The sequence below is a fragment of the Vibrio sp. R11-SG3-ISO9 genome, from assembly GCF_059834255.1.
In genome coordinates this window covers 1-57,671 of record NZ_JCBDGU010000049.1, presented here as the reverse complement: position 1 = coordinate 57,671, position 57,671 = coordinate 1, and the positions used below count along the sequence as shown (strand labels likewise).

The following is a 57,671-nucleotide window of genomic DNA, read 5'->3' as shown; positions in this document are numbered from 1 at the left end:
AGTAAGAACGATAGCGGCCGATCTCAAAATCAACCACCTTACTGTGATGAAGAGCTATCAGTTATTGGTGGACGACGGATTAGTCGAAAAGAGACGCGGACAAGGAATGTTTGTCGCACTGGGAGCGGAGGCAAAATTAAAGCAGAACGCTTACAGCGACTTTGTCGCCCACACAGTGCCCGAGATTGCAAACACACTAAAGAATATAGACATGAGCATCGATGAGCTTGTCTCTTTGTTAGAACAACACACAAAGGAAAAGTCATGAAGACATTACTTTCCGCTAAGAACGTCACCAAACGCTATGCCAATAACACTGGGATAGAAGAAATCAGTTTTGAGCTCAAAGCCGGACAAGTCTTAGGACTGTTGGGCCACAACGGTGCTGGTAAATCGACCTTAATCAAATCGCTGCTCGGTGGGCACCGCTACCAAGGTGAGATTGAGATCAATGGTTGGCACCCTATCGAACAGCACGCCGAGCTGATGCAGCACCTCTCTTACATCTCTGATGTTAACGTGCTCCCAGAATGGATGAGCGTTAAACAGTTACTCAAGTACACTGCCGGCGTTCACCCAAGTTTCGATCGTTCACGCGCCGAGCGACTACTGAGTAGCACCGACATCAAACTCACATCTAAGATCAAACAGCTTTCTAAAGGAATGAAGGTACAACTTCACCTTTCTATCATTATCGCCACCGACACTAAGGTGCTGATCCTCGATGAGCCGACACTAGGACTTGATCTTATCTATCGAGATACCTTCTACCGCCATCTACTAGAGTGGTTCCATGATGGTGAGCGAGCCCTAATTATTGCCAGTCACGAAGTCTCTGAGATTGAACACCTGCTGACCGATGTATTGATCATTAAGCAGGGCAAACCTGTTCTGTACAAAAGTATGGAACAAGTTGAGAGCGACTACTTCATTCTTGATGCGTCAAATGAATACAGCTCAACCATTGCGCAATTCAAGCCTCTCAGCTCGCAAGCTAGCCTCGGTAGTACCAAGTGGCTTCTAGAGAGCCAATACAAACCTCAAACTGAAGAGTTTGGCAAAAGATTCAATGTCGGTTTATCAGACCTTTTCCTTGCAACACAGAAGGAGGCTATTTAGATGCACCCTAGCGTTTACATGATCGAAAAAGAGCTCATCGAACATAAGGTGATCATTCGTCTCCCTTTGTTCATTGCTCTTTGTGGCTTAGTGCTTGGCGTAGGCTTAATGTTCAATAACCAAGCTCAACATAATTTCTTCTTTCAAATGGAGGTCAGCGGCGATATTAGCGAAATCCATCAAGAGATCGCGCGCGACCTTAACTCTCTGATCTTCGCTATTGCAGGAACCGTGTCTCTACTCTTAACAACACTGTTCCTACCTAAAACACTGCGAAAAGAGCGCCAAGAAGGCAGTTCGATGTTTTGGCGTAGCATGCCTGTATCAAACCACCTGACTCATGCAGTAAAACTCGCTGTAGGTTTGGTCATTATTCCACTGATTTGTGCCCTATTGGTCTTGTTTACTGATGTAATGCTGTGGTTTATTCAAACATTCAGTGATAAACAGTTAGCGCTCTTGGTTGAACAGCAATCTATCTTCTATGTACTGACTAACTGGCTAGCTTTCCTAGCAAGAATGCTATTGGTGTCGATTGTTCTACTGCCTTTAGCCATGGTCGCATTAGCGATTTCACAAATCGTAAACTCGCCATTACTGGTTATGTTTATTGGTAGCTATGCAATCAAGTGGTTGTCACTGAGCCTATTTGCTGGCGATTGGGTCAGCAAGTTCTTAGCGCTCGTTGCCTCCCTACCGATCAATGTGTTGTTTGAGCCGAACCCGTTCCGCGCTATTGTGGAAGCACCAGCACTATCCTTGGTAGTTTATGTTGCAATCGGGATTATCGCGTACCTAACCAGCGTTAGACTGAACAGGACGGAAGATGTGACGTGGAGAAACCTCTTTCAACGCTAAATCGTCTTTAACCGATAACGTAGAGCCTCTGAAATTCAGGGGCTTTTTATTGCTTACGATTAAACTGATGGGTTCGGTAAATTAGACCTTTAGGATGGGTAATTAAGATGATCGTTAAGGGAGATAGTTGAGCTGGTAGTGTTGAATCTTTATGGAGATTTACCAGCTCTGGGTTGGTTATGTGCTTAGGTCATGAGTCGCCTATCTGCGCACAAGGGGGAAATGCCAATATGGCTAATTTAAGCTGTCATTAACAAGCTTATTTTTTTGAAGCTTCTTTCGCTGTGTCTTTCCAGTATTGAATACGAACGCGATGAAGCTGTGCTCTTCTCATTTTTTTCATAAGGGTTATATCCTTTCCGTTTGACTGCTCTTCATGAGCCTTTTTATTTGCCAACTATTCGAATCTAACTGTGTTTCATGGCCAGATCAACGATACACATCACAAAATATAAAGAGTGGCGAGTACCTGTTGCATCAAAACATGACACTGTTATCAACTATAGCTCAGTTCATTCCTTTGAGCTAAGTTTCATATCTAACACTAAATTCGCTGAGTGACAAATATATTTCAAACTCAATACGATTTAATGAAACCAGAATTGACCTTGATCTCCTTTTTACTTCGAATTCGCAAGGCAAGTCGCATAACTCAGCTATATCATTGCTATGTAAGGGATTTATCTGCTTAATCACCTATCAACATCAACTTTAGTAAGTCTCCTACGTTTTCGAATACCCTAGGATATGCCGATGAAAAAGCCTCTATTGTTAGCCTTAACCGCTGGTTTTATTCTATTTGTCGCTATAGGACAGCAAATAGGTTGGTTCAAATCCGGAAGTTCAGAGTCCTTCCCGAAGTTCCCAGAGACACCAAGTTACGGCGTCACTAATGACTTCGACGGAGAATGGGCTGGCAGACGAATAAACACCACCAACAACAACCTTTGCGAGCGCACTACCATCACTGGCCGTATCGAGAATGGCAAAGCCACATTGCGCCTCACCTACAATGGCACTTCACTTAAAGGCTGGGTTGCCGAAGATACGCACATACTCACTTTGTATGCTAATAACAAGCAATGGAACTATCGCTTTTCAGGAAAAGTCTCTGCTGATAAGGTGACAGGTAATTGGTATCTCACTAACGGCCCGTGTCGAGGCCATTGGTATTTAGAACGCGTAACAGGGAAAAGTTAAGTGAATTATGTCTAAGATCGTTTTAACAGGGCACATTGAGGTTCCAACGGATGACCTTGAAGCCGTGCTCACTGCGCTACCAATTCATAAAGCTCTGACTCACCAAGAACCAGGCTGCTTGGTCTTCAAGGTCACTCAAGATCCACATATCCCAAATAGGTTCAGTGTTTACGAAGAGTTTGTTGATCAACAAGCTTTTGACACACACCAACAACGCGTTAAAAGCTCTGATTGGGGAAAAATCACTCGCGGGGTTGAACGCCACTATCAAATCATTGGTAGCAGCTCATCGTGAGTGAGGTTGAGGTAAGTACTTTTTGATATTTAAGCTAACTTAACGCGATACAGCGGATTAGGCGCTTTGTTAACGAAATACTCCCAGATATGGTCATAGACTACATGTTGATTTGGGAATGGCGCTAACTGTTTCGCTTCTTCCAGCGTGCACCAACGAAACTCTGTATGTTCTTCATTCAACTGCACATTTTGATTTGGTGGACATACTACAGCGAATACCGGAATCAGCTCAATAACGTTAACATGGTGCTCATAGAACTGCTCTAAGAACTGAGCGTTATACAAAGCTTGTACGTCAATTTCTGTCTCTTCTTTGAACTCGCGTACAATCGCCTGCCAGCCCTTCTCACCGCTTTCAATAGAGCCTGCTACATGACACCAAAAGCCCCCCTTCACGCGCTTCATTAATAGCATTTTCATCTGGCCATCGATTTCAGAAAGAGCCACACCGGAAACGATCGAAGTATTTAGCGGAATCATAAGCTTACCTGTTCATATAAAACGCAGCAGCATATCACGTTCATTGCAACTTGTTACTACTTAAACAGCCAATGCAACAAAAATAACAGTGTTCTCATTGAACAAGTTTGAGGCGTGTATCGATAAAGAGTAGAATCGGCCGCCTAACATCGAACTCCCTGCGATTTCATCCATTAGATAAAAAGACACGCTATGCACTCATCGACTTCTTCGCACGCTTCAGAATTTATACATACACCTGAAAACTGCTTTACCCGATTCAACCAATCGATTGAGTCATACACGCTTCCAGAACGTTTTACGTTTCCTTTCTACTACGAGCCCCACCCTCTTTGTGAACTGGCCTCAGAGCAGCTTCAGGCTCATCTGGAAACACAAACCGATTGGCACCACAATTTCGGTCTAGAATCGGAAGAAGGCCGTGGCAAAATGTTTGGGGTGCTTATCGTTCGCAGCCCACAAGGTGAAATCGGCTACTTTTCTGCATTCTCTGGCAAGATCGCTGACCAAAACCTGTTGCCGCATTTCGTGCCACCAGTGTTTGATATGCTGAACAGCGAGAGCTTCTTTCATCAAGACACAGCCGACATGATGGCGGTGAATGCAAAGTACAAAACACTGAAATCAGATGAGACCTACTTAGCACTGTGTGAGCAAATGGCGCAAAACAAAGCGCAAGCGGAACAAGAGAACGAAGCCCAGCGCCAAAAGGTCATCGAAGGTCGTAAGGTTCGTAAACAACAGCGTGAACAAGGTAAACTAGAGCTTGATGAAACCGAATTTGAACAGCTAAGTGTTGAACTTGGTAAAGCGAGCGTTGCAGACAAGAACCAACAGAAGCACCTTAAGCTAGCGTGGGAAAAACGTCTGGCTGAATTGCAATCTAAAATTGATGTCTATACCGAGCAACTGGATCAACTAAAAGAGCAACGCGCAACTATCTCTCATCAGTTGCAGCATAAGCTTTTCGCTCAATACGTGTTTCTAAATGCTGAAGGAAAAACGGAAGATCTAAACCATATCTTCGCGCCATTGACTAACCCAGTACCACCAGCCGGCTCTGGGGAGTGTGCTGCGCCTAAGATGCTGCAATACGCCTACCTACATGGTTATACACCATTGGCTATGGCCGAGTTTTGGTGGGGGCGCTCACCAAAATCAGAGGTGCGTAAACACAAGAAATACTACGCGTCTTGTCAAAGTAAATGTGTACCGATCTTGGGCCACATGATGAAAGGGTTAGAGGTCGATCCAAATCCGTTACTCGAGAACCCTGCAGAGGGCAAAGAGCTAGATATTCTATTTCAAGATGAACACATCGTTGTGGTGCACAAGCCATCTGGATTCTTGTCAGTACCGGGAAAAACCATTAAAGATTCGGCTTACACGCGCGTTCAGGAAATGCATCCCGATGTTGAAGGGCCTTTCGTTATACACCGCCTAGACATGGCAACGTCAGGAATATTGGTCTTTGCGTTAACTCGTCGAGCAAATAAGAGCCTACAGAAGCAGTTCATTACTCGCGAAGTTGAGAAGCGTTACGTCGCTCTAATTGAAGGCAACCTAGAGCAAGATGAGGGCTACATTCGTTTGCCGTTGCGCGGTGACCTTTACGATCGTCCACGTCAGATCGTCTGCTATGAGCATGGCAAGCCTGCAGAAACTAAATGGGAAGTGATTGAGCGTCGTGATGGCAAAACCAAGGTTTATCTCCATCCGAAAACAGGTCGTACTCATCAGTTGAGAGTGCACTGTTCTCATGAGGAAGGCTTGAATATGCCGATCGTCGGAGATGTTCTTTATGGGCATAAGGCGGACAGACTTCACCTTCACGCAGAGAAGCTGTGTTTGAGTCACCCAATTACCAATGAATGGATGACGTTCCAATTCGATGCCGAATTCTAAGGGCTATCTCGAGTAAGTTGCGATCGCTAACTGCACTATTCTAAACAAGGAGTCACAACACCTGTGACTCCTTTTTTCGAGCCTCCCACTAACCTTTTCTCCTCTGTTTTATCTACCTCTTTGGGATATATCGCTAAGCTTATTGCACTACATCAAGATTCGTTTTTTCATTATCCGTAACATGCCCACCTTCTTCCTTCCCAGAGGCCTTTGATATGTCATCAACTGCTTTGAATTTACCCCCAAAAACACCGACGCCCTCTTTGATCACCGCGCGAGCACCGACAAACGTAAAGCCAATAAAGACCAAGAAACCGGACCTCAATTCGGCCATGTTGAATTTGATTGAAGAAGTGAAAAACGAGCTCCCTTTGTATGAGCCAGAAACATTTATCTGTGGGCCAAAAGGAAATTGCACGGGTTGTTCTAAGAAACTACTCGAAATGGTCGACATGGAGATAATGTACTGGGAGCACAAAATTTCAATGGGACAAGGGCCCAACTTCGAAGAACTGCGTCGTTTTGGTAAGTTGTGCAGCAGCGTAAGACGTGGCTTAGAGAGAAACGGATTGGTAGAGAAGCGCCCAAAAAGAAGACAAGCATAGCCTAATCGCCAAATTCTGTACTCAAACACGATTTAGAGCGTCCTCGATCGTGTTTGAGGTCGCGAGATACCTGGCCTCACCGCATATTAGATCCAATCACCTCAATTGGAGTTAATACCATGAAATGGACACATTTACTGTTCACATCCCTACTTTTCCTTTGCAATTCAGCCGTCGCGTTTGATGTCGGATTCACTCAAGTCACCTTAACTGAGGAACCTAATCGCCCGCTAAACACTTCCATTTGGTATCCCACACAATATGTATCAGACACAACCTTGATTGGCGATAATCCCGCCTTCATCGGCACGCAAGTCATCAAGGATGGAGAGGTTCAATCAGGCACTTTTCCTGTGGTGCTATTATCACACGGCTATCGAGGAAATTGGCGGAACCAAAACTGGTTAGCGACCAAACTTGCGAGTCGTGGCTACATCGTGGCGGCGGTTGATCACCCGGGAACCACCTCTTTCGACCAATCCCCAAAACAAGCAGCGAAATGGTGGGAAAGACCACAAGATGTGTCACGTATTCTGGACTACGTGTTATCCGAAACCCCATGGAAGCAATCAGCAAACGTCGACAATGTTACCGCAATTGGACATTCGTTAGGTGGTTGGACTGTGATGCAATTGGCGGGAGCGAAAATAGATAGAGCAACTTTTGAGGCCAATTGTCAGGCATACCCCAACCCACGAACTTGTGGGCTTGCGGAAGAACTAGGGCTAGACAAAATACAGGATAAAGAGCCAAACAAAAAAGACCTTTCAGACCCTCGTATTCAACGTGTCGTTAGCCTTGATTTAGGGCTTGCGCGTAGCTTGTCAGTCGGCAGCTTAAAAGACATCAAAGTGCCAACCTTGATACTTGCAGCTGGGGTCGACATTGGAGATCTTCCTCAAGCATTAGAGTCTGGCTACATTGCTGAGCACATTCCTCTGAATGTAAGACGGTACAAAGTCTACGAAAAAGCGACCCACTTTAGTTTCATTCAAAGCTGTAAGCCCGGTGCTATAGCACTACTGAATGAAGAAGTGCCAGGCGATGGCATTATTTGTAAAGATGGCGTTGGGACATCACGCGACCAGTTGCATCAACTGTTCTTCAATGACATCGCTCGCTTTATAAATTGATAAACAAAAAGCAAACACACTCACTCTAACACTTGTGGTGAACTTCGAAACTCACTCGGAGTTTGCCCAGTTATCCTAGAAAACTCCCTATTAAAATTAGACTTGGTCTGAAAACCTGAGCTTAGGAAAATCTCAGTTATCGCGTCATCAGTTTGCTCAAGCAGAGTCTTAGCATGCTCAATTCGATAAGCGTTAATCACCTTCGAAATGTTCTGTTGGTGAGTTTGATTAACCGCAGACGATATCTTGCGAGCAGGAATGCCTAGCTTTCGTGCCAAGCGATTGAGAGACAGATCTGGATCCTTGAATACTTGGTGATCTCTCATTAATGCATCGAACTTAGCCATAATCTGCGCGGTTTCTTCAGCTTGGTCGTCACCTGTGCGACTCTTTGATGTGGTTAATGTATCAACCTCTTCAGAAAAGCGTTGTGACATGGAAGGTGAGGTCTGAGCATGCTTGTTATTTACTTCAGCTGGTGTACTTATACTGACCACCATCACGGCGAAAACAACGGCTGGAATAAGAACCAGGTAGCTAATCGATAAGATCAGATTGGTGTGCAACGCATTCAACAGCAAGATGTCGTAAGAGACCGCACTATCAACCAAAGCGGAGAAAAGCAGCATTGCACCTGCAACCCTTTCAGCAACCAACACTTTCGGTACATCGGTTAACCGAACTTGTTCTGGCACGCACAACGACGACTTTAACAGCAAACTGCCATATCCGAGATAGAGCAAGATCAGCAATACATCAAGAGTTCCCGCCCAGACATACTCATAAAAGAGTGAGCCAACTAAAACAGCAACTGGGCCTAGCCAATGCAAATGTGTATTAGATTGACTTCGATGAGCTCCCGCAAAACAGAGCCAGGCTGCCACGGGAACACTCGCACCAAGAATAGGTTGCAAGAAGCGAAACAGCGCAATATCTACCGTCCATCGCAGTCCCACCACCGTCACCATTAACGCGCACAGAATGATAAACCAAAATGGTTTTTGACTGGTTTTTGGGTAACGGCATCGAAGCAACACGCCTGTCATCAATAACAACAGGGCTGCGACAAATGGTAAGGGAATGGCGAGCATCAAAATTCCAGTGTTAATAACAAATTACGCAGTTTTGACCACGACTAGATGGCGTTGACAACTTGATCTCATGGTAATCCATTCACCATATGTAATAAAGGCTCCATAAAGGAGCCTTCGTTTGAATTCAATTGTCACTTAATTTGAGTAACTACTATTAGAAGATTGAGCAGCTTGGCGCGCCGGATGTTTGATAAACACAGCAATCACCGCAACGATAGCCAAAGCAAAACAGTAGAAAGAATGTGATACGATCTCTAGTGGAGAAAGGTTAAATACAGAGCCCAGCAGTAAAACCTGGGCTCCATATGGCAGAACACCCTGAATCACACATGAGAAAATATCCAACAAGCTCGCCGCACGACGAGGTGAAACGTCATTCTCTTCCGCCAATTGGCGAGCGACACTGCCCGATACAATGATTGCCACTGTGTTGTTTGCAGTACACGCATTCACCATTGAAACCAAACCAGCAATGCCCAGCTCACTAGCACGCCCATTCGCTTGCTTTGAGTGTTTAGAGCCAAAGGCACGAATCACACTGCTCACTAGGTTAGTTAGGTAAGCCAGCCCCCCCTGACGGCGCATCAGCTCACTTAGGCCACCAATCAGCATCGACAACAAGAAGATCTCTTGCATGTTACCAAAGCCTGAATAGATATCTTGTGCGTAGTCAGTCAAGCTGTAGCTATCTACACCCACTAGGCTCACACAGCCTGCTAACAGGATACCGATGGTCAACACCACGAACACATTTATCCCAGAGACAGCGAACACCAAAATTGCCATGTAAGGCATCACTTTAAGCCACTCGATATCACCCGTGTCCGGCACTTGCGTTGCTGTACTGTTCATCGCAAAAATAACGATCGCAATTAACGCTGCGGGTAGAGCGATACGGACGTTTTCTTTGAACTTATCACGCATCTCACAGCCCTGAGAACGCGTCGCCGCGATTGTGGTATCAGAGATAATCGACAAGTTATCGCCGAACATTGCGCCACTCAGTACCACGCCAGCCGTCAGTGGAAGGCTCATTCCAGAAGAGTCGGCAATACCAAGAGCAACTGGCGCAACCGCCGCAATCGTACCCATTGACGTACCCATCGCAGTTGCAATGAATGCTGAGATCAAAAAGATCCCCGGCAGAATCATACTTGTTGGAATCGCAGATAAGCCAAGGTTAACCGTAGCGTCTACACCACCCGATGCTTTAGCCACCGCTGCGAATGCGCCTGCTAGTAGGTAGATCATACACATAGCGACGATATCTGGGTGTCCGACACCACGCATAAAATGCTCAATGCCTCGGTTGATCTTCTCTTTGCTAATTAGTAAAGCAACCATAATCGCCGGCAGCGTCGCGATAGGCGCTGGCAGCTGATAGAACGCAAAATCAACGCCTTGATAAGAGAGGTAACTCCCGACTCCGATGAACAGAGCAAGAAAGATAATGAGCGGGATCAGCGCAACCGCACTCGGAGCGATTTGCGCATTTGAGTGTTTAGAATTAGACATGGAACAAACTACTATAGAACAGGAGGGCGAAGACTAATCCCACCCTTGAGACTTGTCAACGTCTAGACGTCTAAATGTCCAATTTTAAGTAGATTTACGCTATAACTGGGGCTCAACGATAACAAATTGTTTACTTCCAGCAATCGGAGCATACCAATCACCGCCCTTCACATAAAAGGTCGCATCATCAATGGTTACCGTTGTGGTACCTAAAGGTAGCTTATTAACCAAGCTACCAACATCCGAGTTTGAGGACGTGGTTGTGGTCGTTGTAGTAATCGACGTCGACGATGAAGTCACGGGTGGGTTTTCAATATAGATGTATTGATCGCCACTACGTTTGTAATAGACATTATCAATCACCGCATAGCTGATGCCAGCCAACACAATATAACTCGTGTGCTTTGGCATTTTGTAATAGTAGTAACTGCGATGTTTCGGCACTTTTTTGATTGGTCGATAAACAGGTTTAACCACCACAATCTTCTTAGACGGCTTGTAAACCGGGTGAGGTTTCGCGGTTGCAGACAAAGGGAAAATAAGACCTGCCGTTACCAGAATTAGGGTTGCGCCTCTTACAGCTTGAGCTTTAAACATAATGATCACCAAGAACTAAATCATCTGTTCATTTTATCAATCCGAATATCAGCCTACGTAAAGCAAACGTAAAGGTGCGTAAAGAGACGCGCTATGACTCTCGATACAAAAAAGCCACCGACTGAGTCCAATCGGTGGCTTAAATACTTAATAATCACTTGCAGCGGTTTTCTTACTGCCCGTCATTTTAGACGCAGTTACAGCTTCCACCACGCTTTGGTTTCTGCCGTCCCCGCTAGTTGTAGACGCTCACCAATGATCGGTGTGGTGATCTCTACACCACGTTCTTTACTGATAGAAGATGCTTGCTCAAGCGGGTCTTGCCAATCATGCATGGATAAATCAAAGGTACTGTTGTGAATTGGCATCATCACCTTACCTTTTAGGTCGATGTGAGCCTGAACACTCTGCTCTGGGAACATGTGAATATCCGCCCACAGTGAGTTATAAGCACCGGTTTCAATCATAGTGAGATCGAAAGGGCCGAATCGTTCACCGATCTCTTTAAAGCCATTAAAGTAACCAGAGTCACCACTAAAGAAAACTTTCTTATCGCTACCCTCTATCACCCAGCTGCCCCAAAGGGTTTGGTCGCGATCGAGTAAACCTCGGCCAGAGAAGTGTTGAGTCGGTGTCAAAGTAAAATCGATACCTGCTGCAGTTGCAGACTCCCACCAATTCAGCTCAACGATTTTCTCTTTCTCGACACCCCATTTTTCCAAGATTGCACCTACTCGTAACGGCACGAGGAAAGTTTCTACTTTTTGCGCTAGCGCGGTTACTGCTGCTTTGTCCAAATGGTCATAATGGTCGTGGCTAATCACTACCACATCGACATCAGGCAGTTCCTCGATTGAAATTGGTGTTGGGTGGAAACGCTTTGGCCCCATCCATTGCACTGGAGATGCACGATCGCTAAAGACTGGGTCCATCATGACCAATTTTCCATCCAACTTCATCGCAATACTTGAGTGACCTAAACGGTAGACAACGTCTTCTTGCTCTTCAACCAGTTGCGCTTTGGTCATCGGCATCAAAGGTAATGCCGTTTTTGGCACCGGCTCTTTACGCTCTACAGTGACGTAAGCTTTAAGGATAGAGAAGATATCTGACATACCTGATTTGTATTCAAGCTCGCTGTTAGCAAACTTCTTTGGCAAGTTATCAAGCTTCTCACTTGAATTTGAATATGCGGTTACAGTCGCTGCCACGGCAAGTACTCCTACAATCGGTAATAGATATTTTTTCATTCAACTCTCAGTTTGTTTTTGCTCTGGGTCGTCGACCCAAAAGTAAACTACACCGATGAGTTTACCTTTAAATCACCAAAAGTAAACCAATGAGTGTAACTTTATTGATGTTATTTTCATCAAACAAATAAAATTCAAATTAAATCATATAGTTAAGATTACCACTCAGATCATCTATACAGTTCAAGGCAGAGGCACATCTGTATAAATATCGCTCAACTCTCACTTCGAGGATTGATTTATTGACCTAAAGGTCAAGTTTTAATTAACATTTACTTTACAAATGATGAGCCGACAGTTTTGGAAAGGAGTCTAAATTGAATCTCACTATAAGAATGAAAGCGATTTTAGCGACGATCATCGCAGCGCTTTCCATTATTAGCCTGATGGGCATTTACTCGTTTCAATCAAGTCGATCGATTTTGATCGACAGAACATTCGATAGAGAACTCCCGGCATTGTTAGGCGAAGTTGGTAATGAAATCAGCCTCAAGTTAGAGACGCCAATTCTTGCGTCTAAAATGATGGCCCTGTCTCCGCTAATTACCTCTAGGTCTGCATCGACAGGAGACCTAAGTAACTATCTCACAACGATCAAAAATGAGTTCAATGCCATCAGTGCGTACTTTGTGTCATTAGAAACGGGGGCATACCACACTCACAATGGCGTTTTAAAAACAGTGTCGCAAAGCGAAAGCAAAGATCAGTGGTTCTATCAATTTATTCAATCAAACCAGCCGTTTGAGCTTTCTCTTGATATCGATGGGGCAACGGGCACCCCCACCCTATTTGTTAACTATGCAGTCATTAAAGAGGGCAAGCGTGTTGGTGTGGCAGGCATTGGATTAACACTGGAGAGTATTACTCAATTAATCAGTCACTACAGTGTTGGTAAAGGAGGTATTGTTTATCTGGTTGATCAGCAGGGTGTGATTAAGGTTCACCCCACTCCAAACTTAGTCGGGACATCACTTGAGGAGTTAGGTGTTAACGCAACACAGTTACTTGCCCAAACAAACACAGTTGTGACTGAAAGTACCATCGACAACAAAGCGCAAATATTAGGTTCGAGAACAATGCCAGGAACAGGGTGGACGCTGATCACTCAGATTCCTAAGGCCGATGTTTTAGAAGAGCTTAACGGCTTCAGCCAAACCATCATTTTCATGGCGCTGTTGATTGCGGTTGTCTATACCCCTATCGCCGCTTGGGCAACCAATAAACTCTTGCTGCCCTTTGTCGAGGTTGCCGAGCTTCTTCAAAAAATTGGTAAAGGGGGCGGCGATCTTACGCGCCGCTTAGACGATTCACGTCATGATGAAATCGGTCAAATTGCCAGTGGCTACAACCAGTTCGTCGAATATTTGAGTCACCTACTAACCGATGTATCCAATACCGGCAAACAGATATCAGAATCGATTCAAAGTGTTGACCGCATGGCTCAATCGATGGAGCAAGACCTGAAACAACAAACCAGCCAGATAGAACAAGTCGCGACCGCTATTCATGAGATGGGCGCAAGCTCAGATGAGATCGCACAAAATGCCAATGTTGCAGCCGACAGTGCCACGAGCGCATCCAACGCGATCAACATAGGTCAAGAGTCCGTAACGGTGACTTCCGAAAGCATCGAGCACATGAATCAACAGCTGAGCGATACCACTTCAATCATCAACCAACTCGCTGACGATGCCAACTCAATCGATACCGTGCTTGATGTCATCAATGGTGTATCGGAACAGACTAACCTACTTGCATTGAATGCGGCGATTGAGGCAGCGCGAGCGGGAGAACAAGGTCGAGGCTTTGCAGTGGTTGCTGATGAGGTCAGAACGCTCGCCTCACGCAGCCAAGCTTCTACCGAAGAGATACGCGGGATTATCGACCAGCTCCAACAGCGCACTCAACAAGCCGTGGACGCGATTGAAGCCAGTACTCAGCTAGGTGTGAAGTGCCAAAGCGAAGCCTCAAATTCAGAACAACAGCTGTCGACTATTTCTCTGAGTGTGGATGAGATGAATACGATGAATATCCAGATCGCTTCAGCAACGGGAGAGCAATCGAATGTGATCAACGAAATATCACCTCATATTTCAAGTATCTCAGAGATTGCTCGCGAGAACGATATGATGGTTGAGAAGACCGCGCAAGAGTGCACTCACTTAAGAGATAAAGCGGCGCACCTTACCAGTTTGGTCTCTCAATTTAAGTGCTAGCTAATCGACCGACCACACATCCTTAAACTCTGGCCATCCCCAGTTGGTGATGGCTACGTTCTTGAGAATACCTTGGAACCTCACCGTTTGAAGATGATGGAATAACGGCAACAGCCAGTAGTCAGTGACCAGGCTAGTCGCAATCGGCTCAAGACGCTCTAGGTAATCTTCCAGCTCGACCGATGCTTTGTGTTGATCGAGCTGCAACTTCAGCCATTCGCTGCTCTGTTGTCCGAGAGCTGAATGCAGAACAGGATCATTCATCAGCCATGAAAATAGAGACGACGGCGCGTTGTCATCGAGATTCAGGTTACACAGAATAAGGTCTTCATTAAGCTGATTGGCTTGCGAGCGCTGAGTCAAATCGCGGAAGCTATAAGTATTAACCTCAACTTCGACACCTTGAAATCTCAATAAATCTGCAATACTCACGGCGCAGCGATACAAGGCGTAGTAATCATAAACCGCTATCGTGAGTTTCTTAGGCAACGCACACGCCGGGTTCGGCATGCGGTAGACAGGGCTCCAGCTCGGCAAGATGTTCTTGGCGTGTTGTAAGCCAAACATGCCACGATTGACCTCTAATTGCTCATGCACATGGCTTGGTTTAAAACAGTCTGCAAGGAACTTTCTCTGTTCGATAGTGAGATTTTGCTGGGCTGCGTTGTGATTAAAGAGCACAAACAAACAACCATCTTCAACACGACTGTATTGTTCGTCTGTTTCGGTTGCATTCACATCTCGGCCAAGCTGATGGAAGCACGAAGCATCTTCCTCTGGCGCCACTTGAATTTCACTCTGATCAAAGTTGGTCACTTTAGCGAGCTCTTCTTCAAATTGCCAAATTGTCACTTCATCCGTAAGCGAACGCGTACTGAAAAAGTGCTCAAACGCTTTCAACTTAATACGCTCTGCATCATGCTCCGCAATCATAAATGGTCCACTACCGACGATATTTGGAGCAATCAGTCCTTGCAGTTGCGCTGCGGGTTGAATGGAGTATTTAACACCAGCTAATAAGCCCGCAAAACCAGTGTCCGCTTTGGAGAGCTTAAAGCAAAGACGAAGCGGTTGGTCACTGTAGACTTGTTCAACATGCTGTAGCTCTGATTGATAGAACGAGTGCGCTTTCAGTTGCTCAAACAACAGCACCAGTTGCTCACCATCAATAAGCTGCCCGTTATGGAAGGTTAAACCGGGACGAAGATAGAAGGTCCAAGTTTGCGTCTCCCCGTTATAATCCCAGTGATGCGCTAGCTCGGGTTTGAGTACCCCATCACTGCTGCAACTGACCAAACAGCTGAATACTTGCCTTAGCAAAAAACGTTCACTGCTACGGTGAACATGGTGAGGGAAGAGCGCTTCAAATCGACGCTTATAAGTCAGTTGAACGTGCAGTAACCCTTGACGTAAGGTTGCACCGGATGTCTCTTGCAACAAGGAACCAAACACGGTGCGGTCGTCGTCAAGTACCGCCAGCGCTTTTTCATACTTACCTTCCGCTATCAATTTACTCGCAATATGACGATTAAGCCCTTGCACATCGTAGCGCAGAGTTAGATTAGAACGCTGGTTTCTACCGGCTTTGGGCTCCCACACTACCCATTGCGCCTGATGCATTCGCCCTAGCAAGGTTCGTGCATGTCTAACACTGGTAAACATCAAATCGGCCAATTCAGCCAAGGTGACCGCATGTGGGGTATTGGCATCAAATGAGGTCAGCCTTGCGTAGTAACGCATCATATTTACATCAGACAAAATCAGAACCTTTGTTTCACTCGTTTTCCTAATAAGCCCAATTATAGAGCTTTTCAACAATAAATCTGCCACTTAATCCAAAAACAGGAACAACGCAAAAGTAAACCATCTGTTTATCGGTTCCCCATTATCGATAAAAATAGCTTTACGCAAACAAGTAACCCAGTGCCAAACACCAACCTATCTGATGAAGGTGATATGCCATGAGGAAATACTATTTATCCCAGTTTTTACGTACGACCAGCCAGCTTGAAAAAGAAGCGCTTCGTGCACTTTTAGAGCTATGTTGATCCACTAACGAGTACACATTTCCTCACCAAGTTATGCGAGTCGAACGCCACTTAAACAGCTCCTACCCCCAATCAGAGTTTGGTTTCGACTCGCTTCCCCCCCTCAAAAGCCCCTGCATCCCTTATGTACCAATAACTCAAACCCTTCATAAATTTCTGTTGTCGACTCGACAAAATTATTTCGTTTTCTTAGTTGTTCGAAAAGCCTTAAGGTTCGCCCCGAAGCAAACAAGGAGCCTCAGGAAATAGACCGAGGACCTAAAAACAACTTACTAATTTGCACATACCAATCAGGTATTTACTAAGGAAACGCCATGCGTATCGCAATTCTTTCTCGCAACGAAAATCTATACTCTACCGCTCGTCTAAAGCAGGCTGGAGAAGCTCGTGGTCACCAGGTCGATGTTATCGACACGTTGCACTGTGACATAGATATCGCGAGTAACAATCCGAAGATTCGCTACATGGGTGAAGAGCTACCTCAATACGACGCAGTGATCCCACGTATTGGCGCTTCCATTACCTTCTACGGTACTGCGGTTGTTCGTCAATTCGAAATGATGGGCACTTTCTGTATCAATGAATCAGTAGCGATCAGCCGCTCTCGCGACAAACTGCGTTCACTACAGCTGCTATCTCGTAAAGGTGTTGGTCTACCAAAAACTGGCTTCGCTAGCCGTCCTGACAAGATCCAAGATCTGATCAAGAACGTGGGTGGCGCGCCTTTGGTGATCAAACTACTTGAAGGTACTCAAGGTATCGGTGTGGTATTGGCTGAAACCAACAAAGCAGCAGAAAGCGTAATTGAAGCATTCATGGGCCTAAAAGCGAACATCTTGGTTCAAGAGTTCATTGAAGAAGCAAAAGGCGCAGACATCCGTTGCTTCGTGGTAGGTAACAAAGTGATTGCAGCAATGAAACGTCAAGCAGGTGAAGGCGAGTTCCGCTCTAACCTACACCGTGGCGGTACTGCTCAACTGGTTAAACTAACCAAAGAAGAACGTGCAACGGCGATCAACGCAGCTAAAATCATGGGCCTAAACCTATGTGGCGTCGATATCCTACAATCTAAGAATGGCCCAGTGGTAATGGAAGTGAACTCTTCTCCAGGCCTAGAAGGTATCGAGAAAGCGACTGGCAAAGATGTTGCTGACATGATTTTCGAATTCATCGAAAAGAATGCAAAACCAAATGCAAACCGTACTCGCGGTAAAGGCTGATATTAGAAATATTTAAACGGTTAAGATGACCATGTAAGCCGTTAACTGATGATTGGAATAATTATGAACAACAAAATGATCATAGGGAACACTGAAGCACTTTGCTTACCTGAGTTAGGGATAACAGGATTGCACACGCGCGTAGACACAGGGGCAAAAACCTCTTCTCTACACGTAGACAACCTACTTTGCTTTAAAGAAGATGGGCAACGTTACGTTGAGTTCGATCTACACCCAGACGTGTACCACCTAGAAGAGACCGTGCGTTGCACCGCGAAATTAAAAGCGAGCAAGAAGATCAAGTCTTCGAATGGTGAAGTAGAGACACGCTGTGTGATTGAAACACTACTGCGTATGGGTGGTCAGCAATGGCTGATCGACCTAACGTTGAGTAACCGTCAAGACATGACTTACATGATGCTTTTAGGGCGTCAGGGTATGAGTAATAAAGTGATTGTTGACCCAAGTGAGTCTTTCTTACTTAACTGACCCTGCTCTTACGCGAAACCGTAATTTAAGCAGAGTCCAAATAAGCTATTTTGCCGAATACGCTTGTATAAATTGCTACTCGTCCTGCACAAAGGCCAGTCACTATGACTGGCCTTTGTCATTTAGGGTTTCTTTTTATCGATAAAGCCAAACCGCCAAATCGACTTCAGCAAACTCTTGCATTTAATTTTAGTCACGCGCCAATGAGTCACAGGCCTGCGTGGCGCACTTACCAACAGATGCTCAAAAGCGGGCTGATCAAAAGCCACCTGCCCTCCATGTGCCACCAACAAGGTGTCCAGATGCAGATCGTAGATCCGCTCTACCGATTGACGGTACTTATTGGGGTGAAAGATAGGGAATGGTGGAATCAACTTCTGTTTCACTTCCACCATCAAATCCGCCACGTACGCCAAGCGCTCAGATGGGCAGTAAACAGACAAATCTCTGTCTGTATGACCTGGAGTTTCCAATACCACCCAATCCTCAAAACCGGGAATAGTCTCACCATCCGACAACTTATAGTCTGGCTTTAACTTACGTGAGTACCAAAGATTGGCTTTAGGCCTACCTAACCGGTTTGCCATCCAACGTGCCAACGCCAAATCCGTCAGATGCATCAGCATTCCGTCCCAACGTGCGTACCAATCGAACTCCCGGTCAGCGGACACCAACTTACAACCCGTTAAGGCTCGCAGTTTATGTGCCGCCCCTGCATGATCTGGATGCATGTGCGTCACCACAACAGTATGTAAGTCATGGAAATCGCGCCCAAGGTCTTGTTCGATAAAGGACTTTAGATGTGGAATGTCTGCTCGGCATGCGCCATCAAGCAATAACAAACGATCAGGATACTCCACCAAATACATGTCTTGGATATACCCATTAATAGTGTGCAGTTGCAAAACGACTCCTTGTTCACTGCTAACTGGTCAGACCTATACAATAGCAAAATCACCCACAAATGTGATCATTTTGTTAAATAAGGATGTCGTTACACACGAAATCAACAGCGAATGAGATCTATCATTGAACCAGACACCGGGCTTTTGGAACCCACACTCAGCGTTAATTTTCAGGCTCTGTGAGAGACTCAACCAGCTCCTTAGTATGAATATCTGCCTCATCAAAGTCATAATTTGAAACGGCACTTTCTAGCTTTTCTAATACACTCGTTAGCTTCGAGTTTTCTAGAGAAGCCACCAGCGCCTCACACGTTTCAACAGCCGCGAAGTCATACTCTTCAATTTGAGCCACTAACTGTTCAATTAAGAGTTGGATCTGTTCTACATCCATAGCCGTTGTAGATTCCAACTCCTCTCGCGATGCCAGATAGTCATTAATGGTCAACAAGGCTTGTTGCGCAGCCCGGTTCAGGCTCTCGAATAACATTTGATACTGCGCTTTATCATCAGCACGCAGTGCATCTTCAAGCTCGAGACTGGTTTGGTAAACGCCATCGCACCCAATATTGCCCGACACGCCTTTCAGAGTATGCGTCGTCAACAGAGCCTGCTTGTGATCATCTTGCTCAAGCGCATTCTCAATCACAGACAGCGATTCTTGTAAGGTATTCGACACATTAGTCAGCGCCTTGTCGTAAGACGCTACACGCCCGCCAAATCGTGCAACCGCACCTTTAACGTCAAAGCCTTCAAGCTCTGGAAGTGCAACGTCCTCTGCTTTGATAGTCTCTGTATCCGTTATGCTAAGATTGTGTGACACCCACTGATTCAGTACCTTAAATAGTCGCTCAGGGTCGATCGGTTTAGCCACATGATCATTCATGCCTGCAGCAATACACGCCTCTCTATCGCTGGCCAACGCGTTGGCCGTCATGGCGATAATAGGCAGGTCAGTTAGGCCAAGCTGCTGTCGAATCACTTGAGTGGCTTCAAATCCATCCATCACTGGCATCTGAATATCCATAAGCACCGCATCGTATTGATGCTTGGAGACTAGTGACACCGCTTGTTGACCATCGGCAGCGACACTCACTTCGCACTGAGCCAATTCCAGTAACTCAACCGCCACTTGTTGATTAACTTCGTTATCTTCGACCAGAAGAACGTGCGTTCCTTTAATGCCCTGCTCTAAAGCGATATCGCTCAGCGGTTGATGCATCAAATTCGCACTCTCAGCCTTGCTCTCCTTATCAAAGGATTGAGAGATAGCGTCAAACAGGTATGAAGAAGAGACAGGCTTCACCAAAAAGCCATCCACCCCCTTCTGCACGGCTTGGTCTCGTACTTCATCGTCCCCATACGCCGTCACCATCACCACTTTTGGTGACACCTTTAGAGACAACTTCCGTACTGAATCTAAGGTATCCAAGCCACTCATGTGTGGCATTTTGTAATCCATCAAAATGAGATCGTAGGGCTGGTTGGCAGAGTCGGCTGTCGTCAGTTGCAACAGTGCCTGCATCCCTGAATCGACAGCGTCAGATTCTAGCCCCATGGCTTGAGTCATGCTGGTAAGAATATCCCTCGACTCCGCTGAGTCATCAACCACTAAGGCACGCAGCCCTTGATAGTCACTAGACAGCTTAGGCTGCTTCAGCGAGGTACTGTGATCGATGTCCAGAGTGAGGTCGAAATAGAAGGTACTACCGACACCGTGTTGGCTATCGCAGCCAATCTCACCATCCATCAGATCAACCAAGTTTTTCGAAATGGATAGCCCAAGCCCCGTCCCACCAAACTGTCGCGTCGTTGAGCTATCTGCTTGAGAAAAGGACGAAAACAGTCGAGACATCTGTTCAGGCGTCATACCAATCCCCGAGTCCTGAACACTGAATCTAAGTTCTACACGATTCTCAGATTGCGCGACTTGCTCCACCTTAACCACAACCTCGCCCTCGTGAGTAAACTTGACCGCGTTGTTAGTTAAGTTCAGTAATACCTGACCGATACGCAGCGGATCACCCAGTAGCATGGTCGGGATGTTAGGATCAATCGCTATCAACAGCTCTAGGTTCTTCTCTTGGGATTTAACACTGACAATATTCGACAAGTTATCCATCACATTGGTCAGTGCAAATGGGATCACTTCCAGATCCAACTTGCCAGCCTCAATCTTGGAGAAATCAAGAATGTCGTTTATAACGCCAAGCAGCGAGTTGGATGCCGTCAGGATCTTGTTGAGATAATCACTCTGTTTACGGTTTAAGTCCGTCTGCAAAGCAAGGTAGCTCATGCCGATGATCGCATTCATCGGCGTGCGGATTTCATGGCTCATATTGGCGAGGAAATCGCTCTTTGATTGCGTCGCTTCTTCGGCTACCGTCTTCGCTAACTCAAGGTCATTTTGAATCGATTTAAGCTCTGTGACGTCGGTAGAGAAACCGAACATACCAATCATGGTGCCGTCTTCTTCTAGCAGCGGGATCTTCTTGGTTAAGAAGTGATGTTCAACCCCGTGTCTGTCGATTAGGCTGTCTTCATACTCTTGAGATTCACCACTCATTAGCACTTGTTTATCGACTTGCTTAATCGCATCGGCGCGTTCAGCATCAAAGATATCACTGTCTCGATTATCCAGAATATCGCCCGCACCCAACCCAGTGACTGACTCAAAGTGCTTATTCACCAACTGGTAACGTCCATCCATATCTTTCAAATAGATAGAGGTGCCGGTCGCGTTATCAATGATGCTGGTTAAGCGAAGTGTGCGCTCACGTACGCTGCGCTCCAATTGCTCATTTGACTCGAGTAATATCGCTTGCGTACGACGCCCTAACCACAAAGAAAGTCCCGCCAAACCAATGGTCAAGAACACGGTAAATGCGAGCAGGGAAACGATCAGATTTCGCGTCGATATGTACCCCTTTAATGCCTCTTGTTCATCGATTTCAGTGACAAAACCAAACTGTTCCCCCTCGCGCCACACCCAACTTCCGAGTACAGGCACGCCGCGATAATCTAAGTACCCAACGCCACTGCTGCCTTTGGTATCACGAAGTGCGCCAAGGAAGGCTTTGGTGTAGTTGTCGTCATCTGTAAAGAATCGTGGTTTGGTGCCATTGCCCACCACCTGTTGTTCCGGTGTGACCATTTGCAGATTTAGAATCGCATTGGCATGATCATCTAACACACCTTGCGCATGCAGTGCTGGTTCAAAACGACTGGTTGTTAAGAAGTAGCCCTCTTCGTCAAACGCGTAGGACTCGCCACTCTGCCCTACTCGTCCTGAGGTGAAAATCTGGCTAAACTCATGCGTCGGGTCGTAACGTAGCGTCATCGCCGCAATCACTTCACCCGTTTGATTAATGATAGGTGCCGCGAAAAACATGGTCGCATCACGGCTCTGTTGCTGAGATTGATGATCGGAACGAATGTCAGAATCAATCGGTGTGATCAGCACGGTTTCGCCTAAAAATACTCTATCTAACAACTCAGGTCGTTGCTGCTGGATCACGTTGAGCTCACCGAGGTTGCTGTCTCTCATTGATCCAATGTTGATACGCTCCGGTGAGATGATAAAGAAGCCGCGATCACCATGCAGCGCTTGTTGTGAAGCAAAAAACACACGTAAGTCGATCAACACGGTCGAGAATTTGATTGCCTGTTTACTCGGCTCAACCTTTAATAGCTCAGTCACCATCGGAAGCAGTGCGGGATCACGTGACAATGAATCTATGTGCGAGGTTTTGCCATCTAACCAGATATCAATACTGGTATTAAGCGCCTCACTAATACCCGACAGTGAGATTTGAATATTGTGTCGTGTCTGCTGCTCTACCTTACCAATCACAAGATAAGCCGCCAGCGACACCATACTCAGCACCAGAACGATCACCCCACTCGCCACCAGCATCATTTTCTTGGTGTACAAGTTATGAATCGCTCTATTCGACAGGTACTTGTTCAACAGAATAGGAATAAGGAGTAACGCCCCAAGAACTAACGCTGCGCCGATGCTCACTTTGATGATTAGGTCTGAATTAATGGGGCTCTGCGAGAACATCTCACTCTGTCTTACTCGCCCTTCATTCGGCGTCATTTCACGGGTCTGATATTGGCTCAGTATTGTACTGAGCTGATCCGCCGTCAGATGACTCTGCGCTTTGTTGAGTGCCGATATCACGCCTTTATCAAGATGTTGACCAAAGGCCATTAAATACTGAATTGGCGTGCTGGTGATGATAGGAATCTCTAGCTCAAGCCATTGATTAGATGAAAGCAGGTGCTCCAACAACATACCATCGGCAAGTAACCCAGCCAGATCCCCACTGGCGACCTGATTAAGCCCTTGTCTTGGGTCGTTGACCGTGGCAAAGAACAGCTCAGGATAAGTTCGATTAAGTGTTTCAATGTACTGATTGGAACCGACAACTCCCACCACACTGTCTGGTTTTAGTTCACTAAGGGAGGTTAGGCGTCTGTTTTGAGTTTGGGCTGCCAATGCATAGTATGAGCTGATGATCGGCTTACGAATCGTATACCCGGATTGCTCGACAAAAAAGTCGCGCTCACCAATAAGCACATCCACTTGCGAGCCTGATGATGCTTGTCCAGTCTCTTGAAGAGGAAGAGCTTGAGCAGAAAAGGCTTGATGAGAAAGGGCGCGATTTTGAAATGTGATGCCGACCTTACTGCCTATCGCACTGAGGATCGTATCATTCAGGTCGAAACTCTCTTCGTCAGAAAACATCCCGCCAAGAGACCTCACGCTGAGCGTCGAATCCGCCAATACCGACTTGATTTCATCCGGAGTCAGCGCGACGCTCTGCTGCGATTCTGTCGCCAAAATACGCTTTCTTAGCTCATTCACATCCGCCATATCAAGATGCTGCATCGCCTTAACCAAGATCGAGTGCAACAACTGACGATCTTTCGGCACGCCGATGTTCATGTTGTCGAGTTCAGGGTTACCGATGTTCAGTTCGTTTTTAATTTCAAGATCATAGAGCGCGTTTTCGTTGATCACTTGTCGTGCGATCACGATACGCGACAATACCGCATCCACCTCGCCAAACTGCAAAGCCTTCAACGCTTGAGTCGAGTCTTCACGAGGTGACAGTATTAGATCTTCATCGCGCAGCACCTCTTCGAGAAACGACCCTTCGACAAAAGAGACTCGTTTTCCTTTTAGGCTTTCAAAGGTACTTAAATCCGACGTTTGTTTAGTCACAATTACATTGGGGTTGCGCGCATAAGGCGGCGTGTATAGAAAGTGATGCTCAACGCGCTCAGGGGTTTTAATCAAGTCTAAGATAAGATCTGCGTTACCGCGTAACGCGACATCATACACTTGGTTCCAAGGCCCCGAAACAAACTCGACCTCAACGCCCATCAGTTGCGCAAGCAACTTGACGTATTCAACCGAGAAACCCTGTGATGCTTGATTGGTAACGTAACTAAAAGGCTTCCAATCTTGGTCATGAGCAACCCGAAGAGTTCGATTGTTCTCAAGCCACTCAGCTTCTTCTTCAGTCAACCCTAGATCATGCTCAGAATCAGTCAGATCAGCGTGCAACCACTTAGATTGAATCACCTGCTTCTCTTCAGAGCTCATCGCGTGCAGTGTTTTCTGAATAATAGCGTGCAACATCGGCTGCTCGCTACTTATCGCCATCGCTCCATCTTTGGTCGAGGTGCGCCCTGCAATTCGTAAGCTACCAATCCCTCGTTGCAACAACTCATAAGAAGCCACCGGGTAATAATGAATCATCGCATCGGCATGACCAAACAGTAGTCGGTCGATTGCCTCACGCGAATTTTTCGCCACTAGCACTTCAATCTGTGGATGATCTTGTTTTATCTCTCTCTCCGATGACCACTCAGCCACCACCACGACTTTCTTACCCTTAAGGTCATCCAAATTTTGAATGCCTTTGGTGTCATTGCGCACCAAAATGACGCTCGGATAATCCAAATAACTCTCAGTAAAAAGAAGCGGTTGCCCCTCGCGGCCGTAAGATGAGATCAAGGGCAACAGATCGATCTGTCCTTGTTGCATTAAATCTACTGACTGTTGCCATGAGTCAGTCTTCACCATCTCAAATTTAAGGCCTGTTTCGTCTGCCACATAGTCGAGCATATCGGCCACGATTCCAGCGTATTCCCCTTGTTCATTAATAAACTCCACAGGAGCAAAATCTGGGTCGCCAGCAAAGGTTACCGTGGGGTTTTGCAATAACCATTCTCGCTCTTGCTTGTTGAAGAGAGTCTGTGATGTCGTTTGAACATCATCAGATGTAAGCATCGAAGCGAGCGCAGGATGTGCCGCATAAGGCACGAGAAAGAAGAGCAGCGAGAACAATACGATCATCCATGACCGAGTGACATTGAGCATTAGCACAGTCCTTGTGTATAGGGTTTACCGCGTTTTCATGTCCTTGAAAACCTCTCCAGATTAGCAACTTTGAATACGATATTCTATTAAATAGTTTTTATAAAACAGTGAGCTAAAAGGAAATGCGATCCCATTAACTTATAGAAGATCAGAATTAGGAAACCATTCCATATATTATTGTGAAGCGACTGCATCTTCATCGAACTTTTTATTGCACTCCGTGCGTAACTGACATAATTTGAGATTGATCGATAAGGAACATCGACCGCTTTAAGTTTCAACATGGATGCTGAAGACCTCAATTATGAACAATGTACTGATCAACCCCTCCGCCACTGAGCCTACCTACGAATTGAAGCGCGTGCTGATCGTCGATGATTTTGATTGCATGACTCAAACCATGGCGACCATCTTAGAATCCCTCAAGTTTCGTGGGATACATCGCGCTAAAGATGGCCGAGAAGCCCTGATAAAACTCAAAACCTACAGTATCGATCTCATTATCTCTGATTGGAACATGCCCAAAATGAACGGGCTTGAGTTGCTCAAGACCATTCGTCGCGACGAAGATTTCGCCCACATTCCGTTTGTGATGGTCACCGGCAATATCGACCAAGGCGATGTCATGACATCAATTAAACATGGCGTGACAGACTACTTAGTCAAGCCATTTTCTCGCAGTATGCTGATAGAGAGAGTACACAAGGCGTTTAAGGCACCCACACCACAACTCATTGTCGACAAAGCAGGTTCACCAGAAATCAGTCGTCGAATTGAAAACATCCCTAAACCAATGCCTCAAAACATCTTGTTGGTGGATGATGAGCCGAACAACCTGATGGTGCTGGGTGAACTGTTAAAAAGTCACTACAAGATTCAAGCCTGTCGTACCGGTAAAAAGGCGATAGAGCTGTGCGATAAGGACACGCCACCCGATCTAATTCTGCTCGATATTATGATGCCAGAGATGTCAGGGTTAGAAGTGTGTAAAGCGCTCAAGAGTAACCCACTCACTGAACACATTCCGATCATCTTTGTATCCGCTCTTTCGCAAACAGACGATGTCGTGAAAGGCTTAGCACTCGGGGCTGTTGATTATATCACTAAGCCGATTACCCCAGAGATCGTATTGGCTCGCGTCAAAAACCACATGAAGTTAGTACAGCAGCGTATGGATATGCAGCTTCAAATAGAAACTATGGTCGAAAACACGCGCCTACGTGACGAAATTGACCGTATGTTCCAACATGACCTCAGCAACCCACTGACAGCTATCATCACCAGCTTACCTGCTCTTGAGCAGAAGGCTCAGGACTGCAATGAAGAGATCGATGTGATTCGCGAGTCTTCAATGATGATCCAGAAAATGGTCAACAGCCAAGAGACTTTGATAAAGTTAGAGGAAGACAAATATAAGGTTCAACTTAAGCTAATCGATGCCCACTCTTTGATTAAAAAGCTCTGCTACGGCATGCAAGCCAAGTGTGAAAAGCGCAATATCTTTATTCACTACAATGTGCCACCCTCACACAAATACATGGGTGATTCGCTACTCAGTTACACCATGTTCTCTAACCTGATCAACAACGCGGTCGAGGCATCGCCACGGGGCAACAACGTCAAAGTCTCTAGCCACCTCGATTACGATGAAAACACGGTTCGTTTCACGATTCACAATATGGGTGAGATCCCGCCTTATCTTCACAAAACCTTCTTCGACAAGTTTGTTACCGATGGCAAAGTAAACGGTACAGGTATTGGTACCTATTCCGCTCGACTCGCCGCAGAAGCGCAAGGGGGAACCATCGATTTCACCACCTCTTATGAAGAAGGCACCACTCTCATTCTCACCTTCCCAATTGAATTTAGTGATTGATACAGAGCCGGTTCTTCCTCTTTAATTGAGCCGAAGTAAGCACAATCACTACGCCTCTCGGCTCGACTCATACAGGGTATCGAGCCGCTTCAACTCACTCTATTTCAGCTAATTTATCGTCACGACAACCTACCTGATTTGTTGGCTCGAGTTATTCAGACTATATAAGTGCCCCTTATTCATATGTCCGAGTGCTTTACATGAACCAACTGATCGATGCGTTATCTACCCAAGGCTATTTTGTTTGGGATGACTTCCTAACTTACGATGAAGTCGTGGCGTTGAGGGACTGTATTCCAGACAACTGGAAAAAGGCTAGGATTGGCCGTAACGAAGAAGTCATGCGCGAGTCGAGCATTCGCAGCGATAAAATCCAATGGTTGAGCCGAGATATGGGACAACCCGCTTCGCAATTTCTAGATAAAATGGAGCAGATTCGTTTGGCGGCAAACCAAGCTTTCTTCCTAGGATTGTTTGAGTATGAAGCGCACTTTGCAAAATACGACAAAGGGGATTTCTACCAAAAGCATCTCGATTGCTTCCAAGGCAATGAAAACCGCCGCCTAACTACCGTGTTCTATATGAACGATGAATGGTCTGAGCAAGATGCAGGGGAGCTAGTGGTGTATGACTTAGACGATAACCACGTAGCAACCATTCCCCCAAAAGCGGGACGTCTATTTGTGTTCTTCTCGGAGCAATTCCCACACGAAGTGCTGCCAACCAATACCGAACGTTTTAGTATCGCAGGGTGGTTCCGTATTAATGGCGTGAAAGATAATCAACTGGATATCGCGCACTAATTGCCGACCAAAAACCTGAGATGCGCCTCAATTGAGGTGTTTCTCACACTCTTCACATCAACATCAATGCCCATGCACTTTAACCAATCCGATGCAAACTCAATTTGTGCATCAAGATAACGACGATAACTCGTTTATCCTTTAGACTTAGTTTATGCATGAATAACAATGCGTTGAAGAAGGAAACACTATGCCTCCTATGATTGTTGGTCACCGTGGTGTCGCAGGGACGCATCCTGAAAACACCCAAGCAAGTATTGAACAGGCAGCTAAACTTGGCCTGAAATGGATTGAAGTCGACATCCAGCCTACATTGGACGATCAACTGGTGGTGTGTCACGACCATACGCTTGAGCGCTGCAGTGACGGTACAGGTCGCGTCGACGAGCATACCTTAGCAGAGCTTAAACAGTTCGATTTTGGTTCATGGAAGTCGTCAGAGTTTGAAGATGAGAAAATTCTGACTCTCGCAGAGCTGTTGGCTTTGGTTGAAGAACTCGATCTAAGCGTTAATTTAGAGGTGAAAGTCGATACCCGCCACCAGCCCGCGCATGTTGTTGAGCTGCTTCACGACGAGTTAATCCGTTGTTCGATGGATACCGACCGCATCCTGATTTCTAGCTTTAGCCATCGAGTGGTTGAAGAGGTGAAAAAGCACATGCCTCAATACCGAGTCGGCATGATCACCGAGCAGTTAGCACAGGAAGATAAAACGACTGTAGAGAGTGTCAACGCCTTCAGCTGCCACTTGAATTACGCCAACCTAACTCAAGCTGACATTGAATACTTTAAGCAGACCGGAAAAGAGATCTGGTGCTACACCGTCAACCAAAGTGCAGACTTTGAATATATCAATCAAGTCGATGCTATCTTCACTGACTTTCCAACTCGATTCATCGAGTCATAACGAGAGCCACTGGGCACAACTACCATTCAATATGGATAGGCGTGCCCATTTGAACCAGCTCTATAAACTCATCCATCTCTCGGTTAGTAATAGCAATACAACCATCAGTCCAATCAAAACTCTGAATATAACGCGAAGCGCGTCGTTCCCCGTTTTTCAATCCGTGTATTTTGATATCCCCACCAGGGTCTAAGTCATACTTCTTTGCCCACTCCAAATCTGACAACGTGGGGTAACTAATGTGAACAGAACGGTAAAAGCGAGACTCTTCTAACACGTAATCTAGATGGTATTGCCCTTCTGGTGTGCGATTGTCCCCCTCAAAGCGCTTATGGCCTTTTGGTTGCTTGCCCAGTGCGATTCTGTATTCCCGAATTAAGCTATCCCCATTGAGCAGAAACATGCGCCTTAACGACTTGTCGACTCTAACCAAAGTGACCTTGGGTTGCGTCATACTCGATGCTTGATGAGTGCTATTTACTGCGTCTAGTGGGATACCGGCCCAGCTAAATATAGGAAGCATAAAAATAAGCCCAAGCATGATTGAAGCAAGATAACTCATACATCCTCAAGCGGCATAGACATGATTCGCGATTGGGTCACCATTCCAAGAGACTCATAGAAACGTTGCGCGTCCTGATTGAACTCCATCACCTCTAAACGCAGCTCTGTCGCACCATTAGACTGTGCCCATTGATTGAACGCGCGCATCAACTTTTTGCCTAGTCCTTGCCCTTGAACGTCGTCCCCGACCACTATAGTGTTTACTCGCGCGACTTTATGGTCTTGAATAAAGCTTACGCCGTTATTCTGTGTGATTTTTCCAGCCAGAAAAGCAACAACCTCTTCATCCTTTTCAACAACCAAGAAGTGCCCTTCAGGTTCCAGCATTAAGCCTAGCCAATACGCTTCAGAGCCACTATCTGCTTCTTGAGGGGAACTAAAAACCGTGGGAGCGCCTTGATGATGTTGGCGATTGATCTGGTGAGAAAGCTTTAATATGAATTGAATATCAGCCACTTTGGCCGCGCGTATACGCATAATAACTACCTTGTTTGCAATTAGTATTACCTTAGCAAAATCCGTCATTCACTGCACAACTCACATCAGGTAAGCATGTCCCAACTAACATTAATAATATTAGGCTCTCTACAACAATAATTTGTTCCGCAATTAACGCTCTTTTCGCTTACACCCAGTGCTACTATCCCAACACACCAATAAGAAGGACGGAAAAACCGATATGATTAAGTTTGCTGTAATTGGCACCAATTGGATTACTCAAAAATTTGTGCAGGCTGCACATGAAGTTAACGCTATGCAATTAACCGCCGTCTATTCTCGAAATCTAGAGAGCGCAGTTGAGTTCGGCAAGGAGTTTGGCATAGAGACTCACTACACAGATATAGACGAGCTTGCTGACGATCCGGCCATTGATGCTGTTTACATCGCCTCACCGAATTCGTTCCACTGTCAGCAAGCAATCATGCTGATGGAGCACAACAAGCACGTTATCTGCGAGAAACCTATTGCTTCAAACATTCGTGAAGCAACCAAGATGTTTGAAGTTGCCAAAGACAATAATGTTGTTCTGTTCGAGGCTTACAAATCTCAATATCTCCCTAACTTTCAAGCCGTTCAACAAGCGTTGCCTAAGATAGGTAGAATCCATAAAGCGCACATCAGCTACTGTCAGTACTCGTCTCGCTATCAACGATACCTGGACGGAGAAAACCCAAACACGTTCAACCCCGCTTTCTCAAATGGCTCGTTAGTGGACATCGGTTTCTACTCTGTAGCCGCAGCTGTTTCTCTGTTTGGGAAACCTAAGAGCGTTCAAGCATCAGCACACCTACTAGAATCAGGGGTTGATGGTCACGGCAGTGCCATCTTCTACTACCCAGAATTCGACGTGACCCTAGCGCACTCTAAGGTCAGTGACTCTTACGCATACAGCGAGATTCAAGGTGAATTAGGCGCAATTCTGATCGACCATATTGCAGAATGTACCCACGTTAAGATTCAGTACCGAAATGGCGATGTTGAAGAATTAAGCCAACCACAACGCGAGAACTCGATGTGCTACGAGGCTGAGATGTTTGCTCAAGTGCTGAAAGGTAACAAAGAAGCGCAATCACAAGCGCAACAGCGCGCGATCACCGTGTCAGAGCTAATAACAGAAATGCGTCGTCAGGTTGGTGTGCATTATCCAGCGGACGAACTTTAAACATATTTCGCTAACCCTATGATTTGTAGTGATCGACTTATCTTGAATAACCTTTCGTTGTCTTGACGACAAATTACCTGATTAGTCGATCACTGGATCATCTGATTAAATCCGCCTTCGAAAAGCAAAGTTAATTTTAATTTATTGAAGGTGTTTAAAATGTTTTCAATCGAAGATCGTGTTGTAGCAACAAAGGGTATCGAACTAGGTGAGATGGTAGTAACAGGCCTAAGCTCTGGCGGTTTCTACGTTCACGTTTCAACTATCGAGGGTGGTCTAACACTAACTTACCCTATGCAAGATCTTAAAAAAGCATAATTAGACGTTTTTAGCTCGCGATAGCGCGCAATTAAAAACATCAACGAATTAGGGCCTTGGTCAATACACTCTTCTGCATTGGAGTGAATTACCAGGGCCTTATCTATTTCTGCGACCCACTACAACTTCATGCCTCACCCAGCTCCTTGCGGGTTACGAAATTTCTATTACATTTCAATACAAGTACTTATGGTCTTAAATAAGTTCTGATACATTAGCGTTATCTTATGCTTTGGAAAGCTTATACATTTAAGGGGAAGCCATGAAGCTTTATATCTATGATCACTGCCCATTCTGCGCCCGCGTCGCTTTCGTTGCACGCTCGCTAGGGCTGACTGTGGAACTGGTGTCAGTCGACTATCATGATGCACAGACCTTGATTGATCTTATTGGTAAAAAAATGGTGCCAGTTCTTGAAAAAGACGACGGTTCTATCATGGCGGAAAGCCTAGACATCATCAGTTACTTTATGGATCTTGCGAACAGCGATGAACCTCGAGAGCCTGCAAACCCTGTAACCCAGTTCCAGACTCGCGCTTTCCCACTCACACAGCGTATCGGTCGCCCACGTTGGTGGAAACTAGACCTACCTGAATATCGCACCGAAGAGAGCAAAGCAGCTTGGCGCGAGAGTAAAGAGACGGAAGAGTTCAACTTCGACAAACTGATTGAACAGACTCCTCAATTCGTACAGTTGATCAATCCGTTGTTAAAAGATGCAGAGTTATTGCTTAACTTCGAGAATGGTGAATCAACTCTGCCTCTTATCGATCAGGCAGTTTACTTCTCGATGCTTCGTGGTTTCTATGTTGAGCCAAGTATTGAATGGCCGCCAAAACTGGATCGCTGGATGGAGCGAAAGAGTCATGAACTCGGTGTTGGGCTGCTTGAATAGGCTCATACCAATCGCAATGAATAACCGAAGCCTAGCGCTTCGGTTTTTTATTGGGTGTAGTAATACGAATACGCGGTTTATTTAACCTGAGCAACTTTACTCATGATGGACTTAAGCTCTTGTACCAACTCTGGATGTTTTAACTGTCCAGCTGCTACGTCGAAATTATCGTAAAAGCTTGGTACCGATAAATGCCCTTTCACATCGGCGTCAAAGTATGGCGCAGAAGCCACAGCTGAAGCTAGCACTGAACTTGCACCACCCGCGCCGGGTGACGTCGCTAGCATCACGACAGGCTTACCTTGATACACCTTCATATTAATGCGAGAGACCCAGTCAAAGATATTCTTAAACGCTGCCGTATAAGTCCCATTGTATTCGGCAAACGAGATTACAACGGCATCTGACTCGCTAATCTTATTATAGAATCGATGAGCCAACTCTGGAATCCCCTGGTTCTTTTCACGCTGTTCACTGTAAATCGGCATTTCAAAGTCGTTCAGGTCTAGAGTCTCCACCGCTGATCCAGTGATTAAGCCAGCGGTATATGTCGCCAATTGTTTGTTGATAGATTCCGTGCTGTTGGTCGCGCCTATTGCTAATATCTTCATTGTTAAGCCTCTGGTTTGTCTAAAAATGGAATAAATGCTTGGTACGAAATCTTAGGTTCCAGACCAAAGTGCTGTTTTAGTGCGTGATAAAAATCCGATTCGTTCTCTAATTCGATCTCTTGCTCTACACCACCTCGTCGAATCTTTAATGTTCGATTGAATAAAGTCGTAATACCCTCATCAGTCGGCCTTGCGACAACACAGTTCTGAGTAAACAAAGAGCTTGGATGAGTCGAGGTAAAATGATTACCGTATTCCAAGTCATTCCAAATCACATGGTTCATATCTAAGCTGTACATGTTTTTCCATGCGTCTTCGTCGAAGGTCTGCAGCATGTTTCCGAACAGTGGATCTTTAATGAACCGAAACGTTTGCAGATCGGTTTTGATCTCTTGATTGAATATCAGCGGTAGCGGTGCTCGTGGTGTGCTGGTGCCAAAACCGGCGTCGACAATCCACTGTTGATCGTCAATGGTCACCAAATTGATACGATGACCATGTCCTGTTGGTTGCTCACCAAAATGCACACGAGCAAGCAGAGGTCGAATGGTAAATCCAAGGTATGAAAGGACATTGAATAGCAACCCGTTGAGCTCTTGGCAGTAACCACCTCGCTCGCTCACAACCAATTTCTCGAATATCGCCTGTTGCGTGATATCAATCGACTCACCGTTTAAGATCGCCAAATTCTCAAATGGGATTGCGCGGTGTTGATGATGGTGGATAAGCCTTAGTGTCGATTCATTAATCTCAGGGGGATGGATTAAGCCAATTCGTTGGAAGTACTGTTCAATCATTTTTGGATTCATATCGTGCCTTTATATTTAGTTGGAGAGCCTCTCTCCTTATCGCTTGGTTGGCATCATAAAACCTCAAGTTAACTTTAGGTAAAGCACTTTTTTTATTTATTTTTTTAGATTGCTTTCACTTCATTTAGAAAATAAAAAAGCGAGCTCAGTGCTCGCTTTTGGTTGAGGGATTTCTGCTCATATTAGCTGGCGCTTTTCACCTTGAATTGGCCGACGATACTCTGCAGTTTCTCTGATAAATTGACGAGCTCCTGGCTCGACTCAACGGTTTGCTCCGCGCCCGTAACGCTCTCTTTGGTTATACGGTTCACGTTAACCACGTTTTGGTTTATCTGCTCGACCGTGACACTTTGCTGCTCTGAGGCACTCGCACTTTGTGTACTCATGTCAGTGATACGGCTGATGGATTGAGTGATGACATCAAACGCATGGCCTGATTTTTCGGCATTGACGACACTTGCTTTAGCAATATCACTACAAGTCCCCATGCTGCTGACCACTTCTTGGGTTCCTGCTTGTAAGCGCTCAATCAAGCTCTGAATCTCAGAGGTAGAATCTTGCGTACGCTGAGCAAGGCTTCGAACCTCATCTGCCACCACAGCAAAGCCTCTTCCTTGTTCTCCAGCCCTAGCGGCTTCTATCGCTGCATTTAGAGCCAATAGATTGGTTTGCGCCGCAATATCTAAAATCACATCAAGAATACCGCCAATATTGGTGGCCTCGCGGGACAAGTCTTCTAAGCGACTCATGGTGCCATCAATCTCGGATTCTAAAGAATTAATACTGTCTGTAGTCTGTTCTACAACCGCCTGCCCTTGTTTTGCTTCACTGCTCGCTTCTTCTGCAGATTGAGCAGTATCAACCGCATTACGAGCCACCTCTTGAACAGAAATCGACATCTGATTCATTGCGACTGCAACTTGATCAGTCATCAACATCTGTTCATTGGCACCTTTGTTGGTGGCGACAGTGATGTTGGTGAGCTGGGTAGATGAGCTGCTAAGACGCTCACTCGCGACCATCATATTGCTAATAATGGTTTTTAGGCTGTCTGCCGTAACTTTCAGAGCATCGGTTAACTGGCCGATTTCGTTCTGCTCACCTTTTTCAATCTTAACCGTGAGATCACCCTTCGCCAGTTGTTTAGCAATACCAATCACATATTGAATCTGCGCAGTAATATTTCTTGAAATGAAAGCACCAAACCCAAAGCAGAACAGTGCTGAAGATACGCCACCAGCGACAATCACAATCAACGCCAGTTCTGAGGCTGTTGTCGCAGCCTCTTTACGCTCAACCATCAAGCCTTTTTCGATATCGATGATCTCTGCAACTTTGCCTCGCAGAGCATCCATAAATTGCTTCCCTTCTTTTTTGGACAACTTGGCGTAGAGAGCATCAATGGAATTAAACCGGTTTGCTTGTCGGACTAAGGCAATAGCTTGCGACGCGTAATCATCGATCCATGCGCGAACATCTCGAGCTAACTTGGAGTTACCCATAAAAGCGAGCTCTTGTTCTACTTGCTCTATGCCATTGTGATAGGGTTCGAGGAACTCTTCTTGGCGATTCAACATAAACCCGCGTAAGCCGGTTTCCATGTTGATCATATGGTTGATGAGTCGCTCACCATTAGGATACTGACCCGAGGCGGCTTCTTTTCTCAAGGCATCCATTTTTTGTTTGCCGACACCACTGGCGATCAGGGATTGCAACTCATTAACATAAGTCTCACCTTCATAGATGCTTTTTCGAAGTGAGATAACCTCTTCTGCATACGCCTGCCAACCCAATGCGAGTTGCTTAACTTCATCAAAGCGCGCCTGTTGAGGAGGATTGTCTCTAGTTAGATTCCTGACTATGGTGAAACTATCATCAAAAGCCTTTTGACCGAAATAGTAAGGTTCTAAATACTCTTCCTGCCCCCCAATCGCATACCCTCTCAATCCGGTTTCTCGGTCGACCATGGAGTTAACTAATCGGTCGGAGTGATCGATAACTTGATATGTGTGGGTGACCATATCATCAGTGTTGTTGAGTGTTTTGATGGAGTTCCAAACGACAACACACAGCACAACCAAAATACTGACGGTAATCATGTTGCCAATAAGCAAGCGATTTCGGATCGAAAGTGACGATATTTTCATAAGCAGTTTTCCCTAACCTTTGTGAGCCTGACGTCTATCTTTGTAATTAATTATCGATTACTTCAGTAACCGTACTTAAAAGCATAGATAGTCGTTGCGCAAACAGGCAAAGAATAAATGCCACTTATCTCATATCAAATATGTATACAGATGTGAATATAGGTTTTGTTCGAACATATTTTTTAAGGATCTAATAACACTCAATCCCCCACTCCATATTGATAAAGTGTTCACCTGCCGGCGCATTGTAATCTTGAAGTTCAATTCTCGCACTCACTGTTACGTTGGGGTATTCACGCAAGAAATCAGATTCTAATTCAATACCTTGCCGCCAGTAGTCGACATTGCCTTGATAACGAAAAGCACCATCTACCCGAAAGTAAACTTGTGACGGCTCAACCGTGCCTTCAAAGCTACCAAGGTCAAAATGGACCAGCTTCAATCTCACACGCCCACCTTTTCTGTTTGATGTCAGCTCGAAGCTCAGTGCTTGCCCATCGTAGTGATGCCCAAAATTGAGCTCTCCCGCATTATCAATCACTTTTATGCCGCATTGCTCATGCACATGCTTAGAAAATCTGAGGCTCTTGTGCTCTGTGGCTGCAAGCCCGTACGACGCGTGGAGCATCATAAAAGCGAGTAGAAAAACCTTGGTTTTCAATTGACTATTACCTTTACAATAAAGTCTCTAACTGCTTCTTTGGTAGACGCTTCAGTACTTTTAATTTGATCATTCTCTAGTGACACCAAATATGTAGAGTTAATGGATATCTGCTTGTCGTTATATTTATAATCTACAATCAGATCGCAAGATATATATTCATCATCCGAATGATTAATCATGGTAGAAGAATAATCATAACGACTACTTACATTCATTAATTCTACTTGAGTCCAATTAATATATTCCGAGCTAGATAACCCATCAAATATTCGATTCTCATGATATTCTGACCCACTCTCACAAAGTTTATTAAAATCTTCTCCATTTTTATGATCTTTATTTTTCTGACTCAGTGCATAAGGAGAAAGAAACAGTACTAAGAAAAGAAACAACATTGTTTTCATAACAAGACCTAAAAAACCCTCAGATGAGGGCTTTAACGATTAATCATCACACTCAATGATCCAATTAGTCACCAATTCATAATCATCGGCATCGAGGTTACTTTCATCTATGGAAACTCGAGCGGCTAGATTAACTAAATTGTTCGACCTAAGATCATCACGTGAGAATTCAATCCCCTCTTCCCAATCTGGGGCACTCATATCAGCCGACACCGAACTTTCTGCTTTGAAGTGAACATCATGCTTGGTGACTTGATCACCGAGATCTTCTGTTTTGATTGGCTCAACTCTAAACTCAATCTTGCCGTCTTTCTCATTGTTAATGAGTTTTACCTGCGCGGTTGAATCGAGGTAGTTATCGCCAAAAGCAAGATCCGCTGTGGCTGCCGTTACATCAATACCGCACTGCTTTTCCACTTTGGCAGAAAAGGTAACATCGCCGCTAGTGGCTTCATCATCTCCGTGGTCGGGTGGCATAGCGTATACTGTGGACACCGACAACACACCACATGTTGCCATGAACATTAGCTGTTTTCTCATACTCATCACTTACTCCGAAAAGGTTGTATTCATTTGTTTCATCTTGAGAAGACGATACTTCTCAGCTTCAATTTGCAGTAATTTAAGCTCGTGTTCTGCTTGAGCTAACTCTTCTTCTCTCTTCCTCTCTCTCAATTCAAATTCATATAAGCGAGAACAATCCACACGCTCTTCTCCACCAAATTGGAAGGTGATGGCGGCATAGATACCCGCTTCATCTTGGTTTTGGTGGTAATAATTGTTGGGATCACCACCGTAATAGTTGTCACTGTCTTCATTGCCCGTCGCACCATAAGTACCAAACTGAATGGTTTTACCTGTCGAAATGGCTTGCTCACACGACGCTCCTTCCGAAGTTCGAACACGGTCAGTACCCGATGGGTTGGAGACACTCGGAATCGGGTTAGCGCTCGCCAATGCGGGGACAAATAACGTCAAAATCAATAAGAACATTCGCCTCATCATCAATACCTTTCGAATTTAATGTTGGTGCACACTTCATAGCTATTAGGTGAATCAGTGACCATTCTCGTACATATTTTTTTCTTGGTTTTCTGACCAGCTGGTGTCTTCACATTAATATTGAGTTCGATGTCTTGATTAGGTCCTAAGCTCAATTTATTCGGAAAAGACTTATTATCGATACGTAAGTAATAGTCCGCTTTTTTGTTGTACTTATTTATTAAAGTGAACTTAACTTCAGTTTTATCGGAATATGCTTGAAACTGTTTTTGGTCCCACACATGTAAATTAGCCATAGCAGGCAGGCTCATTGTTAATAGAGCAGACAGAATTAATATGGTGGTTTTCATCTAGGTATAACCTCAATCAAATTGGTTACGGCTAGATTATTGGAGATAATTCCAGATCTTTTACCATTTTGCGCCACTCAATTATTTTATTTAGACAATGAGTATTTATTTACGCAGCAATGACACTGTCTTGAACAACCTCTAACAGGAGAGAGCAAAACAAACAGTAGAAGTGGGTTTTCTATGGCAGGGAGATCGCTTCAAGAAGAAGAATGACGTCAGAAGTGGTTAGAAGTTTGGACAAGTGACGATCTTGCCGCCTCGAATAAAACGGCAAAATCGTCTAATCAGAAAAAGATCAAAGCAATCGGCGTCTCAATCCTGTTCGCTCTAAAATGCGTGTTGAGATCTCCTCAACCGAAAGTGAAGAGGTATTGATGTACGGGATCGCTTCACGACGGAAAAGCCCTTCTACCGTTTGCAACTCGTAAAGACACTGCGAGTCACTGGCGTATTCGCTTCCCGCTAGACGATTTTCACGAATCTCAGTTAAACGCTCTGCATCGATCGTCAAACCAAATAGCTTATGACGGTGGATCTCAAACTCAGGCAATAGTCTCAGTCTCGCAATGTCGTCATGGATGAATGGGTAGTTAGCCACACGCAATCCGAATTGCATTGCCATATAGAGGCTAGTCGGAGTCTTACCGCTACGAGAGACACCAAGCAGAATAATATCGGCCTCCTCTAGTCCCCTTAGCGTAATTCCATCGTCATGCGCAAGGGTGTACTCGATCGCCGCAATACGATCGAAGTACTTGTCAGAATCCTTGTTAACGCTGCGCGAGCGCTGCAGCTTCGGTTTGGGTGCCATTTTGGTGTCGTCTTGCACTTTCTGCACAATACTCTCTAACACGTCATAACAGTGCGCAGGGGCCGCCAACAGCTTTTTCTTGATGTCTGGGATAACAATCGAGAAAAACACCAGCGGTTCGTAACCTGTCTCTTGGTAGGAAATCTCAATCTCCTTGAGTAGGTCACTCAATTTGTCTTCGCTTTCCACAAACGGGAAGGTTTTTTCGTTAGCTTTGAAGGGAAATTGACCTAGAACAACGTGCCCTAAAGTCTCACATGTTATGGCCGTTCCATCAGAAACATAGAATACATCACGACTTTGAATATCAATTTGCATTTTTTATTTAATGTTTAAAATTATTTTGAGTAGGATGGACACCATAATATATATAACAAAAGCCTGCTGACTATTACGTTCCCCACAGGTTTGAAAAATTTTTAACATTTTTTTCAATTCTGACGTAATCGTTTGCCTTTAAATCCCTACAAAACTTGCTATGTTTCTGGAGAAATAAATGCAAAATAATACCCTATGGTTCAATGGCCTATCCATGGAAGATGTCGACAAGGTCGGCGGTAAGAACGCCTCACTAGGCGAGATGGTTTCTAACCTATCCAATGCTGGTGTTTCTGTACCAAATGGTTTTGCTACCACTTCTTATGCGTTTAACGAGTTCCTAGACTACAAAGGTCTTGATGAGCGCATTCACCAACTACTTGATGAACTTGATGTTGAAGACGTTGAAGCGCTGCGTAAGACAGGTGCAACGATTCGCCAATGGGTTCTTGAAGCCCCTTTCCCAGAATCCCTAGAACAAGACATCCGCGATAACTACCGTGAGCTAATCGAAGGCAATGACGAATTGTCTGTAGCGGTTCGTTCATCGGCAACGGCGGAAGACCTTCCTGATGCTTCGTTTGCTGGTCAACAAGAGACCTTCCTAAACGTTAAAGGCATCGATGCTGTTCTAGAAGCAACAAAACACGTATACGCGTCTCTGTTTAACGACCGCGCTATCTCTTACCGTGTACACCAAGGCTTTGACCACCGTGGTATCTCGCTTTCTGCGGGTATCCAACGCATGGTTCGTTCAGACAAGGCCTCTTCAGGTGTAATGTTCACCCTTGATACAGAATCAGGCTTCGATCAAGTGGTGTTCATCACCTCATCTTGGGGTCTTGGTGAAATGGTTGTTCAAGGTGCAGTGAACCCAGATGAGTTCTACGTTCACAAGCCGATGCTTGAAGCGGGTCAGTACCCTATCGTTAAGAAAACGTTCGGTTCTAAACTGATCAAGATGATCTACTCAACTAACCAAGAGATCGGTAAGCAAGTTGATATCATCGACACAGATACTCAAGAGCGTAACGAGTTCTCACTAAACGATGAAGAGATCAAAGAGCTAGCAAAACAAGCGATGATCATCGAGAAGCACTACCAACGTCCAATGGATATTGAGTGGGCGAAAGATGGCATCGACGGTAAGCTTTACATTGTTCAAGCGCGTCCAGAGACCGTATGTTCTCAAAGCGAGCAAAACGTCATTGAGCGTTACGAACTAAGCAACAAAGCAGACGTAGCGGTTGAAGGCCGTGCTATCGGTCAACGTATCGGCTCTGGCCCTGTACGTCTGGTTGATTCATTGGATCAAATGTCTTTGGTTCAAGAAGGTGACGTTCTAGTCACTGACATGACTGACCCAGACTGGGAACCAGTGATGAAGAAAGCTTCTGCGATTGTAACCAACCGTGGCGGTCGTACTTGTCACGCAGCGATCATCGCTCGTGAACTTGGCATCCCAGCGATTGTTGGTTGTGGTGACGCAACAAGCCGCCTAGAAGATGGTTCTACAGTGACGGTTTCGTGTGCAGAAGGTGAAACAGGTTACGTTTACCAAGGCGAGCTGGATTTCGAAATCAAGCGTTCTGCCGTTGACGAACTACCACTGCTTCCAACCAAAGTGATGATGAACGTCGGTAACCCTGACCGTGCATTCGACTTCGCTCAAATCCCGAACGAAGGTGTTGGTCTAGCTCGTCTAGAATTCATCATCAACAAGATGATCGGTATTCACCCGAAAGCGCTACTTAACTTTGACGCACAGAGCGATGAGCTTAAAGCTGAAATCACTGAGCGTATCCGTGGCTACAAAGATCCTATCGATTTCTACGTAAGCAAGCTAACAGAGGGGATCGCGACTATCGCCTCTGCGTTCTGGCCTAAACGCGTGATCGTACGTATGTCTGACTTTAAGTCTAACGAATACAGCAACCTAGTCGGTGGTAAAGAGTTTGAACCGCATGAAGAGAACCCAATGCTGGGCTTCCGTGGTGCTTCTCGTTACATTTCTCCAGTATTCGAAGATTGCTTTGAGCTAGAAACTCAAGCGATCAAGCGCGTACGTAACGAGATGGGTCTTAAGAACGTTGAAATCATGATTCCTTTCGTACGTACTCCAAGCGAAGCGGCATCGGTTATCGATCTTCTAGCGAAATTCAACCTACGTCGTGGCGACCAAGGTCTGAAAGTGATCATGATGTGTGAGCTGCCATCTAACGCAGTATTGGCTGAAGAGTTCTTGAAGTACTTCGATGGCTTCTCTATCGGCTCCAACGACATGACTCAGCTAACGCTTGGCCTTGACCGTGACTCTGGTGATGTTGCTCATTTATTTGACGAGCGTAACCCAGCAGTGAAAGCGATGCTGAAGATGGCAATTGATGCAGCAACCAAAGCTGGCAAATACGTAGGTATCTGTGGCCAAGGTCCATCGGATCACGATGACCTAGCTGAATGGTTAATGGAGCAAGGCATCAGCTCTGTATCTCTAAACCCAGATTCGGTTATCGATACATGGTTGAAGTTAGGCAATGTTGCTAACAAATAACCTTCTCTAATCGAGATATGAATAAAGCCAGTCATTATGACTGGCTTTTGTTTTCAGCCGTTCCCTAGAAATAGTATCGAACCCCAACCCACGCTTCAGATTGCCAATCACTATCCAGACTCACACCATTTACGTCGATATCACCCTTGGTTAAATCGTAGCGAGTATTCAACCACCATGTGCGAGCACTGTTAATGGGTACATTCAAAGACGTCTTCAACGACAAGTTTTGCATGTTGATATCGTCACCTGATAGGTCTTGCCACTCAGGTACCAAGGAGACATACGCACCGGAGTCTCCAAGGTGTTTAGCGGTGATCAGCCCTAATGAGTAGCCAGTCAGGTTATCTTTGCCGACGCTTGCACCACCTATCTCCATGCTTCCTGTCATCAATCCCGCTCTTGGGAACACCAAGAAACCTTGGGTATAAGCAGGGTTAATTGCAACGACACCACCCACCGAAAGCAAATCGTTTTTAATGTTGGTTCTGGTGTTGATGTAGTCCAGTGACATACCAATCTTTGGTGTCGCTGCTATACCGGGCTCAAAAACATGAAAGTATTGGATACGCGAGTTGTTGTAGTCGGAACCAAACTTGTTCGGATCACTTTGAGTTGTATCGTTATCATCAACAAAAGTCGCTTCCGCCAGCAACGCAAACTGCTGACCATTTTCTAAACCACCCGATATCTGACCTTGGAACTGAATATCCGAACTACCGCTTAACATCAGTGCAGATTGCGTGTAAACCTTAGTTACGTCTGCAGGGTCAATCACTCTCTCTGAATCGGCGTGAGCGGGAAATACTAAGACTGAACCTACAGAGATCAAAAGAGCCAATTTTTTCATACTATTCTCGAATTGATGGCCTTCTTCCTTGAAGCTAAACCTCCCTGTGATGTCATTGAAATGAATTATTTGTCAGCAAGCAGCTTCGCTGCAGAACGCATTAACGCAGGGCCTTTGTTCTCACCAAAACCTGAGTGGTATGGATTGTTCGAAAACATCACGCCAACAAAGTCACGGTCTGGGTCGATGTAGATGAACTGACCTAGGTTGCCACTTTTCGCCATTGCACCATCATTGAAGATGAAGTCGAATTGATACGCGTTATAGTCGGCTTTTTCATGGAAAGCATGTAGAGAGCTCGTCTCTTTACTCGTACCAACAAAGGCTTTCGGATCGCCACTGCTACGGATGCGATCAATCACCGCTTGCGAAATCACAGGCTCTTCCGCCACAGCTTTCCAGCTTGGTGTGAACAAGGTGCCCCAACGCGCCATGTCTTCTACCGTTGTCGAAACCAGACCTACTGCGATTGCCATTCCGTCAGGCGTTAGATTGAACTGCATTGGTTGACGCGCATTCACCTTCGACCAAACGCGATCTTCAAACACTTCTGTCCAAGTTTTGTTTTCGATGTTCTCAGCAAGCTTCGTCAGCACCATGGTGTTAATAGATGCATAACGGAAATGGTCACCTGCTTGTTCGCCATCCAGTTTTTGTGCACCTTGAGCCACTTCCATCCATGTTTCCATTTCACCCGTTTTTGCACGAGGCGAGTTGAACGATGCCGCAAAGAAACGCACCACATCGGAGTCCGGGTTAAGGATTGATGCTAGCGTCTCTTCGTTATCGAGTGCCGTTGACATGTTTAATACTTGATGTACGGTGATGCCATCCCAGTTTGTACCTTTAAGCTCAGACACGTAATGAGTAATAGATTTCTCTGGGTCGACTTTGCCCTCTTCTGCCAGCATCGCAACCACAGCACCGACGGTTGTCTTAGCGGCTGAAGCCCATACGTGGGTATCTGTTGGGCTCATGCCTGGATATGCTTCATAAACAATCTCACCTTTGTGAATCAGCATAAAACCTTGAGTTCTAAACTGTTCATCGGCTAGGTACTGCTCCATTGTCAACTCACCTTTGGCGGTTGTGTCCACAGTCAATTTCGCCAAGCGAGGATCGATGTTCTTCACCAATGGCTTGTAGTTCTCATTGGGTGCAGCTAAAGCCGTTGGCATAAACTCACTCATGTGCATGTTGTAGTAAACACTGTGGTCACCACCCATCTGCCAATGGAAGTTGTTGAAGTTTTCACGCGCTGCGCTAGCAAACTCTGGGGTGAACGCCTTTGGTGCATCTTTGACCGTCAAAGTCACTTGAGCACCTTCCACTTGAAGAGCGGCTTCAACTGGGTTTTGAGCCACAACGTTTGATGCAAAGGCCAGCGATGAAACGGCAAATGATGAGATAATTAGGGCAAGGGGTTTAAGTTTCATGTTCTTCTCCTCTTTGGGTTGAGAGAAGTATAGGGAGGTTGGAGGGGTAAAATTAGGTCATTTGGTGACATTTAAAGTGATAGCGATTACCTTAATAAAGTCACCTCATTTGTAGCGATAGGCAAAAAGATGAAAAAGGCCACAGCCAATACCACCAATATTCTGTTGAGCTCGACCAGCAATATTGCACCCTATATTGAGTATTGCGATAAACGCTCGCTCGATTGGCGCTCAATCGCTCTTGAGTGTGGCTTGCCCCTTGAACTAACCCAATCCAGCCTGTGGCTACCGACGCAAGATTTAGTGCGATTCATAGACTTGCTTGAGCGTAAGTTTGGATACAGCATTGGCATCGAGGTGGGTATTAAAGCAACGCTCAAACAACTCTCACCAGCATTACATGAAAAGATTGAACAATGTGACTCGCTGGAACAAGCGATACGCTGCCTGATTGTCGAGATCCAGAATCTCAGCAATCACATCACCATCTGGACGGAGTACAAAGACGGTTTTTGGTGGTTGTGTCATCGCAGTTGTTATCGCCCTTCCACTGCCGGGTTTGAACAAGCAGAGTGGTTCAGAACGCTGACCATAATCAGCCTCTGTCGCAGCTTTATCGATCCTCGTTGGCAGCCATCACACGCAAAACTGGTCTCTTCGAGCCAAAATTCGAATAAACTCCCACATCATTTCCATTACTCGCATATTCAATTTCAGCAAGCCTATGGTGCAATCGTCATTCCATTGGCAGAGGGTTATCGAGCCATCGATGAAAAAACTGCATCGCTTGATTGGCACGACTCGGTCATCACCTTAATCGACACCTATGCCACATTGCCATGGTTCAACATAGATTGGTTTGCTGAGATGCTCGGTATGACGAAACGAACCCTACAAAGGAATCTAAAAAGCCGTGACATTCTTTTTAAAGATGAGAAAGAGAAAGTGCGTTATAAAAGAGCGACACAGTTGTTAGAGCAGACCGACTTATCAGTACAAGAGATCAGCTGGCAAGTCGGCTACAGTGATCTAAGTAACTTCAATCGCGCCTTCAAAAAGTGGGCAGATGTCACTGCACCACAGTATCGACGCAATTATCGCAACACAGAATAGACAATACCGCGTATTGGTATCCGCAAGACATTACGCTATCCTTTAGCCAAATCTACATTGAACGGTGAACCGCCGTCCCCTCAATAATGCAAAGACTAATATGAATTCAACAACTGCAACGCCCTCACCGTCTCTAAGCAGGCAACTCTTTACTATGACCTGGCCAATGCTGTTCGGCGTGCTTTCATTGATGAGTTTTCAGCTTGTCGACAGTGCTTTTATTGGTCAATTGGGCGTATTACCACTGGCGGCTCAAGGTTTCACCCTGCCAATTCAGATGATCATCATTGGGATTCAAGTTGGACTTGGTATCGCGACCACGGCGGTCATTGCACGTGCTATCGGAGCAAAGAAGACGCGTTATGCTAAGCAACTGGGTGGCTTGGTGGTTGCAATGGGCGGTGTAGGCGTAGCACTGTTTTCGGTGATCATTTACCTGCTGCGTGGCCCAATTTTGCAATTGTTGGACGCCCCTGAATCGGTTTTTCCAATCATTGATTCTTACTGGATCTACTGGCTCGTCAGCTCGTGGACAGGTGCAATGCTGTATTTCTTCTATAGCGTCTGTCGTGCCAATGGCAATACCATGCTTCCAGGTACTATGATGATCGCCACCAGTTTGATTAACCTTGTGCTCGATCCGATCTTCATTTTCACTCTGGACTTAGGCATCAATGGTGCGGCGATCGCAACGATCATCGCCTTTGGCGTGGGTATCCTGATTGTGGCACCTAAGATTACCAAGAAACATTGGCTCACTTTCGATTGGCAAGACTTGAACATTAGCAAAAGTGTTCGATCAATTGGCCATATTATGGGACCTGCAATGATCAGCCAATTGCTACCCCCAGTATCCTCAATGTTGGCAACCAAACTACTAGCAAGTTACGGTACCGCTGCAGTTGCGGCTTGGGCATTGGGCTCACGCTTTGAGTTTTTCTCTATCGTTTCTGTTCTGGCTCTAACCATGTCGATGCCACCAATGGTTGGTCGTATGCTAGGTGAAAAGAACCTGACTGACATTCGCAGTTTAATCAAGATAGCTGCTACCTTTGTGCTTGGTTTTCAGGTTGTGATTGCACTCGTTACTTGGCTATTCTCAAACGGGTTAGCAGGGCTAATGACTAGCGACAATGATGTAACAACAATCTTGAACTACCACCTAATGATTGTCCCAATCAGCCTTGGCCCTCTAGGTATTTGTATGTTGATGGTATCGGTATCAAACGCACTAGGTAAGTCGTATACCGCGCTGACGATTTCAGCTCTGCGTCTGTTTGCTTTCTTCTTACCTTGTTTATGGATTGGCTCTCAAATAGGGGGAATTGAAGGTCTGTTCTGGGGTGCCATGGTCGGTAATGTGTTTGCTGGAACCTGTGCTTGGTTGCTATCTCAACGCGCACTTAAACAAGTTGAATTAAAGCTGGCAGCCGAATAATACACTTAACCTTCTCCACAATTACAAAGCAGCCACCTCGGCTGCTTTTTCATATCTAAGACTAAATTCCTGCCCTATCAATAGAGTTTTTTAGAACCCAAACTCTCTAAACTTCAATTTGATCACCTAACATTAGCCATTATTCCATCTATAGAATAAATGCATTCATATCATGCATTTAAGAAGTAAATTGGTCTATTTTATCAGCGCTCATTAGAAATTGTTCTAGATCATTAAAGTATTCAAAAACGCAATCTTTGATTTTAAATAATTAAACTTTGATACGGTTTACGGAATTAAACTCATATCTCCATTTTCTAGTGACCTTGTTCAAGTATCACCCACAAAGCCGATTAAAAACGGAAATATTGTTGGGATTTACATCACATTTTCTCGGTTTACAGAAGTTTACTCAGGATTGCCCAATTACCACTAAAGGAGTAGCTTTCAGTCATTGAGTTCAAAAATGTAAACCGAAATGATGAGTGTAAAACAAGTTCGATTCAGTGATGAAGATAGAGAGTGTTTGAGCAATTACTTTCGCTTAGCAGACACAATCGCCGACCTAATTGGTCCTTACTGCGAGGTGGTGATCCACTCTTTTGAAAGCCTCGAAAATTCAGTGGTCAAGATCGTCAACGGTCACCATACCGGCCGAGAAATCGGCTCGCCTATTACTGACTTAGGCTTACGTATGTGGAGCACATTCGAGAAAACTGGAGAAGTGTCGCCGAAAAGCTACTTCACCAATGCTGCTGATGGTTCTTTACTAAAATCAACGACATGCATTCTAGCTGGCCCAGATAAAAAACCAATTGGCATGCTTTGTATCAACATGAACTTGTCATTCCCATTTCCAGAGATCGTTAAGACCTTAATGCCCCAGTGCAACGCACCTCAGACGCTAGTAAGCGAGACATTCAGTAACAACGCCAACGACGTTATTCAACAGGCGCTTAACTCTGCCATTCAAGACGTGGAGCAAGATGACACTGTGTCACCGAAAGGCCACAACAAAGCCATTATTCGCAACCTATTCGACAACGGTGTCTTTGAATTAAAAGAAACCACCACGCAAGTATCCGAACAACTTGGGATAAGCCGTCAGGCCGTCTACAAGTTTATCCGTGAATTTAAATCAGAATAAAAAATTAATAAGTTAGGAGTTATATCGTGAAACAGATCATTACCACTGAACAAGCACCTGCGGCTATCGGTCCTTACTCTCAAGGAGCAGCTTACGGCGAAATGGTTTACACCTCAGGCCAACTACCACTGGTTCCAGAAACCATGCAGTTTGTTGAGGGCGGCATTAAAGAACAAGCTCGTCAGTCTCTAGAAAACTTAAAAGCCGTTCTAGAAGCAAGTGGGGCTAGCCTCGAGACAGTATTAAAGACGACGTGTTTCTTGTCAGATATGGAGAACTTCGTTGCTTTTAATGAGGTGTATACCGAAGTGTTTGGAACCGAGAACGCACCTGCTCGCTCTTGTGTTGAAGCAGCAAGATTACCAAAAGACGCACTGGTTGAAGTTGAAGCCATCGCATACAAAAAATAATCGAATTTAATGGGGTCAATAGGAGATTCTCATGAGCGTTTCATTTTTAGGATTAAGCATACTGTTCTTCGGGTTCTACGCACTACTTTCGAACTTTAAGAAACAGAAAAAGAGTTTCAACTTCCGCGTATTAAGCGCATTGGCAGCTGGTCTACTATTTGGTGGAGCTATCCAACTGGTATTCGGCGTCGGCAACACGGCGACAGCAGGCTTTGCTGAGCTAATTTCAGTATTCGGTAAAGGCTACATCAAACTGCTACAAATGATCGTTATCCCACTGGTATTCGTGGCGATGATCTCTTCGATCATGAACGTAGAGGGCGGTGGCGCACTGTCTCGTATCGCACCAAAAATCATCGGCATTCTGCTTTTCACTTGTGCAATTTCAGCAGCAGTTGGTATTGCAAGTATCTACCTGTTTGGTATCGATGCAAACGCACTAGTGAGCACGATTGGTACCAACAGTGCTATCGAAGCACGTGGTGATTCACTGGTAGCGACACAAGATGCAATGGCGAGCAGCGGTCTGTCTGGTATGGCTCTGTCTATCATTCCAACCAACATCTTCGACATGCTAACGGGCTCAGAGCGTACTTCTACGCTATCAACAGTACTGTTCGGTATGTTCCTAGGTTACTGCATCCTGCAAGTTAAAAACCGTAAACCTGAAAAAGTGCAAAACTTCGTTGATTTCATCAACTCGGCAAAAGAAGTGGTGCTTTCAATGGTACGTGAAATCTTAAAGCTGACGCCTTACGGTGTATTCGCTCTAATGACCACGTTCATGATGACCAACGACTTGTTCGCACTCGCTGAAATGGGTCGCTTCTTACTAGCAAGCTATGTAGCAATTGGCGTGATGTTCGCCATCCACTTCGTGATGGTATCAATGTTCGGCCTTTCTCCAGCGAAATTCATGAAGAAAATCTGGCCTGTATTGGTATTCGGCTTCGGCTCTCGTTCAAGCATGGCGGCTATCCCACTTAACGTTGAAACACAAACTCAACGCCTAGGTGTAGACGAAGAAACAGCAAACATGTCAGCGACATTCGGTACCAGTATCGGTCAGAACGGTTGTGCGGGTATCTACCCAGCAATGCTAGCCATCATGGCGGCACAAGTCATGGGTATGCCAGTTGACCTAGGCTTCATCCTACAGCTGATTGCTGTAATCGCTATTGCTTCATTCGGTATCGCAGGTGTTGGTGGCGGTGCAACGTTCGCAGCTGTGGCGGTACTTACCATCATGGGTCTAGACATTACGGTCGTCGCGATTCTGGTTTCTATTGAAGCACTAATCGATATGGCTCGTACCGCGCTTAACATCTCCGGTTCTATGTTGTCTGGTGTTCTAACCGCGAAGAAGAATGGTTCGCTAAATACTGAACAATACAACGCTGACGCCGCTGCTACAGTAACAAAAGAAGCAGCTGTGTAATTCTTAGCATTTATCAAGAGCACTCAACATGAGTGCTCTTTTGTTTCCCTGAATTCAGGTTTTTAGGTAGTAAATATGAAAGTTGTTGTTATAGGCGGTAGCGCTGCTGGTATGAGTTTCGCGGCAAAGTACAAACGTAATCAACCATCTGATGAGGTGATTGTCTTGGATAAGCGCAATTACATCTCGTTCGGAGCCTGTGGCTTGCCTTACTTCGCGGGTGGTATGTTTGATGACACCGAGCGGATGATTTCTCGAACGCCAGAACAGGCAATTAAATCTGGTTTAGACGTGCGTATTGAAACTGAAATGATCGCACTAAACCGCATTGAAAAGCAGATTAAAGTTCGTCACCAAGGAGAAGAAAGCACCATCGATTACGATATGTTGGTGATTGCGACGGGCGCGCGTCCAATAGTTCCATCATTCGGCGAGTTTAACCCAGAGCACGTATACACGCTAACCAGCATGGAAGATGGCTTGGCGGTAAAAGAAGCACTTAAGGACAACAGTAAACAACGCGTTTGCGTAATTGGTGGAGGCTTTATTGGGCTTGAGGTATTCGATGCCGCACATCTATTAGGTAAACAAGTGACCATCATTGAGCGTGAGCAGCACGTGATGAGTCGTCAATTTAGCCCAGAAATGATTGAAGTAGTAGAAGGCGCGATTCGTGAATCTGGTGCTGAGCTTAAAACGAGTTGCAGCGTGTCTGCTATTTGCGATGCAGAGCAAGGTGGTTACCTCATCGAAACAGACAACGGCAATATTGAGGCTGACGTGGTGATCATGTCACTGGGCTTTAAACCAAATACCGAAGCATTCGAATTACCAAAATCTGCCAACGGAGCGTTGTTGGTGAATGAATTCGGCGCGACTGAAGACGTTTATATCCATGCTATTGGCGACTGTGCGGTCGTTCACCATATGGCTTTAGGGAAACCTGTTTATGTCCCACTCGCAACCACAGCGAACAAACAAGCGCGTATGATGGCAGACAAGTTGGCAGGTAAAGATACTTATATGGATGGCTTCCTTGGCTCATCTTGTTTGAAAGTGTTGGACTACGAACTAGCATGCACAGGCGTATCTGAACTTCTAGCAAAAGAACACGATTTAGATATTAAGGTTTCAACCATTTCAGATAAAAACCAGACCGATTACTACCCAGGGCAAGAAGACATCAATGTAAAGCTGGTTTACCATCCAGAAACCAAAGTTCTCCTCGGTGGCGAGATTATCGGTAAAAAAGGCGCAGTAGGCCGCATCAATGCGTTAGCTGTTGCGATCACAGCGAAGATGACCACCCAACAACTCGGCTACATGGACTTCTGTTACGCCCCCCCATTCGCACGAACTTGGGATGCACTAAACGTGGCAGGCAATGTAGCGAAGTAATCTGTGTTTACACTCTACCAAGCTTGGTCCAATCTCTGACCTTTACCCAAAGCAGCCACCACAGGCTGCTTTTTTGTTTATCCGCTCTCAACAAAATTGGAACTATCAATTCGTGCCACAATCTGACTTAGTGCAATATTTGATCGAACTTTAAAAGCTTACAAACAACAAGTGATATATAATCATCAAGAAAATATAAAAATAAAATCAGTACTCTTATACGTCTTAGGCTAGGTAACTAAATATTCAATATGGATGCTATTCGCAAGGTTTATCAATACGCTGAACCAAACCTGACCCTTGTCGGGTGGATGGGCTTTGTCGGCTTCCCAGTCTATTACATAGTCTGGGAGTTAATGTTTCCGCAGCCCTATGAAAACCTGCCATTGCGCGTGTTCTGCTCAACACTGTTCTTCGGCATCATATACCGACATCGCTTCCCATTTCGCTGGAGAAAGTACCTCCCGGCGTACTATCAAGTTGTCACAACAATCTGCTTACCCGGCTTCTTCTTTTACATGTTGCTGATGAACAGTTGGTCGAACGTGTGGGTAATGTCGTTCATGGCAGCAATATTCCTGCATATCCTGTTAGTTCACATCACCAGAGTCATGTTCGCTCAAACTTTTGCGGGAATTGGGTTAGCAAGCTTGTGTGCATGGGTAGCACAAGGGTTTCACCTTGATATCACTATGGACTGGACGCATGTTCCTATCTTCTTATTCATCTATTTGTTCGGTAACTTGTTCTATGTTCGCAACCAAGTAGAACACGAAGCGAGAGTCTCTCTTGCTAAATCTTTTGGTGCTGGTATTGCCCACGAAATGCGTAACCCACTAAGCGGTTTGCTCACCTCGATTGATGTTATTCAATCGGTACTTCCTAATCCGAAGCAGGTAACACAAGGTCAGTACACCTTAAAACATGACGACGTCGTATTACTTAAGAAAGTCAGCGACGATGCGATGAACATCATTCGCAGTGGTAACGAGACGATAGACCTTCTATTAACGTCAATTGACGAGAACCGTGTATCACGTTCAACGTTTAAGAAACACTCAGCGAAAAATGTAGTGACCGAGGCGATCGAAAGCTTCAGTTACAAGCGCTCGACTGACAGAAAGGCTATCTCGTTAAATGTACAAGGTGATTTCGAATTTCTTGGTAGTGACACCTTATTCAAGTATGTGATGTATAACTTGTTTAAGAATGCTTTCCACCACCGTAGTTCGGATGAATTTCATATCCATGTCTCGATGTATAATGAGGGCAGAACCAACAGCGTAACAGTAACGGATAACGGCTCTGGTATCTCTAATGAGGTCATGCGCAATATTTTCCAAGACTTCTACACCACAGGTAAGTCGGGTAGCTATGGGTTGGGGTTGCCATTTTGCCAAAAAGTGATGAAAGCTTTTGGTGGTGATATTCAGTGCCAGTCTGAACTCGGAGAATGGTCTCAGTTCACACTTTCGTTCCCATTGATAGGTTCAAATACTGTGGCCGAGATTCAGAGTGAGCTGACCAAACTGAAATCAGTATTAATGATTTGCGAACAGAACATTCTAACCACAAGAATGACCGAGATTAGCCGATTTATGGGCTTCGATTTAACTGTGATCAACCCAGCATCAGCGCTGAATCGCAAAGAGTATGAATTTGAGTGTGACGTTATCTTTGTTGACGCTGAAGCTCTCGTTAAACAGCCCAAGCAGCTAAAAGCAATTGAGTCACTGCTGTCATTTACCGAGGCGCGTGTCGCTTACCTTTATGAGCACTCAACAACCCAGCAAATCGGCTCTATGCTACCTAATGTAAAATGGATAGAAACCCAAGCTTGGTTGCTCAATACAAAATCAACCGTCGACGGCCTGTTTTTCGATAGTGAAACACTGTCACCACATTCTAACTTCGAGCCGCTTAAGACCTCTAAGAAAGGTACGATTATGGTGGTTGACGACAATGAGTCACTGCGCAGGTTTACTGCAATGCTTATCGCCAAACAAGGCTTTGAAGTCATCGAAAAAGAAGACGGTCAGCAGGCGTTAGATGCCCTAGACAAGAGTAATGTAGATCTAATCCTAATGGACATTGAGATGCCAGTCATGAATGGTGTTGAAGCATCTCGACGTATCCGAGGATCCAACAAAGCTTATTCAAAGATCCCTATCATTGCACACACGGGCGACAGCTCCCCAGTCACGCTTGAGCAGATTGGTGAATCAGGAATGTCCGACTTTATTGTTAAGCCCGCGGATAAAAACCGCCTGTTCGATAAGATTGCCAACTGGGTTTAAACACTTGAATAAGAGCTCAGTATTTCACTGAGCTCTATTTGTGTATTTACGACTACCCTATCTTAATTGAGTGCCGTTTTCGTCTACACAAACTGTAGATCCTTGTGATTAAATGCCTGTTGGCAAACCGTCAACACATGATCAATGTCGCTCATACTCAAGTCAGAATTCACAGAAAAGCGGATGATGTTGTTATTTTTCGCGGTTGCAGGCCGGCAAAATACCGCGCCAAACACATCGTTGTTTTCTAAGAAGTCTCTAACTCTTTCGGTATTTCGTTCATCCCCACATTCCAATGCAATAATCTGAGAATCACTGCGAATATTGAATCCTATCTTTGACAAGCCATCTTTCAGTAATGTAGAGCACTCAAACAACCGCTCCCGTCTCTCGTCAGCACTTTTAATAACCTGCAGTGTTTTCTCTAAACGACTCACTTCCTCAGGCAACACCGTCGAGCTAAATATTGCAGGAAACGCGACAAAAGGCAGTGAATCTGCCATTGATTTCGGACCAAGAATAGCACCAGCCCGATAAGCGAAAGCTTTAGCCAAACTCACAGTCATAAAATCAACCTGCTCAGTCAGTCCGAGTTCATGCACCAGACCCGCTCCTTGCTTCCCATGGGTTCCTAGGGAATGGGACTCATCGACAATTAGTGCGCAGCCAAACTCTTGAGCCATTTCGTAGATGTCAGCGAGAGGTGCGACAGTACCAATCGTGCTGTAGACAGAGTCGACCACAATCACACCTGCGCCATGGCGTTGAAGCTGTTTGCGCAGATGAGTCATGTTGTTGTGTCGAAATGGGCGAGCAACTGCATTGGCGGCACGTATACCTTCCCAAAGCGACATATGCGCATAGTGATCGATATAGACAGGCGTGTTTTCAGCACATATCGTCTGCAATAAACCGACGTTCGCCGCCCAACCTGATTGAGACAACAAACAACTCTCCATTCCAACTAACTCAGCTAATTGTTGCTCAAACTCGGGTTTAGAGTCTTCATCTTGCAAAAAGATCGAAGACATCACGACGCTTTGACCATCATTTTTAATTGCATCTCTGTGTGCTTGCTGGATATCTGGGTGATTTGACAAAGCTAGGTAATCATTGCTTTGCATCACAACAGAGCTCGATCTTGGGCGCTGACCCAGTACCAAGTGCTTTTTGTTCATGTTCGGCGCAATCAGATCTTGAATAAAATAGTTAAGGCGTTCCTCAACAAAGGAAGGTAATGGTTTTGTTTTAGAATTATCACTCATAGTAAGTTCTCTTCGTAATACAGAAAAACGCCAGCGCTGACAGCTGTATATTGAAGAAAAAAACGCACCTGTTAAGTGGTGAGTTGCATATTTTTGCAGCGACTTGCAAACTCGGAATTTAAGGATTTAAGGAGGGGGAACAGTCATTAGGATTCGGGAATACACCCTTTACTCGGGTGTACTAAAAATCAAAGATTCACGATGTTTTTCAAGCTCGAAAAATGATGATGCTCACGCTGCGGTGTAACAACGTGAGCATTAATTCAAAGCATTTTCAGATAGTAAATTGGTTGAAGACTACTGGTTGAGCACACTGTTATGAGATATCAACAACCACCTTGCCGGTAACCTGACCGCTGGCTAAACGTTCGTGCGCAGCACCTGCTTCTTCTAATGTGAAGCGTTGACTATCGACAACCGGGGTAAGCTCGCCGGCTTCGACAATATCGGCAATAGCTTTTAAGATCTTGTGGTGCTCAGGTCGACCAACGTTGTGGATCATCGGGATCAACATGAACACAACATGCAGTGACAAGCCCTTTAGATGAACCATAGTGAGGTCGAGTTCATTCATCGAGACTGTTGTTGCGATCTGGCCATTAAGCATAGTCGCTTCAATGGAGTTATTGAGATTCAAACCACCAACCGAGTCAAACACCAAATCAAAACCAACACCATCAGTATGCTTGGCAACGTAATCTGCCACTGTCTCGTTTCTGTAATCGATAGGAGTAGCGCCAAGCTTTGTAATCAGATCATTCTTGACACCCTGAGTACCGGTAGCATAAACATCCGTTCCGAAGTGTTTTGCCAATTGAAGTGCGATATGTCCAACACCACCTGCCCCACCATGTACAAGAACTTTCTGCCCAGCCGTGATACCAGTTCGCATTAGTCCTTCATAAGCGGTAATACCCACTAGTGGAATGGCAGCAGCTTCACGCATGGAGATATTCTTCGGCTTGTGAGCAACAAGATTGGCGTCAGCTAACATAAATTCTGCCAATGAGCCCTGTAAGTCCCCTAAACCGCCAGCACAGCCATATACCTCATCTCCAATCGCATAACCTGCAACACCTTCACCAACAGCTTCTATAGTGCCAGCAAAGTCCATACCGAGAACACCTGGTAGTTGAGGATGGAAGGGGAGCGCTTCACCCATTTCACGTAGCATCATATCTACGGTGTTTACGCTAGAAGCCGCAACCTTAACCAATAGGTGACCAGCCTTAACCTGTGGCTTTTCAATATCAGCTACTTCAAATACCTCTGTACCGCCAAACTTACGAATCACTGTCGCTTTCATACCGTAGAACCCCTATCCATTGCTTTGCGTTGTTTGTACGCAACTAGTATAGGCAGCACTGTGAGGTTTATAAGACGACAAGGCACAGAATCAGTTTTAAGTTTTTGTTAAGAATTGAGCATTTGGAGAGACAATCTTCGAATCTAATCGAAGTAAGGATTTAATGGAAAAGTAGAGATCTAAAAGAGCCGAAGCTGGCGTCTCTGGCTCTCAACAAATTTGTTTTGGCGGCATACCTAACGGGAAATTAAAGGATGGAAATATTTTATAAACGTTGGATTAAAAAGTAGGGAAGAGAGTAATCGAGTCACACTTCACGGCCAAGAAGATCATTAGTATGTTTCGTTTAACAGGCTAATCGGACACTTCAAATAGACTACATCTACATTCAGCTTTTTCCCATTTTTATCTACGCCCTTCGTAATTAATTTAGTTACATTGCCTTCTGAAATCGTCATATTCAATGTAATGTTTACATCACTTAATCGAACATCGAGCCATCCTGATTTGGTTAACTTCGGACGTTCTCTTCGGCTACTCTTATTAAACTGTATAATACACTCATACATCTTTCCTAACACACCATTTTTTTTCAATCCAAATTCTTTCGCTTCCTGACTTGGCGCGATAGTAAATGATGTATTTTCGTCTACACCATGCAATACATCCTGAATAGGTAAACTCGTTATTTCTAGATAAGTATGATAGAAAAAAGCCAAAATATGGATGAACAGTACACATACAATCCAAGTGCTAACTTTCTTTCCTTTTATTTCCACTTTTCAAAACCATACTTCGGGTGAATCATAACCTCTCCCCGACCATAGCTCTTCGAGGAGGCCTCCCATAATCATAATAATTACAAACTGTTAGGTCGTAATTAAACAAAGAATTTTATAGGTTAACACCTCTTAGAAACATAAAGTGAAGCTAAAGTCGTGATAAAGACTGCAGAAATGAAAAAAGCCCGCTGATTTCTCAGCGGGCTTTTAAATGGTGGTGGAGGGATAGGGATTTGAACCCTAGAACCGCTATTAACGGTTGCCGGTTTTCAAGACCGGTGCTTTCGACCACTCAGCCATCCCTCCAACAAATTGTTACTAAAATCAGTCTTAATTTGGTGCTGTTTCTAGTTTTGCTTTCAGTTTTTTAAAACTGAAAGCGTAAAGCAAGCCTGGCGATGTCCTACTCTCACATGGGGAAGCCCCACACTACCATCGGCGCTATTGCGTTTCACTTCTGAGTTCGGCATGGAATCAGGTGGGTCCACAACGCTATGGTCGCCAAGCAAATTCTTTCTTCTCTGATTTTCTTTCAGAAAAGTAATCTGGAAAGCTGTTTCTTGTTCTCTAAACTCATTCAAGTGTTCTTGTTTGCTTCTGCTTTTTAAAGCGGAAACAACAGTTTTGAGTCCATCAAAACCCCTTGGGTGTTGTATGGTTAAGCCTCACGGGCAATTAGTACAGGTTAGCTCAACGCCTCACAGCGCTTACACACCCTGCCTATCAACGTTCTAGTCTTGAACAACCCTTTAGGACGCTTAAAGCGTCAG

47 protein-coding genes, 1 tRNA gene, 2 rRNA genes and 1 pseudogene (1 of these 51 running past the window's edge) are annotated in these 57,671 nt (G+C 45.2%); 25 read left to right on the top strand and 26 right to left on the bottom strand.

Going from position 1 to position 57,671, the window contains the following annotated elements; genetic code table 11:
* From AC6R05_RS17910 to AC6R05_RS17890, 5 genes are all read left to right on the top strand, one after another.
* Window positions 1–268, top strand: the 3' portion of a protein-coding gene (locus AC6R05_RS17910; protein ID WP_500648196.1) for a GntR family transcriptional regulator. Its footprint begins 104 nt before the window's first position; only the last 268 of its 372 coding nucleotides appear in the window; its start codon lies beyond the left edge, outside the window; it ends in the stop codon at window positions 266–268.
* Window positions 265–1,119 (top strand): ABC transporter ATP-binding protein, encoded by an 855-nt coding sequence (locus tag AC6R05_RS17905; protein ID WP_500648195.1) that lies wholly within the window; start codon window positions 265–267, stop codon window positions 1,117–1,119. The genes AC6R05_RS17910 and AC6R05_RS17905 overlap by 4 nt, the downstream gene beginning before the upstream one ends.
* Window positions 1,120–1,977 carry a hypothetical protein gene (locus AC6R05_RS17900; protein ID WP_500648194.1) on the top strand — a complete coding sequence of 286 codons (858 nt, stop codon included), beginning with the start codon at window positions 1,120–1,122 and terminating at the stop codon, window positions 1,975–1,977. It abuts the gene before it with no gap.
* Window positions 1,978–2,730: 753 nt separating this feature from the next.
* A complete protein-coding gene (locus tag AC6R05_RS17895) occupies window positions 2,731–3,177 on the top strand; it encodes a hypothetical protein (protein WP_500648193.1) in 447 nt (148 codons plus the stop codon).
* 7 nt (window positions 3,178–3,184) lie between these two features.
* Window positions 3,185–3,472, top strand: coding sequence for a putative quinol monooxygenase (locus AC6R05_RS17890; protein ID WP_500648192.1), 288 nt, complete (start codon window positions 3,185–3,187; stop codon window positions 3,470–3,472).
* Window positions 3,473–3,501: 29 nt separating this feature from the next.
* On the opposite strand, the gene AC6R05_RS17885 is transcribed toward AC6R05_RS17890, so the two are convergent.
* Window positions 3,502–3,954, bottom strand: a complete 453-nt coding sequence (locus AC6R05_RS17885) for an NUDIX hydrolase (protein WP_500648191.1) — start codon at window positions 3,952–3,954, stop codon at window positions 3,502–3,504.
* A gap of 192 nt (window positions 3,955–4,146) precedes the next feature.
* Here AC6R05_RS17885 and AC6R05_RS17880 point away from each other — a divergent pair, with 192 nt between their 5' ends.
* From AC6R05_RS17880 to AC6R05_RS17870, 3 genes are all read left to right on the top strand, one after another.
* A complete protein-coding gene (locus AC6R05_RS17880) occupies window positions 4,147–5,859 on the top strand; it encodes an RluA family pseudouridine synthase (RefSeq protein ID WP_500648190.1) in 1,713 nt (570 codons plus the stop codon).
* A gap of 215 nt (window positions 5,860–6,074) precedes the next feature.
* Complete coding sequence (locus AC6R05_RS17875; protein WP_500648189.1) at window positions 6,075–6,464, top strand: hypothetical protein; 390 nt, start codon at window positions 6,075–6,077, stop codon at window positions 6,462–6,464.
* A 119-nt stretch (window positions 6,465–6,583) separates the two neighbouring features.
* A complete protein-coding gene (locus AC6R05_RS17870; protein ID WP_500648188.1) occupies window positions 6,584–7,597 on the top strand; it encodes an alpha/beta hydrolase family protein in 1,014 nt (337 codons plus the stop codon).
* A gap of 20 nt (window positions 7,598–7,617) precedes the next feature.
* Here the strand turns inward: AC6R05_RS17870 and AC6R05_RS17865 are convergent, their stop codons facing one another.
* From AC6R05_RS17865 to AC6R05_RS17850, 4 genes are all read right to left on the bottom strand, one after another.
* On the bottom strand, window positions 7,618–8,688 hold the full coding sequence (locus AC6R05_RS17865; protein ID WP_500648187.1) for a helix-turn-helix domain-containing protein: 1,071 nt from the start codon (window positions 8,686–8,688) through the stop codon (window positions 7,618–7,620).
* Window positions 8,689–8,826: 138 nt separating this feature from the next.
* Entirely contained in the window at window positions 8,827–10,206 is a 1,380-nt protein-coding gene (locus AC6R05_RS17860) for a Na+/H+ antiporter NhaC family protein (protein WP_500648186.1), read from the bottom strand.
* 99 nt (window positions 10,207–10,305) lie between these two features.
* The gene (locus tag AC6R05_RS17855; protein ID WP_500648185.1) at window positions 10,306–10,803 is read right to left on the bottom strand and encodes a hypothetical protein; all 498 of its coding nucleotides are present in this window, start codon (window positions 10,801–10,803) and stop codon (window positions 10,306–10,308) included.
* 197 nt (window positions 10,804–11,000) lie between these two features.
* Window positions 11,001–12,053: an MBL fold metallo-hydrolase gene (locus tag AC6R05_RS17850; protein WP_500648184.1), complete on the bottom strand. Its 1,053-nt coding sequence runs from the start codon at window positions 12,051–12,053 to the stop codon at window positions 11,001–11,003.
* Between the two features lie 317 nt (window positions 12,054–12,370).
* Here AC6R05_RS17850 and AC6R05_RS17845 point away from each other — a divergent pair, with 317 nt between their 5' ends.
* A complete protein-coding gene (locus AC6R05_RS17845; protein ID WP_500648183.1) occupies window positions 12,371–14,269 on the top strand; it encodes a methyl-accepting chemotaxis protein in 1,899 nt (632 codons plus the stop codon).
* Here AC6R05_RS17845 and AC6R05_RS17840 read toward each other — a convergent pair whose 3' ends face one another.
* The gene (locus tag AC6R05_RS17840) at window positions 14,270–16,027 is read right to left on the bottom strand and encodes an SgrR family transcriptional regulator (RefSeq protein WP_500648182.1); all 1,758 of its coding nucleotides are present in this window, start codon (window positions 16,025–16,027) and stop codon (window positions 14,270–14,272) included.
* Between the two features lie 604 nt (window positions 16,028–16,631).
* On the opposite strand from AC6R05_RS17840, the gene rimK reads away from it, so the two are divergent.
* Both rimK and AC6R05_RS17830 read left to right on the top strand, forming a co-directional pair.
* Complete coding sequence (gene rimK, locus AC6R05_RS17835; protein ID WP_032550186.1) at window positions 16,632–17,537, top strand: 30S ribosomal protein S6--L-glutamate ligase; 906 nt, start codon at window positions 16,632–16,634, stop codon at window positions 17,535–17,537.
* Between the two features lie 63 nt (window positions 17,538–17,600).
* A complete protein-coding gene (locus AC6R05_RS17830; RefSeq protein ID WP_032550185.1) occupies window positions 17,601–18,026 on the top strand; it encodes an ATP-dependent zinc protease family protein in 426 nt (141 codons plus the stop codon).
* 122 nt (window positions 18,027–18,148) lie between these two features.
* Here AC6R05_RS17830 and AC6R05_RS17825 read toward each other — a convergent pair whose 3' ends face one another.
* Complete coding sequence (locus tag AC6R05_RS17825) at window positions 18,149–18,931, bottom strand: MBL fold metallo-hydrolase (protein ID WP_500648181.1); 783 nt, start codon at window positions 18,929–18,931, stop codon at window positions 18,149–18,151.
* Between the two features lie 163 nt (window positions 18,932–19,094).
* On the bottom strand, window positions 19,095–25,325 hold the full coding sequence (locus AC6R05_RS17820; RefSeq protein ID WP_500648180.1) for a response regulator: 6,231 nt from the start codon (window positions 25,323–25,325) through the stop codon (window positions 19,095–19,097).
* Between the two features lie 304 nt (window positions 25,326–25,629).
* Between AC6R05_RS17820 and AC6R05_RS17815 the strand changes: the two genes are divergently transcribed.
* From AC6R05_RS17815 to AC6R05_RS17805, 3 genes are all read left to right on the top strand, one after another.
* Window positions 25,630–27,201, top strand: coding sequence for a response regulator (locus AC6R05_RS17815; protein WP_500648179.1), 1,572 nt, complete (start codon window positions 25,630–25,632; stop codon window positions 27,199–27,201).
* Between the two features lie 200 nt (window positions 27,202–27,401).
* Window positions 27,402–28,004 (top strand): 2OG-Fe(II) oxygenase, encoded by a 603-nt coding sequence (locus AC6R05_RS17810; protein WP_285465516.1) that lies wholly within the window; start codon window positions 27,402–27,404, stop codon window positions 28,002–28,004.
* A gap of 190 nt (window positions 28,005–28,194) precedes the next feature.
* Window positions 28,195–28,911, top strand: a complete 717-nt coding sequence (locus tag AC6R05_RS17805; RefSeq protein WP_500648178.1) for a glycerophosphodiester phosphodiesterase family protein — start codon at window positions 28,195–28,197, stop codon at window positions 28,909–28,911.
* A 19-nt stretch (window positions 28,912–28,930) separates the two neighbouring features.
* Here AC6R05_RS17805 and AC6R05_RS17800 read toward each other — a convergent pair.
* Window positions 28,931–29,350, bottom strand: a pseudogene (locus AC6R05_RS17800) (L,D-transpeptidase family protein); the annotation flags it as partial.
* Between the two features lie 119 nt (window positions 29,351–29,469).
* Window positions 29,470–29,952, bottom strand: coding sequence for a GNAT family N-acetyltransferase (locus AC6R05_RS17795; RefSeq protein ID WP_500648177.1), 483 nt, complete (start codon window positions 29,950–29,952; stop codon window positions 29,470–29,472).
* A gap of 202 nt (window positions 29,953–30,154) precedes the next feature.
* On the opposite strand from AC6R05_RS17795, the gene AC6R05_RS17790 reads away from it, so the two are divergent.
* The 3 genes from AC6R05_RS17790 to grxB all read left to right on the top strand — a co-directional run bounded on the left by AC6R05_RS17790 (window position 30,155) and on the right by grxB (window position 32,351).
* Window positions 30,155–31,138, top strand: coding sequence for a Gfo/Idh/MocA family protein (locus AC6R05_RS17790; RefSeq protein ID WP_500648176.1), 984 nt, complete (start codon window positions 30,155–30,157; stop codon window positions 31,136–31,138).
* Window positions 31,139–31,297: 159 nt separating this feature from the next.
* A complete protein-coding gene (locus tag AC6R05_RS17785; protein ID WP_150868588.1) occupies window positions 31,298–31,456 on the top strand; it encodes a hypothetical protein in 159 nt (52 codons plus the stop codon).
* 262 nt (window positions 31,457–31,718) lie between these two features.
* Window positions 31,719–32,351 (top strand): glutaredoxin 2, encoded by a 633-nt coding sequence (gene grxB / locus AC6R05_RS17780; RefSeq protein ID WP_032550180.1) that lies wholly within the window; start codon window positions 31,719–31,721, stop codon window positions 32,349–32,351.
* Window positions 32,352–32,428: 77 nt separating this feature from the next.
* On the opposite strand, the gene AC6R05_RS17775 is transcribed toward grxB, so the two are convergent.
* The 8 genes from AC6R05_RS17775 to ppsR form a co-directional block, all read right to left on the bottom strand.
* Window positions 32,429–32,962 (bottom strand): NADPH-dependent FMN reductase, encoded by a 534-nt coding sequence (locus AC6R05_RS17775; protein WP_500648175.1) that lies wholly within the window; start codon window positions 32,960–32,962, stop codon window positions 32,429–32,431.
* Window positions 32,963–32,964: 2 nt separating this feature from the next.
* A complete protein-coding gene (locus tag AC6R05_RS17770) occupies window positions 32,965–33,771 on the bottom strand; it encodes an arylamine N-acetyltransferase family protein (RefSeq protein ID WP_500648174.1) in 807 nt (268 codons plus the stop codon).
* Between the two features lie 182 nt (window positions 33,772–33,953).
* Window positions 33,954–35,918 carry a CHASE3 domain-containing protein gene (locus AC6R05_RS17765; RefSeq protein ID WP_500648173.1) on the bottom strand — a complete coding sequence of 655 codons (1,965 nt, stop codon included), beginning with the start codon at window positions 35,916–35,918 and terminating at the stop codon, window positions 33,954–33,956.
* A 190-nt stretch (window positions 35,919–36,108) separates the two neighbouring features.
* A complete protein-coding gene (locus AC6R05_RS17760) occupies window positions 36,109–36,579 on the bottom strand; it encodes a hypothetical protein (protein ID WP_500648172.1) in 471 nt (156 codons plus the stop codon).
* Window positions 36,576–36,986, bottom strand: a complete 411-nt coding sequence (locus tag AC6R05_RS17755; protein ID WP_500648171.1) for a hypothetical protein — start codon at window positions 36,984–36,986, stop codon at window positions 36,576–36,578. Before AC6R05_RS17755 ends, AC6R05_RS17760 begins: the two co-directional genes overlap by 4 nt.
* A 39-nt stretch (window positions 36,987–37,025) precedes the next feature.
* Window positions 37,026–37,532, bottom strand: coding sequence for a hypothetical protein (locus AC6R05_RS17750; RefSeq protein ID WP_500648170.1), 507 nt, complete (start codon window positions 37,530–37,532; stop codon window positions 37,026–37,028).
* A gap of 3 nt (window positions 37,533–37,535) precedes the next feature.
* Window positions 37,536–37,979, bottom strand: a complete 444-nt coding sequence (locus AC6R05_RS17745) for a hypothetical protein (RefSeq protein ID WP_500648169.1) — start codon at window positions 37,977–37,979, stop codon at window positions 37,536–37,538.
* A 657-nt stretch (window positions 37,980–38,636) separates the two neighbouring features.
* Complete coding sequence (gene ppsR, locus AC6R05_RS17740) at window positions 38,637–39,470, bottom strand: posphoenolpyruvate synthetase regulatory kinase/phosphorylase PpsR (RefSeq protein ID WP_032550172.1); 834 nt, start codon at window positions 39,468–39,470, stop codon at window positions 38,637–38,639.
* A gap of 178 nt (window positions 39,471–39,648) precedes the next feature.
* Here ppsR and ppsA point away from each other — a divergent pair, with 178 nt between their 5' ends.
* Window positions 39,649–42,021 carry a phosphoenolpyruvate synthase gene (ppsA, locus tag AC6R05_RS17735; RefSeq protein ID WP_500648168.1) on the top strand — a complete coding sequence of 791 codons (2,373 nt, stop codon included), beginning with the start codon at window positions 39,649–39,651 and terminating at the stop codon, window positions 42,019–42,021.
* 64 nt (window positions 42,022–42,085) lie between these two features.
* On the opposite strand, the gene AC6R05_RS17730 is transcribed toward ppsA, so the two are convergent.
* Together AC6R05_RS17730 and AC6R05_RS17725 are read right to left on the bottom strand one after the other, a co-directional pair.
* Entirely contained in the window at window positions 42,086–42,871 is a 786-nt protein-coding gene (locus AC6R05_RS17730; RefSeq protein ID WP_500648167.1) for a hypothetical protein, read from the bottom strand.
* A gap of 65 nt (window positions 42,872–42,936) precedes the next feature.
* The gene (locus AC6R05_RS17725; protein WP_500648166.1) at window positions 42,937–44,307 is read right to left on the bottom strand and encodes a serine hydrolase domain-containing protein; all 1,371 of its coding nucleotides are present in this window, start codon (window positions 44,305–44,307) and stop codon (window positions 42,937–42,939) included.
* Window positions 44,308–44,436: 129 nt separating this feature from the next.
* Between AC6R05_RS17725 and AC6R05_RS17720 the strand changes: the two genes are divergently transcribed.
* The 7 genes from AC6R05_RS17720 (at window position 44,437) to AC6R05_RS17690 (ending at window position 53,548) form a co-directional block, all read left to right on the top strand.
* Window positions 44,437–45,420, top strand: coding sequence for a helix-turn-helix domain-containing protein (locus tag AC6R05_RS17720; protein WP_500648165.1), 984 nt, complete (start codon window positions 44,437–44,439; stop codon window positions 45,418–45,420).
* Between the two features lie 100 nt (window positions 45,421–45,520).
* Window positions 45,521–46,858 (top strand): MATE family efflux transporter, encoded by a 1,338-nt coding sequence (locus AC6R05_RS17715; protein WP_500648164.1) that lies wholly within the window; start codon window positions 45,521–45,523, stop codon window positions 46,856–46,858.
* 478 nt (window positions 46,859–47,336) lie between these two features.
* The gene (locus AC6R05_RS17710; RefSeq protein WP_500648163.1) at window positions 47,337–48,005 is read left to right on the top strand and encodes a helix-turn-helix transcriptional regulator; all 669 of its coding nucleotides are present in this window, start codon (window positions 47,337–47,339) and stop codon (window positions 48,003–48,005) included.
* Window positions 48,006–48,031: 26 nt separating this feature from the next.
* Entirely contained in the window at window positions 48,032–48,415 is a 384-nt protein-coding gene (locus tag AC6R05_RS17705) for a RidA family protein (protein ID WP_500648162.1), read from the top strand.
* 31 nt (window positions 48,416–48,446) lie between these two features.
* Window positions 48,447–49,853, top strand: a complete 1,407-nt coding sequence (locus tag AC6R05_RS17700) for a cation:dicarboxylate symporter family transporter (RefSeq protein WP_500648161.1) — start codon at window positions 48,447–48,449, stop codon at window positions 49,851–49,853.
* A gap of 75 nt (window positions 49,854–49,928) precedes the next feature.
* On the top strand, window positions 49,929–51,251 hold the full coding sequence (locus tag AC6R05_RS17695; protein WP_500648160.1) for a CoA-disulfide reductase: 1,323 nt from the start codon (window positions 49,929–49,931) through the stop codon (window positions 51,249–51,251).
* A gap of 251 nt (window positions 51,252–51,502) precedes the next feature.
* Complete coding sequence (locus tag AC6R05_RS17690) at window positions 51,503–53,548, top strand: ATP-binding response regulator (RefSeq protein ID WP_500648159.1); 2,046 nt, start codon at window positions 51,503–51,505, stop codon at window positions 53,546–53,548.
* Window positions 53,549–53,631: 83 nt separating this feature from the next.
* Here AC6R05_RS17690 and cqsA read toward each other — a convergent pair whose 3' ends face one another.
* From cqsA to AC6R05_RS17660, 6 genes are all read right to left on the bottom strand, one after another.
* On the bottom strand, window positions 53,632–54,864 hold the full coding sequence (cqsA, locus tag AC6R05_RS17685; RefSeq protein ID WP_500648219.1) for an alpha-hydroxyketone-type quorum-sensing autoinducer synthase: 1,233 nt from the start codon (window positions 54,862–54,864) through the stop codon (window positions 53,632–53,634).
* 265 nt (window positions 54,865–55,129) lie between these two features.
* A complete protein-coding gene (locus AC6R05_RS17680) occupies window positions 55,130–56,119 on the bottom strand; it encodes a zinc-dependent alcohol dehydrogenase family protein (protein WP_500648158.1) in 990 nt (329 codons plus the stop codon).
* A gap of 332 nt (window positions 56,120–56,451) precedes the next feature.
* Entirely contained in the window at window positions 56,452–56,898 is a 447-nt protein-coding gene (locus tag AC6R05_RS17675; RefSeq protein ID WP_500648157.1) for a hypothetical protein, read from the bottom strand.
* A 218-nt stretch (window positions 56,899–57,116) separates the two neighbouring features.
* Window positions 57,117–57,207 (bottom strand) — tRNA-Ser (locus tag AC6R05_RS17670).
* Between the two features lie 84 nt (window positions 57,208–57,291).
* Window positions 57,292–57,407 (bottom strand): 5S ribosomal RNA (rrf, locus tag AC6R05_RS17665).
* Between the two features lie 148 nt (window positions 57,408–57,555).
* A 23S ribosomal RNA gene (locus tag AC6R05_RS17660) occupies window positions 57,556–57,671 on the bottom strand; the annotation flags it as partial.

What these genes read in the sequence shown, in the direction of transcription:
- AC6R05_RS17900 (WP_500648194.1), top strand. Translation starts at nt 1,120, where the DNA reads ATGCACCCTAGCGTTTACATGATCGAAAAAGAGCTCATCGAACATAAG.
- AC6R05_RS17765 (WP_500648173.1), bottom strand. Translation starts at nt 35,918, where the DNA reads ATGAAAATATCGTCACTTTCGATCCGAAATCGCTTGCTTATTGGCAAC.
- AC6R05_RS17715 (WP_500648164.1), top strand. Translation starts at nt 45,521, where the DNA reads ATGAATTCAACAACTGCAACGCCCTCACCGTCTCTAAGCAGGCAACTC.
- AC6R05_RS17720 (WP_500648165.1), top strand. Translation starts at nt 44,437, where the DNA reads ATGAAAAAGGCCACAGCCAATACCACCAATATTCTGTTGAGCTCGACC.
- AC6R05_RS17710 (WP_500648163.1), top strand. Translation starts at nt 47,337, where the DNA reads ATGATGAGTGTAAAACAAGTTCGATTCAGTGATGAAGATAGAGAGTGT.
- AC6R05_RS17695 (WP_500648160.1), top strand. Translation starts at nt 49,929, where the DNA reads ATGAAAGTTGTTGTTATAGGCGGTAGCGCTGCTGGTATGAGTTTCGCG.
- AC6R05_RS17680 (WP_500648158.1), bottom strand. Translation starts at nt 56,119, where the DNA reads ATGAAAGCGACAGTGATTCGTAAGTTTGGCGGTACAGAGGTATTTGAA.
- AC6R05_RS17725 (WP_500648166.1), bottom strand. Translation starts at nt 44,307, where the DNA reads ATGAAACTTAAACCCCTTGCCCTAATTATCTCATCATTTGCCGTTTCA.
- AC6R05_RS17855 (WP_500648185.1), bottom strand. Translation starts at nt 10,803, where the DNA reads ATGTTTAAAGCTCAAGCTGTAAGAGGCGCAACCCTAATTCTGGTAACG.
- AC6R05_RS17870 (WP_500648188.1), top strand. Translation starts at nt 6,584, where the DNA reads ATGAAATGGACACATTTACTGTTCACATCCCTACTTTTCCTTTGCAAT.
- AC6R05_RS17860 (WP_500648186.1), bottom strand. Translation starts at nt 10,206, where the DNA reads ATGTCTAATTCTAAACACTCAAATGCGCAAATCGCTCCGAGTGCGGTT.
- AC6R05_RS17895 (WP_500648193.1), top strand. Translation starts at nt 2,731, where the DNA reads ATGAAAAAGCCTCTATTGTTAGCCTTAACCGCTGGTTTTATTCTATTT.
- AC6R05_RS17810 (WP_285465516.1), top strand. Translation starts at nt 27,402, where the DNA reads ATGAACCAACTGATCGATGCGTTATCTACCCAAGGCTATTTTGTTTGG.
- AC6R05_RS17795 (WP_500648177.1), bottom strand. Translation starts at nt 29,952, where the DNA reads ATGCGTATACGCGCGGCCAAAGTGGCTGATATTCAATTCATATTAAAG.
- AC6R05_RS17755 (WP_500648171.1), bottom strand. Translation starts at nt 36,986, where the DNA reads ATGAAAACAATGTTGTTTCTTTTCTTAGTACTGTTTCTTTCTCCTTAT.
- AC6R05_RS17820 (WP_500648180.1), bottom strand. Translation starts at nt 25,325, where the DNA reads ATGCTCAATGTCACTCGGTCATGGATGATCGTATTGTTCTCGCTGCTC.
- ppsA (WP_500648168.1), top strand. Translation starts at nt 39,649, where the DNA reads ATGCAAAATAATACCCTATGGTTCAATGGCCTATCCATGGAAGATGTC.
- AC6R05_RS17815 (WP_500648179.1), top strand. Translation starts at nt 25,630, where the DNA reads ATGAACAATGTACTGATCAACCCCTCCGCCACTGAGCCTACCTACGAA.
- AC6R05_RS17875 (WP_500648189.1), top strand. Translation starts at nt 6,075, where the DNA reads ATGTCATCAACTGCTTTGAATTTACCCCCAAAAACACCGACGCCCTCT.
- AC6R05_RS17805 (WP_500648178.1), top strand. Translation starts at nt 28,195, where the DNA reads ATGCCTCCTATGATTGTTGGTCACCGTGGTGTCGCAGGGACGCATCCT.
- AC6R05_RS17750 (WP_500648170.1), bottom strand. Translation starts at nt 37,532, where the DNA reads ATGAGTATGAGAAAACAGCTAATGTTCATGGCAACATGTGGTGTGTTG.
- AC6R05_RS17865 (WP_500648187.1), bottom strand. Translation starts at nt 8,688, where the DNA reads ATGCTCGCCATTCCCTTACCATTTGTCGCAGCCCTGTTGTTATTGATG.
- AC6R05_RS17830 (WP_032550185.1), top strand. Translation starts at nt 17,601, where the DNA reads ATGAACAACAAAATGATCATAGGGAACACTGAAGCACTTTGCTTACCT.
- AC6R05_RS17770 (WP_500648174.1), bottom strand. Translation starts at nt 33,771, where the DNA reads ATGAATCCAAAAATGATTGAACAGTACTTCCAACGAATTGGCTTAATC.
- AC6R05_RS17850 (WP_500648184.1), bottom strand. Translation starts at nt 12,053, where the DNA reads ATGAAAAAATATCTATTACCGATTGTAGGAGTACTTGCCGTGGCAGCG.
- ppsR (WP_032550172.1), bottom strand. Translation starts at nt 39,470, where the DNA reads ATGCAAATTGATATTCAAAGTCGTGATGTATTCTATGTTTCTGATGGA.
- AC6R05_RS17745 (WP_500648169.1), bottom strand. Translation starts at nt 37,979, where the DNA reads ATGTTCTTATTGATTTTGACGTTATTTGTCCCCGCATTGGCGAGCGCT.
- AC6R05_RS17890 (WP_500648192.1), top strand. Translation starts at nt 3,185, where the DNA reads ATGTCTAAGATCGTTTTAACAGGGCACATTGAGGTTCCAACGGATGAC.
- AC6R05_RS17785 (WP_150868588.1), top strand. Translation starts at nt 31,298, where the DNA reads ATGTTTTCAATCGAAGATCGTGTTGTAGCAACAAAGGGTATCGAACTA.
- AC6R05_RS17730 (WP_500648167.1), bottom strand. Translation starts at nt 42,871, where the DNA reads ATGAAAAAATTGGCTCTTTTGATCTCTGTAGGTTCAGTCTTAGTATTT.
- AC6R05_RS17905 (WP_500648195.1), top strand. Translation starts at nt 265, where the DNA reads ATGAAGACATTACTTTCCGCTAAGAACGTCACCAAACGCTATGCCAAT.
- AC6R05_RS17790 (WP_500648176.1), top strand. Translation starts at nt 30,155, where the DNA reads ATGATTAAGTTTGCTGTAATTGGCACCAATTGGATTACTCAAAAATTT.
- AC6R05_RS17775 (WP_500648175.1), bottom strand. Translation starts at nt 32,962, where the DNA reads ATGAAGATATTAGCAATAGGCGCGACCAACAGCACGGAATCTATCAAC.
- rimK (WP_032550186.1), top strand. Translation starts at nt 16,632, where the DNA reads ATGCGTATCGCAATTCTTTCTCGCAACGAAAATCTATACTCTACCGCT.
- AC6R05_RS17690 (WP_500648159.1), top strand. Translation starts at nt 51,503, where the DNA reads ATGGATGCTATTCGCAAGGTTTATCAATACGCTGAACCAAACCTGACC.
- grxB (WP_032550180.1), top strand. Translation starts at nt 31,719, where the DNA reads ATGAAGCTTTATATCTATGATCACTGCCCATTCTGCGCCCGCGTCGCT.
- AC6R05_RS17700 (WP_500648161.1), top strand. Translation starts at nt 48,447, where the DNA reads ATGAGCGTTTCATTTTTAGGATTAAGCATACTGTTCTTCGGGTTCTAC.
- AC6R05_RS17885 (WP_500648191.1), bottom strand. Translation starts at nt 3,954, where the DNA reads ATGATTCCGCTAAATACTTCGATCGTTTCCGGTGTGGCTCTTTCTGAA.
- AC6R05_RS17880 (WP_500648190.1), top strand. Translation starts at nt 4,147, where the DNA reads ATGCACTCATCGACTTCTTCGCACGCTTCAGAATTTATACATACACCT.